Raw genomic sequence first — 44,345 nt, forward strand, 5'->3', positions numbered from 1 at the left:
TCGCGGCGTGGATTGGTCTTTTTTTCGGGCGTGCTTGTCCCGTCGGCCTGTGGGCTGGCCGTTTGTTTGTTATTCTCGTAAGATTTCATGATATTTGCACCCTGTTTACAGATGCGTTTACGTTGTTAAAATGTTTACGTGTTGGCCGCTTGGTATTGGTAGTACCTTGCGGCCTTTTTTGTTTAAAAGTGGTTTAGAGTGCTAAACTGTTAAGCTCTGTTTGCTTTTGGCTTAATGACTGGGCGGTTTTTTCTGCTAAGAAATTAAGTACCGTTGAAACTATCTTTTTATTTTCAAAAGAGAGTTGTATGTCTTTGTTATAACCCATTCCGCTACTGACTATAAGTGTAGCGGTATCGCTGTAATTTGTTTGCAAAGTAGTGAGTTGTTTTTGTCTAATGGATAACGTGTTAATTGTTCCCGTTATCTCGGCGGCTTTGGCTACTACTTTAGCCCTTCTTTCTGATTCAACGGCTAAAAGCAACTCTTTTTGTTCTGCGGTCGGCTCGCCTGCCAATAACAACGCGTCTTCTTTGATTTTATCGGCCTCCTCTAAAGCCATTTTTGCGGCTGCTTCGCGTGCTTCAACTTCCTCCAGTTTCTTTTGTAAATCAGCTTGCAACTTTCGGGCGGCTTCTTTTTGGTCGTAGGCGGCTTTGTTGGCTTCTATGGCCTGTTGTTTGGCGGCCTCGTAGGTCTTTTTTTCGGCTTCTAATTCAGCACGCAAGGCGGCTAAATCAGGGCTTGGGCTGCTTGCGGTGGTGTTGGCCTCTTCTGCGGCGATTCTGTCGGCTTCTGCTTCGGCGGCTTGTAAAAGCTCCTCGCTAAACCCTGCGCCCTGTGTGGCCTCTTCCTGTGCTACGGCTTGCGGCTCTTCCTGTGGTTGTACTTCGCTACCTGTTGAAACGCCAAATTTTGCTTTGGCTTCTTCGCGTAAGGCTGCGATTTCTTCGGGCGTTCTCTTGGGCTTTTCTGCTGTACTATTATTCTTTTTTGCCATGATTGTAAATGCGTTTAAATGGTTAAAAATGCGTGTTAAACAACTGTCCTTCAATCGTTTAACATTATAAAGATAGGCAAAATGTACGAACTATGCAAGTGATTTTCTCATTTTTTTTAAAATAAAATTCTGAAAATCAGCGCATTAAGCGCGAAATAAGCCTTTTTTTTCTCAAAAATCGCGCGTTTCGGCGATGCCGCGCCCTAAGAAGGAATGACAGTTGTCAGGGGCATTTTTTCGCGATATATGACGCTGTGGGTATGCTTGGAACGGTTGGGCGTGCGTGAGTAAATGCGGCCTTCTAATGGGCTGCTATGGGGCTTGTAGCGGCTAAAGCCGTCCCCTATATAGCGTGCTTTAGCACACCGATTCCCCTTCCGTATGCCCCCTATGGTATGGCCATAAAAAAAGACCACGCTTCTTGCGTGGCCTCTTCCTTATCGCTGTGGCATACTAAATGCTGTACATGGTATCTATGAATACGTCATTGTGATTGTTGCCGCTATCCATGCCATACTTGCCATAACATAGCGTGTCGTCTGCATCGGAGAAGTGTGTCGTCTCCTCCTGCTTGGCGTTGATGTCACGCTCTGCATTCTTATTCTTCTCAAAACCATTGCGCCCTTCTCGCACGGCTGCATTCTTTATCGAAATAATTAAATACTTGGCGGTCGTGGCATTGTAGCGGAAACGCGGTAGTCGGCCATTGGTCTCGCTGTGGGCGATGCCCCAAAACAGATACCTCGTATGATGGCTGGCGGCCTTGTTAATGTAGTGCGGATAAACCGTCCAACCACGCTTGCGTAGTACGGCCATAAACTCGTCGGCAAAGCTCACGGTACGAATAGCGTCGAGATAGATGGCCGTGTGGTCATAGTAGAAGTGTACGTCTTTGCATGGCTTGGTGGCATAGTGGTCACAGAACTTAGTGGCCAAGTCCTGTATGCGTTGTGGTGTCTTGACAAACATCGCATGGACGGCGCGGCTCTCCTTGTAGTGTGTCGTCTCATGCTCTTGGCGTACCACCAATGTATTGATGGTTGCGCCCCAATCGCAGGCAATGTCAAAAGGGCGGTTGCCGTCCACATCGCCATATTGTTGCCAATCAAGCGCGGCAATTTTAGAAAAGTCAAAATTCAACTTATCCAAATGCGTGTAGTTGAATGAGTTGTATGTGTGTATGTTGTCGTCAAACAGTGGGTAGAAACAACCTTCTACTTTCTCTGGACGAATGTTTAATACTTCTGCGTTGTAGAGCATGGGGGTAAGTTCTTGTTTTAAATCATTAAACCATTTATCGCCCAAATTATGGCGATTGTGTTCGGAAGAAGCGCGGATATAACAATACTCTTTGGGGTTCTGCTTGGCTAATTCTTCTTTGGCATATATCCACTTGCCTTTGTTTGTCCATGCAATTGTACCCGCAAACATGGTACTGTGATGGTAGCGGCTATCGGCGAAAGGTCGGTCTTTGCCGCCCCGATTGGTGGCTAAGACATCATGAAATAGCTGCTCATAATCCAGTAGCTGCATTTCATCGCCGATAATGGCATCGGTATTCAGACCGCGGCCAGAGCCGACGCGGTCTTGTGAAACGAAGTGAAACCCTGCCCCTGTGTACCATATCATAAAATGTTCGTAATTCAATGGTGGCTCGTAAGGCTCTGACCATTTCCATGAAGCAGGTGGGCGACGGCCAATAAAGTAATGTAGCCCGTGATGGTATCCTAATCGGGCAAGGCCTGAAATCGTAGAAGGCAAGGTTCGCGTGAGAATTTGCTGATACGTTTCCCCTACAATCACCATGGCCGAACGTGGCATCGCGTGCGTTAATTCCTTCATACGCCACGCTAAAATAGTGGATTTGCCCAACCCGCGACCTGCTTCTAAATAGACGTTAGGCTGCTGGGCATAGATAACAGCCAATTGAGGCAGGTTAAACTCTAAAATGCCGTCATTTTCCTTACTCATTTTTCACCTCCTCGTGCGAAATGTCCAATGTAACGGCATTGGGTGGTTTGACTTCTGAAAAATTAATCGCACCCCCTTGCATGAGTTTTTGTAAAAACTCATTGGCCGAGGGAGGTAGATTAATTTGGTAGCTATGCTGCACTAACTTCTCAAAGTCAGGCATATCCACGACTTCTTTGTTCAGCCCCGTGATAACGTAGAAGTTACGCAACGCTGCATTAAAGCCCTTGAGGTCTTTGGCTTCATGCGCCATGCGCAAGGCATCTAAAGACCATTCGATGGCCACACGCCTGTAATACTCCTTGTCATTGCGCGAAATGCTGGCAAAAACACGTTTGGTTTCGCTAATGGAGCGATAGGCGGTCGCCTGCGAAATCTCGAATTTCTTCTGAATGATTTTAACGATTTGGCTTTCGCGAATCATGGCACGAATTTGATTGTCAATAAAATCATATCGTATCAATAGCTCTTTGCGTTTTTCCGACAAATCGGTGTTATCCGTTCCCCGAAGAAAGGCAATAATGGCATCGACATCTTCGATTTTTTCGACTTTCTTGGCTACGTGGGCGGGTAGTTTTTGACCAAACTCTTCCATTTTATATATCCTCCATTTTGCGGTCTAAAATCAATTTCAATGCGGCGGTGAGCGCGGGAGATGAGCCATTTTCGGCCAAATCAAGCGTTGTTTTACGCAATTTGGCTTCGGACAATAGTCGGCCACGTTGTATGGCCAACCGCACCAAAGACTCGTCTTGCTCCATTTCCTGCTGGAGCGATTCGAGTCCAATGCCGACTAAGATGGCCAATTGCTTGAGAGAAAAATGCAGCATGGCAAATTCCTCCAGTTCTTTGAGCTGTTCTTCGTTTAGGTTTAGTGTATTCATTTATTAATCTCGTTATCAATCACATTTTTGTAAAAATCCGCCACCGCAGGGAGAGTGAAAATAGTCCCTGCCTCCAAACGCGGATTGTTGGTGAAGTTGGCAGAACTGACAACTGTCACCTGCCAATGGTCATTTTGTACGACCAGTATTTTTGCGTGGCAATGCGTGAGCTTGACACGCGAAACAATGCACTGAGCAAACTGCAAGGCTTCTGGCTTGCGTTTCTCGGTGCGATAATCAAAGACGCAATTAAACTCGGTAATTTGCCCCTCCTCGATGAGCTTGTGTATCATGCGCAAAGGCTCTTCCGTAATGGCCCATGTGGTGAGCGATACGCTTGCAGGTCCTGTGAACTGCAAGAGGTAGCGCAGCAGTTCATGACTGCTCCATTTTCCGTGGGTAGCAAAAGGAATTACTTCATTTTGCGCCAGTTGCCCGATTACTTGTTTGAGGTGTTGTAATGATGTGCCGAACTGGACAGTAGTCGTGGGCTTGGAGAGGTGAATCGCTTTGGCCACACTGCTACTGCTGCCCAGCTCCTCGATAGAGGAGCGTTGTAACGCTTGGCTGTTGAACAGTGATTTCATTTCTCCAGTATGTGTGTGATAAGTTCTTTTCGTTCTATCATGGCCGCCAAATTGTCTGCCGAACGTCTCCCTGCTTTGGCATGGGAGATGTTGGCAATGAGATTTTTGCGCATTTTCTCTAAAACGGCACGGTCAAGGCTCTCCAAGACCTTCCCCTCATCGGGCATGGGGTCGGGTAGTTTGCCATGCTGTTTGTAATAACTCAGTTGGTCAATGATTTCATTGATTTCTTTGTCAAGCGATAAGATGCGCAAGGCCATTGTGCCGCGCTCATCGTCGCGCTGACAACTGTCAAGTTTGGAATGCAGAAAGGCCATTTCTGCATACAAACTGCGCCATTTCTTTTCTAATGCGGCGATTTCTTCGGGGGCGTTTTCTATCCGCTCCACGCTGCGAATTTCGCGGCGTGGAATGGCGGTGGCCGCTTCTGCCAATGGTTGGAATGCTTCTACAATGCGCTCCAGCTCGGCACGCAATTTTTGCGCGTTATACGTGTTTTTGCCTTTGGCAAACATACGTTTTAACGTCGCATTTTGGCCGTACAGCTCGTAGAGGTGTAGGCCTACGCCATAATCCATTCCACTGGATAACCATTGTTTAATATCGTCCATGCAAGCAAAAATAGGCTTGTATGGATACGCACAAAGGACAAAATAATAGGGGCTGATGCCCCTGTTATGAGTTGTCCCAAGCGGCTAAAAGCCAAACGATTTCACCCGTATCGGGCATGGCATAGGTTTTGAATTTTCTGTCCACCAGTGCGCGGTTGATGCTGTCTTCAGGAATACAATAGCCATAATGCGCGACAATAATGTCGCGGATTTGTGCGGTTGTTTTAAACATTTCAGCGTTTTTTACGCTCTCGGCAGGCTCATACATTCGTGCGAAAGCATCGAATATGTGGCCAAAATCTTGTGCTGGCGTTTGCTCCATGACTTTATTGTGCTTGGGTGCATTCGCCAAAACAAATGAACACCATCATTTAGGGGCATAATGCCCCCGCACCCAAGCAAGTCTTAAGTCAAGCTGGGGGATGGTGTTTTAAAAATGTTTTGGCACAACAAACATAAAAAAAGCCTTCGCAAATGCAAAGGCTTTTTTCCAAATAACAAAAATATATGAGTAATTAATCTGTGACTACAATCGTCATTTCAAAAGTAGAAGATTCTACCACCGTGCCAGTGGCCGTGCCGTCGGCAGTGATTTGTCCTACCAAGGTAAAGCCGTAAATACCTGCAACGGTTGGTGTGCCTTCCACGACAATCTTACCATTTACCACACTGGCCGTCATTCCTGTTGGCAAGTCGCCAGCCGTAACTACCACTTTATGCAACGTTCGTCCGTCTTCAAAGACAAAGAAATTAGCATCAGCCGTATTGACTGGAATCGCATAGGTTTGATTACCGTACTCTACATATTCGGTGCTACCACCTGTAAAGTCAAGTCTGATTTTGAGCGGTGTTTTGAAGGCGATTAGTCCCGAATAAATTTTGGCAATGCGCCCAGCCGAATCAAAGGAGATTTTGGCGTGTTTCAAGTCCTTAACCTCGCCCCCTGTGGTAACTTCCCCTGTCTTGAGAGAGGCGGGCAAACCTTCGCTGCCAACGATACGCCACTCTGTTTTATCGCGCTCGCGAATAGCCAAGACCGTGCGGGTATTCTTGAAAAATTCAATGAAACCAAGCAGATACGCTTCGTTGCCAGGGTGAACAAATTCCAAATCATTTTCGGCACTGCGGCCATCGCGCTCACCAGCAAGTGTACTCTTGAGAATACCTTTGTTCGCGGTCGTTTCGATGATACACCAATATTTTCCTTCGTACAACTCAAAATTGCCAAAGTATTTCACCAGTTCCTCGAAGTTCGCGGCGGTGTCTATGCCCTTGGTGGTGGGCCACGTCTTAATCCATGAGTAAGGGATATAGGCTATATCGACCTGAATCCCTGCATCGTTGTTTGCGCCATCTCTGACGCGGAGATTTTGAATATTCATCAACATGGCTTATTCTTCTCCTTCCTGTACTGCTACCAGTACGCTTGAACCCATTTCTAACAGTGCCGCCACGACATCGGGGCGATTGAGTAGCTCTTCAGCAGAAATCACGCCAAAGGGTGGTACGTTGAATTTCGGTGCGGCCACACGATAACTTTTGTCTTTGTGCGTAACAACGAACTTGCCGAATTTACGGGCGGCCACCAAGCTGGCTTGTTGGGCGACATCTAATCGGGCGGTAATGTCGGCAATCACCAAATCTGATTCCTCTTGCTGGGCTAAGAGCTGTTTGTCTTTGTCCTCAAGGGCGGCTTGTTGGGTTGCAATTTCTTTGTCTTTGGCAGCAAGCATTTCAATGAGCTGCGCTTTTGTCAAATCTTCTAAGGCCATTTTATTAAAATAGAATTGGTTGAGAATCAATAAGAAATATCCTTGTGTAGGCAAGTAAGATTAGGCTTGTTCGTTTGCCCAAACCAACCCTTCTGTAATGCCAAAGCCAACACCACGTTTAAAATCAACCATGACTTCAAGCTCTCGGCGATTGGATTGGACGATGATGTTTTCTTCCTCGTTTACACCGTCCTCCAACATGAGCAAGTTTGTTTTTTGCGTGATAATGATGCGATTAGAACCGTTCATGTACATAGGTGAAACCATCGTACAATTGGTGAAATCCAGTGTTGAATTAGCGGCTGCGGTCAAGTCGTTTTGAAAATCAGCACCACGTTTGGCACGGAAATAATTACGGCGATGCGTCGGCGAAATCAACATGACTAATTCGCCATCGCGAAACTCACTATTTACCGAATCGAAGACCGATTCGACTTTAGACACGATGTTTGCAGCGGAAATTGTTCCTGTTGCGGTTGGCACTATTTTCCCTGCGGTAATAGCGTCGGCGGTTACTTTCAAAATACCATCAAAGGAAGTCATTGCCCCGCCTGCAACACCAGGAGTCGGCGCAACATAAGAGCCGTTCACGGTACACTTATTGATGTCTCGTTTGAGGCGTTCAGTAATTTTGTCGTAGATGTACTCGACAAAAGGATATGCTTCAGGTGATGAATTGTTTGTTTTCAGGTGGCCAATCCAAGTGGCCTCAAGGTCTTTGGGATTAAAGGTATAATCCACTTTTACGGGGCGATTTTTGATGATTTCGGGCTTGAAATTGACGCTTCCCTTCGGTGTCCAACCTTTTTGGTAAGGCTGCATCATCTCGGCGATTTCAATTTCCGTCATCACGTATTCGTCCTGAATGCCTGAGACAACAGTAAAATACTTACGCGCATCTTCTTGCGAGTAGAGCTTACTCATAATTTCAGCTTTTTTCTGGCGATAATACGCGCCCAAAGCCGCATTGAGTGCAGTTAAGTTTAATGACATGGGTTGTATAGAGTGGTTTTAAAAATGGATAAGTAATTGCAAAACAGCATTTTATTTTTTGCCAAGTGCTTTTTTGGCACGTTGGTTAAAATCAAATGAGCTGGCCTTAGTAAAATACTTACGCGCATCTTCTTGCGTGTAGAGCTTACTCGTAATGTCAGCTTTTTTCTGGCGATAATAGGCCCCCAAAGCCTCACTGAGTGTAGTTAAGTTTAATGACATAGGTATAGAGTGGCTTTAAAATGGATAAGTAATTACCAAACAGCATTTTAGCTTTTACCAAGTGCTTTGTTGGCGCGTTGGTTAAAATCAAATGAGCTGGCGTTATAAGCTGTTTGTTGCGGGTCTGCACCGTCTGTTTCTGTCTTCTTGCCTTGAATGGACGTGTGATTGTCCCCCGCACTTTGGTTGTCGGCCTTGAGCTTGGTAACCTCTTGCTCAAGGGCTGTAATTTTATCGGCGGAAGCGGAAGCATTAGCAGTCGCCGCATCGAGTTTGGTTTGCAAGTCTGCTACCTTGTCGGCGTTGGCTTGCGCTGCCTCAGCAGCTTCTCTGCTCAATAGCGTTACACCTGTTATTTTTGCTTCGGCCAAATCTGCATTGGCTTTGGCAATCATCTCTTGTGTGATTTGCGTTTCTGGCTTGGTGGAAAGAGCCAATACGTTTGGGAATTTGTTAAGGAAATTCATAAGAAAAAAAGAGTGTTATTTATGAATGAATACGGTGATGTAGCTTATTAACAGCCTCTTGCATGGAGCATATTCCATCGAGTAGGCCAATGTTTACGGCCTCTTGCGCCATGTACATGGCCCCATTAACGGGGGCTTCTGTTTTCAAATCAATGGCCAGATTGGGGCGGTTGGTTATGACGGCATTGCGGAAAACTTCGTTAATGGGGTCAAGCATATTCTTGCGAATCGGTCCATAATTCCCTGCTTTGGCCTCTATCACATCTTTGTTTTTTTCCGCGCTGGCCGTGGCTGTTACATAGTGTTCTTTCACGCCCATTTTTTCAAGCATACTGCTCATGTCATTGACTGCGATGGCTGTGCCAATACTTCCAACCATGGAGCTTTCCGAGTAAGCGTATATTTCATCACAGGCGGAAAGCAACCAATAACCTGCACTGGCGGCCAAGTCTTCTACCATGCCAAGGGTGGGTTTGCCATAGTCTTGGGAAATAGATTTGATAGCATTGGCAAATACTTCTGTGCCTGCTACGCTGCCTCCTCCCGTGTCAAATACAAACATAACAGCGGCAATATTGGGGTGTGCGGCTGCGGCAAGTGATTGGCTCATAAGTTCTTTAGTGCCTGCACTAAAACAGCTTGATTCCTTCATCAAAGGGCCTCGCACCTCCACCACTGCGATAGATTGGGCGGGAGCTTGCTCCAACGTATAGCCACTAAATCCTGTGGAGGGGTCGCCATTGATGGCATAAGTTGCCAATGTGGGAGTTTCCATGTTGCCCGCCATTGCCTGCGCCTGTGGGTCAAATAGCATTTTCATTGCTAAAGGCAATAAAGTAGCGGCTATGTTATCTTCCATTAAAAAATTACTGGAGAGGGCGCGAATAGCGGCAATGGCTTGGGCATTCATGGGAGAGTGGTTATTAGGTTAGGTTAATGTGCAGCGCAAACCTGCCTGAATTATTATCCTCAAAAAAGGACAAAACAAAAGCCTATTCAGGGGCTGAATAGGCTTTGAAATGAAAAGGCGGGCGCATCTCGTGTATTGCCATTACTGGCCTACACTACTCAGCTATTGCCATTATTGGCCCTACTGTCTCGCGCCTTGCCATGTCTTTAAAGTAGCTGAATCACAGGGATATAATTGTCTGTCATTTCTCCTGCTGCCAATACTTTATCCGTCAGACCACCAATGGCCTGTATTCTGTTGTATCCGATTTTTACTACTCTGCTGAATGCTCCGTAATATTTTTTGCCATCGACTGTAATTTGAATCGCGAAGGCAAAATATTGATTCTTGCGAATGTCTCTGCCCGATGAGTTTTTTACACCTTTGGGAATGAGCCTGTAATGTCCTTCATTGACTGACATGGTTCTAAACCATTGTTCGCGTTCAATTGGCACGGCCAACAGGCTGTTTTCTGCGGGCAAAGCAAACTCGGTAGCGCGGCCTATATTGGCCGAATCGTTGTGTTTGGGGTGCGTCCAACGCGCTGATATTTTGAATTTTACGGATAAATCTGACCCATTTCTTTTCTTGCTTTTTTGTCTGGGCTTGCCTCGTAAAATGTGTACAACAGGCTGGTATTCAAGGAACTTTTGATTAAACGCTGACCAACGCAAAAACACGTTGTTGTTGTCGCACAAGAGGGTGAGCTGTGGAATGCTAATCTCTGTGCTATTGACATTGGCGGCCACAAAATCCTTGAGCTGGGCAAGCGTTACTTTATAGGTTGGCTCGTTGCCCGATTCGTCGGATAGAGGTAACAAATCCGTGCCTTTGAGTTCGCGTGTCAGGGCGGGTAATTGATGTATTTTGCTGCCTTCGCTCATAGAAGTATTGGGTCTAAGTTGTTTTGAAATACTTGGCCGCCATCGTTTAGGAGTAAGTATTGTGGGGGCGCATAGAAGAAAGCAGGGTTTGCGCTTTGGTTTCGATAGCTAAAACTACGCCCAACCAAGCCCGTTACTTTTTCTTTTACGGCCAAATCTGCTTTGGAAAGCAAGAGCGGATTATCCATCGCCCCAATTATTTTACGCTGCCCGTGAGCGTTGGTAATAATGCCAATGCAAGGCACGGCGGCATATTGCCAAAGCCAATCAACTACTTCTGGGCGGTCTTTGGGTACAAAAAACGAAAGGTCTTTTTTCCAAAAATGGCCGTGTTTTGAATCATTGAATGTTTCGGTATATCCTGCCGATTCGCTCGAAAAATGAATCTCTCTAAATTGAGAGGCCTGTGAAATAGTGATAGAGGATTGAACCGTCCCATTGACGGCGGGAGCAATGAACAGCACTTCGCGATAATCAATAAGCATGAGCTTAATGATACTTCCGAAATTGTCTCCCTGAAAATCCGCAATACCTTTTTCCATGCAACGAAGGTACTCAGACCGCTGTACGTGGTAAAGGACAAAACGCGGGACAAATGAACTACTGGCGGAAAATAGATTTATAAAATCGGCTCAATGGCTTCTTTAAAACGTCTGTCATAGCGATAATAATATTTCTTGAGCGTGTCAAAGGGTACATCTTCTTCGGTGAATCCGTACAAATCCATGAAGGCAATGATTCTGTCTTTAATGGTTTCCCCTGAAGCTCTACCATTGACAAAAGCGCAAAGGGCTGCATACATCATTCGCTTGAGTTCATTGCCCACGAATTTTTCGTGTTTGGGTTTCATAAAAAAACGATGGTATTTGACCAAGTTCGCCGACAACGCAAAAACTACATACGCTTGGGCTTCGCATCGCTTTTTTTGCGTTTGAATGTTGGCATAAGATTGTAGCGAGCTGTACACCATTTTATGAAAGCCCACTGATTGAGAAAGCGCAATCGGTTGGGGGTGGGTGGCGGCAAAATACTTGGCCACCGCAGCGTTTACAGGGACGCGATAAGTATATTGGGACATAGGTTGTAGATTTGTTATCCGAAAGATAAAAGACGTGGGGGACAAAACGCAGGACAAATGAACTGCTGGCGGAAATTATACCGCAACAAAATCAAGTACGGCTTGCGGAATAGTGATTGTTTCTACGACAAGATGATTTGCACTGGTGGCTTGTGCATTGAGCTGTGCGTGTAATTGGAGTAGATAAGGGTAATTGACGGCGTACTCTTTGGACTTGATTAACAATAGCTTCTTGAGCGAATCTTGTATCGTATTGCGTTGCTGGTAATAGGTCAAGCATTGCTGCGGGGCGCAACTTTTATAGACAAACAACAGGCTGTATCCTTCGGATTTCAAATGCTTGATAGCCTGCTCGTAGAGTTTGCCAATGCCTAATGTTTCGTAAACAACAAAGGGCATTGTCTGGAGTTTTTCAAAGAAAACATTTTTGGCGTTTTCGTTCAATTGAAAGGGGTTGAGTTGTTGATTTTTTTGAAACGCCTCCAGTTTAATTTCGTCCAAGCACAGGTATTGATAGTGGGCAAATGCTTGGTGTTGTAGTAAGTGTTGGCACAGGGTACTTTTGCCACTGGCGATATTGCCATACACAATGATACAGGCTTTTTGCATAAAAAAGAACGGGGTTAGGTTGGAATGCGTTAGCTGCCTGAAGGGGCGCAGCCGCCTCCTCAAGAGGCCGAAGCGTAAGCGTAGCCGTAAGGGAGCGGCCACCCTTTTTCGGGTGGCAACGCCCAAAGATTTTTTTATTGAATTATACAGGAAATGCCCGCACATCGCACGGGCTTTTGGGGGTTTAATTATGTGTTTTGGAGGCTATCCTTTATACCAGATACATACGTCCATCCAAGTATTATAACCTTATCAGGAGTGGTGATTTTTATGTCAGTTAATGTGCGGCAGGCAGCAGGAATTAACTCAATAGAAACATCTTCAAAAAACCTACCATAAAAAAAATGACAGTATTGAATTAATTTTTCATCGGTAATTGTTCCGTGAACGGAAGGGATAACAAATGCTGTACGGTTATCAGCATAAGATACCACAATGAAATCTTTTTTAACAATTAAATTTTCCATATTTTTTCGGGGGAAATGCCCGCACAGATGCACGGGCTTTGAGGTTTAATTATAAATATATTCTCCTGAAATACCATTAGCGCAATACCCACAAACACAGTTGTACAATTTTTCTTTTCCCCTCATAATTGTAGCGGGGGAATGTTCAAATACTCTACTGCAATTATCGCAATTAAACTCGCCATAATCTGCGCAAAATCTCGCCTGCATAAACCATAGAACTACCCTTATTTTTGATTCAAAATCACGTTGCCTTTTGGCTTTTTGAAGTGTTTTTGTTTCAGCAACCCAAATTGCACTTTGTTTTTCAAAATCAGTGCGTTGTCCGAATTTTTCGGAGTGAATAGAGGAATGTTTCCTTATTCGCAAATACAACAACCTTTGACATTTTGCATACTCATTAGCTCTTAATTCTGCGTATTTTTCAAAGTATTCAAACTTTCTTGCACGCCGTGCCTTTCCTGCGTAAAAATCATACATCTTGTTTGCTTTATCATAAGCATTAGATATATTATCATAAGTTGGAAGTATCATAAAATCAGAAATTTAAAGGTGAAACAGGTGTGATTTTTACAGCAATTGAATCGCATAAATACAATGGGCATTGCGACGATAAGAACGTATATGTTCGTACTTCTTTCAAATGATTATAAAAAGAAGAAATGTCCATTTTTTTGAGTGGCTTACAGCGTTTATGCCTTGTGTTTGCAGCCTGAATTTTGTCGTTTATGTACTCAAAAAACCGTTCAATATCATGCACAATATCTCCATCTAATGCTCGTAGAAAATCCGCAAATTCCTCCTCTAATTTGTTCTTTGATGCAAGACGACTATACTTAATTAAATACATCTTTTCGGGGTATATTGAAGACGGTGCGGGCTTTTCTCGGCGCAAAGTCAGTTTATCGCCTTCGGTTACGAACAAATCCGATGCGGCCAACGACTTGGCAAAATTGGTCAGGAGCTTGTGTAAAACGGCTTTTGTTTTTAGCTCCTTGCAATGCTGCATCAAATCGGTAGTAAGTACATGATAGTTGATAAACACGTGGCCATCAACGTATTTTTCAAGCAGGATTTGGCGCAACAAATCGCTGGTTACTTCCTTGCCTTCGTATGAATTGGCTTGTTTTTGCTGCAACTGCTGTTCCAACTCCTCAATCTTTCCCAGTGCGATTTGATACTCAAGCTGTGTAGGTCGCTGCTTGAGTTCGGCTATCTCTTCTTCCAACGCGCTCGGCTCTGGCTCTGCCTGCGGCGTGGGTGTGGCCGACTTCTTATGCAGACCACCCAACCCGAAACCTGCTTCGCGGACTGGCTGCGGAGTTTCAACCTTTTGCATCGGTACGTCGATGTAAAGCGTTGCTTGTTGTGGTACTTCTTCGGCGGTTACGTCCTCCACCAAAGAACATTGCTTTGGTGGTTTTCGTTTGTCCGCAATTGCGGACACCGATTTGGCTGTAACCTTTCGGCCTGTTACTTGAGCGGTGTCGGTGGCCTCTTGCCAAACCTCTGACCGATGCGCAGAACTGATGTTTGACAACTGCCTGTATTGAGCTTCATTTTGCGGTAAATCAGTAACGCCTGATTCGATGAGCTGCTCACGAACCTCTACGGCTGCGATGTACTGATAAGCCGTGCTGCGGCCAATGCCATGTTTTTCGGAGATGTATTCCTCAAAAGTGTTGTAGCCTTCTCGATACAGGCGTTTTTCCTGAATCTCTAATAGAGCTGCGCCAACTTCCAAAAAAGCCTGTTTGTTTTTCTCTATAACAGCCTCTAAGTCAAGAAGTCTGTTAGATTCTTGGGTTGATAATACGTTAGGCGTTGTCATAAGCAAGCGTGTCGAAGTTTATCACTTTGGTAGGGTTGGAGAGCTTCCAGTCTGCGTATTGCTCTTTGATAGAGGCTATCAGCAAGGCCAAAAATTCAATCTCGGCATTGGCTTGCTCTTGTGCTTGGACGTCTAAGTGAATCGTATTGACCCAATCAACTAATTCTTTTTCCCTCTGATTATTAAGCATTTTGATGAATGCCATCAAACTCTCATAGCCAAAACGTATAGTTCTTGTATCGTACAAAAAGAATAGCTTATTGTAGTTCGCATTCCAGAATCTGTACACCGTCCAGAAATTGGCATCGTATTCCTTTTTGGAGTTGTCTGTATAAGGGTTAATAAACAGGTTGTACAGAAATTCCCTGATGTATTTGGCCTCGCCCGAATTGAACTTAATCGGAATGGCGGGCATTTTGCGTGCTATTTCTACCATTGCGTTTCCTCCATTTCTTTGCGGCGCATTTCTTCGTATCGCAACTGGCCTAATTGTTCTTGATATTTTTCGTAGGTAAGTACGCCATCAGGTAGCTTGCTCATTCCTTTGAATAGCATTAACTCAAGTTTCATGTTTTCGCCCGATATGCTACCTTTCTTAGTGGTATTCAGTATTTTATTTGCACAGATAGAGGCGCGAAATACACGGTCTTTGTTTTTTTGCAAATGCTTTATAATCATTTCAAAGCCTTTGTACATCTCGAATTTAGTTACATCAAAAGCCAAAGACCTTTCAAATGAAGTATCAAAGGAATACATGGTATCAATGTGTTGATAACCAGTATTTTTATTATTGTATGGTCGGTATATTGTTACTACGAATAATGATTCGGTAGCCGACGGTTGTTCTAATTTTTGTGCCATAAATTTTTTGTTGAAATGTTTTGAAAATCAACCGAGACACGCTACATTTGTGATGTAGTTACACGGTCTTACGGTTTGACCCCCTACAGCGAAGTGAAAGATTTGAAGCTCATAGCCCCAAGCTATGGGCATTTTTCGTTTACAGGCCGCCCAGCCGCGCCGCGCCCCCCTGTGAAATTTTAAAATTGCCCCAATCTTTCAATTTGCCGAAAAAAACCGATTTTAAAATTTGGCTTTTAGTATTGTTGTTTTGTGCACAAGCCGAACTTATCCACAAATCCACGTCATTATAACAATATGTTTTAGAATTAAAACATATTTTGAATCTTAAAATTGTGGCGATTTTTTCGCCAAGTTCCTTTTGTAAAATATTGAAAATCAACATTTTGTAAAATAGTGTTCTAAGCGAATTTTCGGGGTTTTGAGGGCTGTCTGGAGCTACTTGCGGAGCTTGTGGACATTCGTTGTTGATAACTGGAGCAGGGCTTGAATTGCCACCAGAAGGAGTGTTATTGGGTGTACTGGCTGCGAACTCTTCAACGGCCTCCGTTACCTCTAAAAGCTCCTGAAAGGCATTCAGGTTAATGTTCCAAAGCGTATTGAAGTGCTGAAACTTCTTTCCAAATTGGGGCTTGTCTGGGTCAGGGGTTGGGTTTTCGGCAATGCTGATAAAACCAAGTTCAATCATGCGTCTGCGATAGGCTTGCGCGGCGTGTCGTTTGCTGCGTGCGAACTTGGCCAAGAGCGCAGAAGATAACTCTATCGGGTCTCCATAGGCCACTTTCCCTGCATTAACCAACTGAAAATAAGTTTTGATAACGGCTTTAATGGTGTGATGGAAATTAAGCCTAATTTTCTGTTTGAGTTCCTTACAACGCTGGTTAAACAGGTCGATGGATTCAAAAACATTGCGGTACGCTGTTTTAATTTGGTCAGGCGAAATGACGTACTTGGGTTGTGGAATGGTGGGGGTTTGCTTTAAACTACTCATATTATAACAAATAATAATTTATAACATTCAATAAATATTTAGAAAACGGGGCAACAGATTACCCCGTCATCGGGAGGGCGAAGGCTATTATCCTACCTTCATATTTCTAAGGTCGGCCAATGCTTCTTTGGCCTGCCGCATAATCGCGGCTAAGGAATTTTGTTTTTCCTTGTATGCCATCAACTCATCTAATTGAGCCTGAAATGGTCTCAACTCTTCGCGGAACTTGGCGCACAAGCTATCGTTATAGCTGTGCTTTTTAATCATCTCTTGCAAAAACGCGACTTTCTCGCGCAGATACAGTTCGTCGTTGCTCATCATATGCACCAGATGTTTTGCACAAAGTGAACGGGTCGCCCTGTGCGGCCGAAATGCTTTTTTACTTCTTCTTTTGTTGCCTTGTCCATATTTTTGGAACACACAAAAAGTTGATTATATTTGTGTCGCATTATCATAAAACATTAAAGTTTTTTAGCCCTGCACACGCTCCAACGTTGCAGGGCTTTTTTTGTGAATAATTAAACCATTGGCCGCTGAAAATCAGCATAAAGAACTTTTTACGATTTGGCCAAAATCGCGGTGGCAAAACACGGCGCAAACCTGCCCCGTGCTTTTAAACAACTAACGGTAAACCATTTAAACATCATTCTACCTACTCTCAAAGAACTGATTGCCACACGTTTGCGGCCTTGTAAATCGTGGTAGCAGTACCACCACAATTTGATTAGCGAATAAACATTTAACTTAAATCAATTCTTCAGCGCGGAAACAGCAGATTACAGTAAGTTGTGTTACGCTGAATTGCAACCGTAGCAGGAATCGAACCTGCATCTTACATTGCTGTACGCTCTAAGCCATACTTTTTAAGCTATACGGTTTCCGTTGGTGGCACTACCGACCACCGTCTTCGGGTAATGGTAAAGAAAGTGCGGACTTTTACCGCTTGGTGCAGGCATACTTTTGAACGTTAGCGTCTTAGACCTCTCTGTTGGGTATGTTGTTCCTGCCATGCAGTTCCGTTCAAAACATTAATTGTCCCTCATGGGCTTTCTTTGTTGCATGGGCGGGACTCGAACCCGCGACCTTTGGGTTATGAGCCCAACGAGCTGCCAACTGCTCTACCACGCTTGAATTATTTTTTTATATTCTCGTACAGGTGAATATTATCTTCTATATAGTTTGCTTCAACAACAACAAACTCCGACCTGCCATTTAGTTTTTGGCGAAATGACGCAGATGTAACATATCCAAACTCTTTATTAAACGCTTTTATAAATAACTCTTTGCCTTTAGGCGAAAGCGTTTGATACTTCGATTTTATATCTGTTAAAGTTAATGGCATAACACACTTTTTGTTTAATGTAAAACACTCAGAATAAATGTATTTTTTCGATTTGGCACTGTATTTGTTACTAAATAACTTATATTTGCGTAACGGTTACGTGTTTGTATCGTTTTCGTTTACAAAGATTACAGTATTACTTATAAAAAACAAGTTTTTACATTAAACTTTTTACATAAATTATGGGAAAAGCTAATATTTCACATAGAATCAGTGAGTTAAGGGCAAAAAAGAGGGCAAAACAAAAAGATGTTGCCGCTTATTTAGGTGTCTCTACCTCCGCAATATCAGAATATGAATCTGGTCGTGCAAACCCTACACTGGAAAAACTTATCCTGTTAAGCCAATATTTTGGTGTAAGTCTTGATTATTTGCAGGGAGACAATCAAGAAATCACAGAGATTACAGAAGTTACAGAAAAAATATATGAATCTCCCAAAAATCAATTATTGGAGGAGTTGAGGGCTATAAATGAAAAGCTAACCGAGCAGGCTCAGATATTCATGCAGGAAATAACCTTCTTACGTAAAGCATTAGAAGCAAAAGACCATCAAATTGAGTCTAAGGACAAGCAGATAGAGCAGCTCATGGGAAAGTATTCGGTAAGTAAAGTGCCTCATGGTTTGCAATTTATTTTGGTGAGAAATAACTCATAAAAAAATTTGCTTGCTATCTTTACTTGCTAAGTATTAGCTATACGCAATACAGAGGCTTGAATATCAACCAATTGCAAATAATATTTGTTTGTGGCCTGAAAACAAAGACATTGTTTTTCGGTAAGGACAATTTTGTTTGCCTCTTAACAAAGATAAAAATGTATTACAATTCAATCATCGAAACGATTGGCAATACGCCATTAGTCAAACTCAACAAAGTAACAGACGGCATTAAAGGCACGGTGCTTGCCAAAGTAGAATATTTCAACCCTGGTAACTCGGTAAAAGACCGTATGGCCATCAAAATGATTGAAGATGCCGAAAAAGCAGGCATTCTCAGCAAAGGTGGTACGATTATCGAAGGTACTTCGGGCAATACGGGCATGGGCTTGGCCTTAGCGGCAACTGCCAAAGGCTACAAATGTATTTTCACGATGGCCGACAAGCAGTCCAAAGAGAAAATGGACATTTTGCGTGCCGTAGGTGCTGAAGTTGTGGTTTGCCCAACCAACGTTACCCCCGACGACCCTCGCTCTTACTATTCGGTAGCGCGCAAACTCAACGCCGAAATCCCTAATTCTTTTTACCCCAACCAATACGATAATCTTTCGAACACGGCGGCGCATTACGAAACCACTGGCCCAGAAATTTGGGAACAAACCGAAGGTAAAATCACGCATTACGCTTGCGGCGTGGGTACGGGTGGCACCATGTGCGGAACAGCCAAATTTTTGAAAGAACAAAACCCGAACGTCAAAACCGTAGGCATTGACACTTACGGTTCGGTGTTTAAGAAATATAAAGAAACTGGCGTTTTTGACGAAAACGAAATTTATCCGTATCTGACTGAAGGCATTGGCGAAGACATTTTGCCTAAAAACGTGGACTTTAGTTTGATAGATGAGTTCGTAAAAGTAACAGACAAGGATGCAGCTCTGATGGCGCGTCGTTTGTCGAAAGAAGAAGGCTTGTTTGTGGGTTGGTCGTGTGGTTCTGCCGTGCATGGCGCGTTGGAGTATGCTCGCAAAAACCTCAAAGAAGGCGATGTGATGGTTATTATTCTTCCAGACCACGGCACACGCTATTTGGGCAAAATCTACAATGATTCTTGGATGAAAGACCACGGCTTTGTGGAAACACGCCAATACGCAACGGCTCGCGACATCGTGGCGGCGCGTAACGGTTCGGCTAGCTTGGTAACAGTGGACAAAAATGCAACGGTTGCTTCTGTGATTCAGAAACTTACGCAAGAAGGCATTTCGCAAATCCCTGTAACCGATGGCGAAAATTTCGTGGGTAGCCTTTCGGACAGCAAAGTATTGAGCCGCCTAATCGAAAACCCAAGTCTTAAAACCAGTTCTGTAAGCGAGCTAATGGACAAACCCTTTACGTTCGTGGGCTTGGATAACACCATCGACGTGTTGTCGTCGTTGATTACGCGCGAAAACCCTGCCCTATTGGTGCGCGACGAAAACAACCAAGTGCAAATCATTACGCAAGCCGACTTGTTGGCGACCATTGCCAAATAATTTGTAGTAAAATCTGATAAACCAAAAGCGCAAGGCCTCCATCACGGAAGCCTTGCGCTTTTTATGTTGGCCAAAATACCTTATCCGCTATACTTTTGTTAATGTAAAACCGCACAACTTAGATTTTTTCGTGTAATACTTTATCTTAAATTCTGAAAATCTCATTTAAATATCAAGACTTTTGATTTACCTTGCAGCCGTCGTATGATTTTTGGTTGTGCGATGTTATGTATTGATTTTCAATAGATTAAAACAGATTTAAACCATGGTAGCACGCCCTTTCAACTTGCTTGGCTGGATAGAAGACAACAGACATTTGTTGCGCCCACCCGTTGGCAATCAGGTAATGTATAAAGCCAACGAAGATTTTATCGTGATGGTGGTCGGTGGCCCCAACTCGCGCCGCGACTATCACTACAACGAAGGCGAAGAGATTTTTTATCAGATAGAAGGCGACATCGAACTGAAAATTATAGAAGATGGCCGCCCCGTGAGTATTCCTATCCGTCAGGGCGAAATTTTCTTGTTGCCGCCACGCGTGCCGCATTCGCCGCGCCGTCCTGCCAATACGGTTGGGCTTGTGATTGAGCGTTATCGTGCTGAAAAAGAGCAAGATGGCTTTTTGTGGTATTGCGAAAATTGCGGCGAAAAACTCTACGAAGAATACGCACACGTTTCGGACATCGTTGCGCAACTGCCGCCGATTATGAATCGCTTTTTTGAAAATACGGAACATTGCACGTGCAAAAAATGCGGTACGGTAATGCAACGCCCCAGCTAACCGACTTTTTCACAAAGTAATAACACAGGTTTTCCCGATTGGAGTGTCGTGCCTATCACGTAGGCCGCGCCGCCGTCGGTAAGACCTGTTTTTTTTCGGATTTGCGCCACGCTGTCAGGAAAATTCCGAATGCTTACGTTAGCTTTCAAGTTCGGAATGGCCGCTTTGATGGATTTTTTATCGTAAGGCAAAAGCCCGTTGCACCGAAAAATACGCCCCGCAAAATCGGCTACAAGCGAATCAGACGTATATAAGTGGCTGTCTGGGTGGAGTTTATGTAAGCCAAAATGCGCAGCCACCCACCGAAACGCACCCGCTTTGAGTAGTCCTGCGTGCGGCTCATAGAGGTAGGCCAAAGGCTGTGGCGCAAACGTGCATTGCGTTTGGGCTTCTTGCGTCCAAGTAAAAGTTTGTGCGGTGTTTTGGCCATTGCTACGCAAATGAACTGCCGTAATGGGAGGCGCGGCATTAGGCGTATTTTCTTGATTATCAATCAAAAATAAAAGTTCTTTACATTCATTATCCACCGTAACAATATGTACGGCCTGCACGGGAGGCAGTTGCGCTAAGGCTTCTTTCAGGTCGAGCATGGGCGAGAGTTTGAGCAACCAACGCCGCGTTTTTTGCGCCAAAAGCGGCAACAAATCGGCTACGTTGGGTTGGCAATCGGCCAGCCTGAATACTTTTTGTTGGTGGTCGTTACGGCGTGCGGGGTCTAAATAAATCAGGTCGGCGCAGCCTTCGTATTTTTCCAGAAAATCCAAAGAATCCGTACAAACACATTCGATATGCGTCGCGCCCAACTGCCTGAAATTGTGCGCCGTAATGGCCGAAAGTTGCGGTTGTTGCTCTAAGTGTATGGCTTTTTGGAAAGATTGTGCCAAATAAAAACAATCTACACCCATTCCGCCCGTCAGGTCGAGTAGCGTCGCGCCTTGCGACAAACTGGCCTTGTATTGTGCGGCAGCCTGCGAAGAACATTGCTCCATCGAAAGAGACGACGCATAAATAATTTGTGGTGTGGCTGCCCATTGCGGCAATTTGTAGGCGGCTTTTTGGCGTGCGGCTACCTGTACGGCAATGTCGGCCATCGCTGTACCTTGCGGGGCTTTGCTTTTGAGCATTAGCGCGGCAGCAGACAGCGTTTTGTTTTTTTCGATAAAAAATTCAATATCAGGATTTAATAGATTTTGCCAATCTTGTAACATAGTTATTGCGTGTTAGGAGTATGCAGATGTCACGCCTACGGCGTTTTTTTTGCTGCAATTATTTCTACTACAAAGATGCTAAGCCTAAAGGCTTTGTAACCGCAATTTTATAGCAGAACTATTTTAAAATTTGCTCAGCGAATCCGTGTTTTAGATTCTATGAATTATTTCTTCAATTGATTGTATATTTATATTTTATACTTTATAAAATGATGTTTTTAAAACCCGTCAGGGTTGAAATATTGGTAGTGTAGTGAGGGTTTTGGCGTATATCAAAACGCCGTAGGCGTGGCATCTCTACTGCAATTTTGCCATAAAAATAAGCCACCGCAAAGGTAATGTTTTTGGCTAACTCCCAAATTGCGCAAGATTCGGGTTGTGCGGCTGCCACAATTTTGCATTTTTGCCAAAAATAAATCCATGAATACGCCACAAGACTTTCAATATGAGCGCATTGCGCAGGCCATCGAATTTATCCGAACACATTTCAAGCAGCAGCCCGATTTGGAACAAATCGCCGAGCATGTGCATTTGAGTCCGCATCATTTCCAACGGCTTTTTGTGGAATGGGCAGGCGTGAGTCCCAAGAAATTTTTGCAATACATTAGCCTCGATTATGCCAAGAAAATGATTGGTAATAAAGAACTTACACTTTTTGAGGTAGCGCACGAAACGGGACTTTCGGGTACGGGACGGCTACACGATTTGTTTGTGAACATAGAGGCCATGACCCCGCAAGAGTATCGACAGGGCGGACAACATTTGTCTATTTCGTACAGCTTCGGCCAAACGCTTTTTGGGGCGGCGTTGGTGGCTTCTACGCCCAAAGGCATTTGTTATTTGGCCTTTGCCGACGATGAGGCGCAGGCCTTCGCCGATTTGCAAACCATGTTCCCGCAAGCAGCCTTTAAGCAACAAACTGAACCGTTGCACGCGCAGGCATTGGCGGCATTCGGGACAAAAGACACTGCACTTTCAGCCATCAAATTACACCTAAAAGGCACTGATTTTCAGTTGAAAGTATGGCAAGCTTTGTTGCAAATTCCTGAAGGAAAATTATCCACGTATCAGCGCATTGCCGAACAAATTGGACAAAGTACGGCTTCCCGTGCCGTCGGGACAGCCATCGGCAGCAACGCAGTAGCTTACCTGATTCCGTGCCATCGGGTGATACAAAGTAGCGGTGGCATGAGCGGCTATCGGTGGGGTGTTACGCGCAAAACTGGTCTGATTGGCTGGGAAGCGGCACGAATAATCTAACATATTTATAGCGTTCTCTTTCTAAATTAAATTATTAGCCTTAAATTTGGGTAGTTGAATTTTTTTTGAAAATTATTTACTTATTTAAAGTATTTAATAAGGTAATCAAACACTACTTTTGGGGTTATGAAAAAGATTTACAGATACGCCGTTGTTTTAATGTTAGGAATGCTCGCACGAAAAGCGCAAGCGCAAGTAGGTATCGGAACTACTACACCCAATAATCATGCTGCTTTAGAATTAGTTGCTACGGACAAAGGTTTTTTGGTGCCGCGCCTCTCGCAGGTAGAGCGCAATGTCATGAGCTTGGGGCTTGCTGATCAAGGCATGATGATTTATAATACCAGTTTTATGAGGTTTGAATATTGGAACGGGGGTGCATGGACTGCGGTGGGCGTTCCTGCTGACAATTTGGGCAACCATATTGCGGGACAAAATATTCAGCTTGGGCCGCATTATTTGTCTAATAATGGCATGAGCGAAGGTTTGCAAATTGGTACGGGTGGCGAGGCTACTATTTCTACAAGTTCTTTGCCGTTAGGTAACACATTGCTTACGCTTGCCAATTATGTGTCTGGCGTCTATATGAGAATGACGCCCAATACCCTTTCTTCCTTGGGTTCTGTATTGAATTTTGATACAGAATCAGACCAGCCTATTTATTTCAAAACAGGCGGCACAACGGACATGACTTTAGAGGCTAATGGCAATTTGGGGATTGGCACAGCGGTACCTGCATACAAATTGGACGTAAACGGTGATATTAATATCGCTTCTACTTCCAAACTGCGTGTAGGCGGCGTGGCAGGAACTACTGGGCAAGTATTGGGAATCAATGCGTCGGGTAATATGGAATGGGCAACGCCAAGCGGTGGAGCAGACAATTTGGGTAACCACACGGCTACACAAGATTTGAACTTGAATGGCTATAAAATCTCTTCTCCTGGTAATATTATTTTTAACATAGGAGGTACAGATTTATTTCAAATAAACGCTTCTACTTTCGCGATTGCTTCTATGGCGGGGCAGTTTAGAGGAATTGCAGGTACTGTTTCTACGCCAGGTTTTGCCTTTAATTTTAACCCTAATACGGGTTTGTTTAATCCGTCGGCTGGTCAAATGGCTGTAACGCTAAATGGCGCAGAATCCACCAGATTTACAGGAACGGGTGTAGGTATCGGCACAAGTAACCCAACCCAAAAACTACAAGTAGTCGGCAATGTTTTGTTGGCCAATGAAGGGACGGCTTCCGAACTGCGTTTTGCAGAGCCATCGGCGGCAGGCAATAATTACACGGCATTTAAAGCGAGAGTCCAATCCGCTGATATTACTTATTGGCTTCCTAACGTCGCGCCAACGGCTGGCCAAGTGCTTTCCAGCGATGCGTCGGGCAATATGAGTTGGGTAACGGCTGGCGGTAGCGGCAACGTGTCGGTAGCCAGTGGTTCTACTAATTATATCCCCAAATGGACATCTGCCAATACATTGTCTAATAATTCTAATATTTACGATAATGGTACTAATGTCGGTGTGGGTACTATTACGCCAACGAGCAAACTACACGTGTATGGGGATATGAGCATTACCAATGCCGATAATTTTTATTTTACCAAAAATACATCTATTGGTGATGGCTTTTTCACGATGATGTATAATACGGACGTGATGGGAAGTGGTGCGCCAACCCAGACGTTACAGTTTTCTCCTCGTAACAATAACAATACAGGAACGGCGCAAACCGTAGAATATGTAATGGGCAAATACGCCAGTTCATTTGGAGGGTATCATGCTTTTGTTACGCGAGATGCTTCTAACGCCATGGCCGAAAGAGTAAGAATAGATTCAGATGGCAGTGTAGGGATTGGTACAACCGCACCAAATGCAACATTAGATGTAAATGGAGATGCGATTATTGCTGGGGATTTGGACATGGATTATAATTACATTGTTAATGTTGCAGACCCTGTTGACCCTGCCGACGCTGCCAACAAATCCTATGTAGATAGTTATGTAGATAGTTATGTAGATGATAATACGATTGTAAATCAATCGGGTATTAATCAGTCTGCCGATTTTAGAATTAGTGGCGATGCGGGTATCGGAACTTCATTGTCTATCGGAAAAGGTGCTGCGGCACTGGCAAGCAATCCGCATCGATTAGAAATTTGGGATAATAGTGCAGGTCTAGGTGCGGGTTATGCAACCTTACACGTATATGCGCGTACCAATGATAAAGGTGCCGCTATAATGGGGGTAGCCGACCAAACAGGCACTGATGATTTAAGTTCTGGCCACTGGGCTACGGGTGCTTTGGGTGCTTATGAAAATAATGGATTGAATGCTGGTGCTGCCTCAGATATTGGTGTGTATGGTTGGGCTGGTGATTGGGGTAATACTTGGGGCGGTTTGTTTGCCTTTGGGGGAACAGACCTTACAGATGCTACTTCTTTTGTGGGATTAGCTGGTAGCAACGGCGTAGCTGCTACTTTCGTGGGTGGCAAGGTTGGCATTGGTACCAAAGGCCCTAATTCCTTGTTTTCTGTCGGAACTATTGGTAATGGTTTTCAGGTGAATAATACGGGTAACATTGTGTCTTTGAATGGCGTAAGTACCAGTTTCCCCTCAGCTAATGCGGCGGGTGTACTCACCAACGATGGTACAGGCGCATTAACTTGGGCAACGCCAGCAGCTGTTACAGCCTCTAATGGCCTAACGGCAACAGGAACAAATATCCAATGGGGCGGTACATTAAGCAGCACCGTAACCATTGAGCAGGCTTCCAAATCTATTTTCTTTAATAACGGACATATTGCCATGGGCGGAACGGGATTGGTCAATCCAATGGCTGCCGACCGCGCCCTGACAGTAAGTGCCGCAACGGCATGGACTGATACTAAGAATGTGGCCTTAGATTTGGTTGGTAATGCGAATACTTATAGCACGAATACGGGTGCTATTAATTTTGTTGGATTAGCTGCGGGAACAGGTACCCCTTATCGCCGCGCCATGATTTCTACGTTATCTGGCTCTACCCAAACAGGAAATGGCCAATTGGCTTTTTATACTTACAACGGCTCTCTTAATGAAGTAATGCGCCTGACAGAAGGTCGTCGTATAGGCATCGGAACGGCAGCACCTAAAGTGCGTTTGGAAGTGTTAGATGATGGCATTAAAGTGGTGAATGATACGCTTACTAAGATTAGCCAATTGAGTACTTCTACTTCGGCATCTGCTAACAAAGTGGCTTTACACGTAGTTTCCAGTGGTAGTTGGCTTGGAAATAATACAGGATTAGTTGTTAATGTGGGTGGTACTGCTATCAATAACTACGCGGCTTTATTCAACGGCGGTAATGTAGGGATTGGGACAAATGCTCCTGCCAAGCCTTTGGTCATTGAGCGACAAGGGGATTATTCTGAAATTGATGTGCATACATTTGGTGGTACAGCCTCCTCGGATATGTATTCGGCCTTAGTGTTGGGTCGCGGACGTGGTACGCAGACTACTCCAACTGCTTCGCAGGCTGGGGACGTATTGGGTGCATTGGTTTTCAGAGGTCATGGAGGTTCGGTGTGGCAAACAGGGGCATCACAAATTCATGCAGAAGCCACACAAAATTTTTCGGCTACCACGGCAGGATCCAGACTCATGTTTTCGACTGTGCCTAATGGCGGTGCTGTGGCTTCGGTGCGTATGGCCATCGACCAGAACGGCAATGTAGGTGTCGGAACAATTGTGCCAACTTCTTCGCTGACTGTAAATGGTTCTGTGGCATTACCTATCAAAACGCCTCCAAATGGTGCTTATACTTTTGCTGATACAGATTTTACAGTAATTAGAGCAACAGGTACTACGGGGGCATTTACTTTGCCTGCTGCCAGTACTTGTTCTGGGCGAATATATACGGTTGTAAATCAATTGGCATCAGCTATTAGTATTTCTTCTTATACATCAATTAATGGAGGAGGAACTACCATAGTAGCTGCGGCTAGCTCTGTCATACTACAAAGTAATGGTACTATCTGGCTTCAAATTAAGTAATAATCTGATTTTTAGATATAGAAAAAAAAACGCTTTGTCCTTCGTTGGGCAAGGTGTTTTTTTATGGTTTTTAAAATAAAATACGAAATTGTACTTTTCTTGTTTTTATGGTATTTATGCAAACGAATTAAATTTTGACTATTTTAATAATTGTGTTACTTTCGTCGAAAAACGAAATCTTTCTAATCCATGATAACACCAGAGAATACCCCTTACAAACCCCAACACCACATACGTTTGGTTACGGCGGCTTCCTTATTTGATGGCCACGATGCTGCCATTAATATCATGCGCCGCATTATGCAAAGTACTGGTGCTGAGGTGATTCACTTAGGGCACAACCGTTCCGTAAACGAAATCGTAAACTGTGCCATTCAAGAAGACGTGCAAGGAATTGCGATTACTTCGTATCAGGGCGGCCACGTCGAATACTTCAAATACATGTACGATTTGCTCAACGAAAGAGGTTGCGGACATATAAAAATATTTGGCGGCGGCGGCGGAACGATCCTGCCTTCAGAAATCGAAGAATTGCACGCATACGGGATTACGCGCATTTATAGCCCCGACGATGGCCGCTCTATGGGCTTGCAAGGAATGATAAATAACGTACTTCAAAACTGCGATTTTGAAACCTACAATCCCGCGAAAGACCAAAAATATTTACCCGAAATGATTGCTTCTTTACAACAAAAAGAAGCCAAAAATATAGGCCGTCTTATTTCGATAGCCGAAAATTTCCCCCAAGATGCCCAATACCTCGAAACGCTCATTAAGCCACAGTTGGAAAACAACAAAGTGCCTGTGTTGGGGATTACGGGTACGGGTGGCGCGGGTAAGTCCTCGCTCGTAGATGAGTTGGTGCGCCGCTACCTCATTGATTTTCCAGATAAAACCATTGCCATTATTTCCGTGGACCCGTCCAAACGCAAAACGGGTGGCGCATTGCTCGGCGACCGTATTCGCATGAACAGCATCAACAATCCGCGTGTTTATATGCGTTCGTTGGCTACTCGCCAGTCCAATTTGGCTTTGAGCAAATACGTGCAAGAATCTATTGACATTTGCAAGGCCGCTGCTTTTGATTTGGTGATTGTCGAAACCTCAGGCATTGGCCAATCTGACACGGAAATTATCGAACATTCAAACGCTTCGTTGTACGTGATGACTTCCGAATATGGAGCTGCCACGCAACTCGAAAAAATTGATATGCTCGATTTTGCGGACATTATCGCCATCAATAAATTTGATAAACGTGGTTCGCTTGATGCCCTTCGCGACGTGCGCAAGCAATACAAACGCAACCACAATCTTTGGGATTTGACCGACGAGCAACTCCCGATTTATGGTACTATCGCCAGCCAGTTCAACGATGCAGGTACAAACGTATTGTATCGCCGCCTCATGGACAAAATCACTGAAAAAACGGGTATTGTTTTCCGTTCTACTTTCGAGCTGACGCAAGCCGTACAAGCCCAGAAATTTGTGATTCCGCCCGACCGCGTGCGCTATTTGGCCGAAATCGCCGAGTACAACCAAATGTACAAGGATTATGTAAACGAACAGTCGGCCATTGCCAGCCGTTTGTATCAGCTTAACGGGACGCTCGAACACCTCAACGCCGAAATCGAGCGCAACAAAGACAACAAAGAAATGGTACAGCATTACCAAACTTTAGTAGCTGATTTACAAAAGGTTTACGACCGCACCAACAACGAGTTGGCGGGTGAATGCCGCATGGTAATTCAGAACTGGAAATATTTGGTAAGCAAATACAAAGCTGATAAATACGTGTATCAGGTGCGCGACAAATCCTTTGAGCAAGACCTTTACACGACCTCGCTTTCGCACACACGTATCCCGAAAGTTTCTTTACCAAAATACAACGATTGGGGCGATATTTTGCGTTGGAGATTTACCGAAAACGTCCCAGGCAAATTCCCGTATGCGGCGGGTGTGTTCCCGCTCAAACGCGAAGGCGAAGACCCAGCGCGTATGTTTGCGGGCGAAGGCGGCCCCGAACGTACCAACAAGCGTTTCCATTATGTGTCGCAAGGAATGCCAGCCAAACGCCTCTCTACGGCTTTCGACTCGGTAACACTCTACGGCGAAGACCCTGACCACCGCCCCGACATTTACGGCAAAATCGGTAATTCGGGCGTGAGTATTGCCAACCTCGACGATGCCAAAAAACTATATTCGGGCTTTAATCTTTCCGACCCAAGCACTTCGGTTTCGATGACCATCAACGGCCCTGCACCGATTTTGCTATCGTTTTTTATGAACGCCGCCATTGACCAACAATGCGAAATTTATATCAAAAAGAACGGTTTGGAGAAGGAAGTAAACGCCAAAATTGAGGCGATTTATAAGGCAAAAGGTTTGCCGCGCCCTGTTTACAATGGCACTTTGCCCGAAACCAACGACGGTTTGGGTTTAATGCTGTTGGGTGTAACGGGAGATGAGGTATTGCCAGCCGACGTGTACGCGCAAATCAAAGCAAAAACGCTTTCGGTGGTGCGCGGTACGGTACAAGCCGACATCCTGAAAGAAGACCAAGCGCAAAACACGTGTATTTTTAGCACCGAATTTGCCTTGCGCATGATGGGCGATATTCAGCAATATTTTATTGATAAAAATATCCGCAATTTCTATTCGGTGTCTATTTCGGGTTACCACATTGCCGAAGCAGGTGCAAATCCTATTTCACAATTGGCCTTTACGTTGGCCAACGGCTTTACGTTTGTGGAATATTATTTGTCGCGCGGCATGAATATCGACGATTTTGCGCCGAACTTCTCGTTTTTCTTCTCCAACGGCACTGACCCCGAATATTCGGTTATTGGTCGTGTGGCGCGTCGTATTTGGGCGAAGGCCATCAAACACAAATACAAAGGCAACGACCGTTCCCAAAAACTCAAATATCATATCCAGACTTCAGGCCGCAGTTTGCACGCCCAAGAAATCGCCTTCAACGACATTCGCACTACGCTACAAGCCTTGTATGCGATTTATGACAACTGTAACTCACTGCATACCAACGCTTACGACGAGGCCATCACGACCCCGACCGAAGAAAGCGTGCGCCGTGCAATGGCTATTCAGTTGATTATTAACAAAGAATTGGGCTTGGCCAAAAACGAAAACCCGATACAAGGCAGCTTCGTGATTGAGGAGCTTACCGACTTGGTGGAAGAGGCTGTTTTGGCTGAATTTAAGGCTATTTCCGAACGTGGCGGCGTGTTGGGTGCGATGGAACGCATGTACCAACGCAGCAAAATTCAAGAAGAAAGTCTTTATTACGAGACGCTCAAACACGATGGCAGCTTGCCGATTATTGGGGTAAATACTTTCCTCGACCCGAACGGCTCGCCGACTATCGTACCGAAAGAAGTAATTCGTTCGACGACCGAAGAGAAAGAATTTGCGATTGCCTCGCGCGATTCGTACCAAAAACGCAATGAAGCCATTAGCGTAGAACGTTTGCGCCATTTGCAAGAAACGGCCATCGAAAACGGCAATATTTTTGAGAGTCTCATTGAGGCGGGCAAAGTGTGTACACTTGGCCAAATCTCGAAAGCCTTGTACGAGGTGGGCGGCCAATATCGTCGTAATATGTAACGGTAACACGTATTGCACGGCAGTGTATATCTTAACCTGTAAGGCTCTTAGAGCCTTACAGGTTTTTTTATTACCTGACCACCGAAAGTTTCTGAACTTTTGGGGCGGGCATGCCGTCGGCGTAGAGTTGGCAACCGTAAAGTCCTTGTGGAAGGCCTGATACATCGACTCTTGTGGCGCGTTCGAGTACGGACAGCCGTTTTTGCAATAGGATTCGGCCAGTTCCGAGTTCGTAGATTTTTAGGTTTGCGTCTTGGCAAGTGCTTGGCAAGCTGTAATCCAGTCGCACGGACTGCGCGGCAGGATTGGGGTAAATGTTGCTAATCGTGGTGCTTTGGCGGTTAGAATTGGGTTTGTTGCCAGTGATGGTACCGTCTGGGTGAAGGATGGCCTGTGTAGAATCTTTGCAGCCCCAGTGGTTAGTAATGACAAGTTTGATGGGCAAGCCGTTGGGGTAGTTGGCGGCAGTAACCTGATAACTGAGCAGCGAATCGGAACCGATGTAAGTGCCACCCGCGTACCAAGCGTAACCGAGCGAGTCGTAATAAGTGATATTTGAAATAGAGGTGCTTTGTAGCAGCAGGGTATCGTTGCCGAAGGCCGCACCGAAACTGGCCTGTGGCGGATTCTGGCAGAAGTTAGTAACAGGATTGCCTACGCCACTAATCTTGGCGATATAGAAATTTTGGCCGTAGCCATTAGGGTATAAGGTGTCTTCTGCTACTATATTTGTATTATCTCCTGCAATATAGACACTTCCTTGCCCATCAAAATAGGCCCCCCCATTCATATTAAAAAAGTTGCCAACAAGACAGGCTGTTTGTTGTGTATTAGGAATGCAAGCTTGTCCTAAAGTTACCGTCCAAGAGGTGTCCCCTGTGGCAATGTCGAGTAAGTGTAAATTGAGTCTTTGTCCTGAAGTAACAATGGCATTTTCTACCAAAACTTTTTGGTTTTGCATTTCGATGGTATGCTTATTGGCTCCAATATTGCCCAATTTCTCCCACAAAAATTCAAAGTTAGGACTAAGGTGCGCCAGATAAGAGCCACCCGTTCCGCTATTGGTATAATAGCTTCCGGAGAGCATAAGACTTCCGTCGGTCATTTGGTTGAGGTAGGCATAATAGAAATTGGCATTGATGGCAGCGAGTGCAGGCGGCAAAAGGTTGCGTGTTTGTATGAGATTGCCCGTGCTTTGGTCGATTTCGAGTCCCATGAGTCCGTGTCCAGATTCGGCACCGGAGCAGAACAAATGTCCGTTGGGGAGTTGTAGTACTTGCGTGATGTAGTTTGTAGCTCCGCTTTGTGGGTATTGCTTCGCCCAAAGTTTGAGACCATCAGGGTTCACACAAACGGCAAAAGAAACCTTAGAAGAAGAACAAGTAAAAGCATTTAAAACGGTAAACTGCCCCACCATGATGATATTGCCATTATTAAGGATGATAGCATCATTAATAGAAACATGTCCACAAGTATCTAAGAGGTTATTGCTTTCCCAAATGATTTCGCCCGTATAGTCCACATACCATAAGAAGGGAGTGGCGGAACTATAAGTACTTGCTCCTACAGAATAATTACTCAAAGTAGCTCCTACTAAATATTGTCCAGCAGGAGCAGGAAAAATATTTTTGATGTATCCTTTGGGGTGGAGATTTCGGTAGCTTTTCGTCCAGAGCGTATCGCCAAGGCTATCGACTGCAGCCAAGAAAGTACGATTGTCGTCATGATCACCACCGATCCAAAATCCTTTATTTTGAGTAGGAGCAATACATATTGCTGACTGTAGATATTTCTTTTTGATGGGTTTTACCCATTCGATGTTTTGGGCGGGTAGTAAGTAGCCCAAGAGTAGGAGCAGGGAGGTGAGAAGGCATTTTTGCATGGGGTAGAAAAGGAAAAGCCTTCCTCGCTTGTGGCAAGGAAGGCAAGGCAAGGTAAAATATTATTATTGAATGGCGATTTTGTGTTTGGCCAGCACTTTGCCGTTGTGCTGTAGGCTACCCAAATAAATACCCGAAGGCCAATGAGCAGTGTTAAGTTCCAAGCTGCCATTGCTTTCCGAAAGGCTTTGCTCGTACCAGAGTTTGCCTGTTACGTCGCGTATTTGTAGGCGCACAGGGTTTTGGGCAAGTGCTTCTGGCGTGAGGCTTTCTGATAGCTCATAGCTCATGAGGGTGCTGCTGGTGGCAGGGTTCGGGCTATTTTGCAAAATAGTTTGGCCAGAGCCAGAACCTATTCGTGGTTCACCAGGGCCACCAGGGCCAATAGGTTCCACTGGACAGATAGGATCATTACTAACCGTTAAATTATAACTAATAGTTGCAATACATCCCCTAGCTATTTGTACAGTAACGGTATAAGTTCCTGTTAAATTAGTTGTATAACTAATAGGAACTTCATCTGCAAACATAATTTCAGCCCCATTACGTTTCCAACTAAGCACTTTTTCTATTGAATAACCACTCAAACCACTTACTGTAAGAGTTGCTGTTCCTCCACTACAAAGGGGAGTGGAAGAGAGTTTAATTTGATATTTAACATTAAAGGTGGTAACTATTGTTACTCCCTGTACAATCCACTTACGTATATAAGTGCCAGGTGCTGTAACATTAATGGCCAAAAGATTATTATAACTTGGTTGGCTAGTACCGTTGAATGTCCATGTAACAGAAGGTGATGTTACTTCAAGCGCACTTGCTGAGCATGGTAATTCACTTAATGATATGGAAGTTCCTGGTGTACAGATGTATTTATCGATGGTTTCGGAAGGAAACTTAAGTTGTAGCTTATTGCTTAGCTCGCATACTCTTCTGACTTGATAAGATACATTTTGTACTATATCAGATAAAGATGGCGTTACTGTAAGTGTATTCTGTGTAGCCCCTTGTATTGGGTTTGCACCTTTATACCACTGCCAATTATTATCATTTGGAGCGTCGGAATTGCTTACTGAATATGTAATAGATTGACCAGGGCAAGTATAGGCGTTCCCCCCAGAAGTAGTAACATTGGCCACGATGTTCCAAGTAACTGTTTGTTTGTTTATACTTACATCATCTATAAAAAAATAAGAGTTATTATCACCAGCACCAAACTGTCCTATAACAATTTTAGGGGGATTATTAGCTCCGCCTTCTGTTCCAGTAGCAGTATACAGTCCTTCAACTGTTAGCCATTCTGTAGTAGTAGTCTGTTTAGTAACAGCCAATGACACTATAGGTGTAGTCGTAGGAGCAGGTTCTTGGTTGGTAGGCATGAGTGCTAATCCTATTCTTTGAGCAAAGGTACTACTGCTGTTCACCCATTGAGCTCTTCTTATTCTGAAAGAAACGTGATACTGAACGCCTGCTTCTAAGTTAGAAGATAGATTTTGGGCTGAGTATTCAAGCCAAGTGGTACCAGGAGTGGTAGAGAGGCCAGCGGCAGACGCATTAAAACATGTGCCTATACCTATATATCTTCTATTTCCAGTACTAGTTGTAGGTTTATTTAGAATAGCCCATGGATTGTAAGTATTATCAACATTTCCATTGCCATCACAATCAATAAAATAATCAGGACTAAAATTGTCACTGTACCAGCAGTTACTTAAGTCTATAACAGACTCTGTGCCTAAAATACTGGTACAAATAGTATTAGAGTTGCCAAATACTTCAAATCCTCCGTTACAAACAATGTTGCAAACATCACTTGGCTTCCGTACGAAATGCACATCATCTATAAAAAAATAAGAGTTATTATCACCAGCACCAAACTGTCCTATAACAATTTTAGGGGGATTATTAGCTCCGCCTTCTGTTCCAGTAGCAGTATACAGTCCTTCGACTGTTAGCCATTCTGTACTAGAAGTCTGGTTAGTAACAGCCAATGACACTATAGGTGTAGTCGTAGGAGCAGGTTCTTGGTTGGTAGGCATGAGTGCTAATCCTATTCTTTGAGCAAAGGTACTACTGCTGTTCACCCATTGAGCTCTTCTTATTCTGAAAGAAACGTGATACTGAACACCTGCTTCTAAGTTAGAAGATAGATTTTGGGCTGTATATTCAAGCCAAGTGGTACCAGAGAGGCCAGCGGCAGACGCATTAAAACATGTGCCTATGCCCATGTATCGTCTATTCCCATTACTGGTTGTTGGTTTATTGGGAATAGTCCATGGATTGTAAGTATTATCAACATTTCCATTGCCATCACAATCAATAAAATAATCAGGACTAAAATTGTCACTGTACCAGCAGTTACTTAAGTCTATAACAGACTCTGTGCTTAAAACAGTTGTACAAACAGTATTAGAGTTGCCAAATACTTCAAATCCTCCGTTACAAACAATGTCCGTTTGAGCCTGAGCGGTTGTTGCACTCATTCCGCATACTACAGCAGCAACAGCCGTTAATTTGGTACTAAATCTTTTCAGTGCACGCAAGGTCATGAAAAGTTTTTCGGGTAAAGGCGTACCTTTCCCACTTGACGCAAAGTCAATTTGTTTTTTCATTGGTTTTTTAATTTTTAGTTTAAAATGAAATTGAATATACTATCTAAGTGTGTTAGATGTAAAATTTGGTCAATTCTAATTGGAAAATATTACAAATGCAAAGCCTTTGCAATGTTATTGAATAATATTATGTTTTAATGTTTTATATGAAACAATTTTATGTTTTTTTGTAAATTTTATTTGTTTTTTTGTGTTATTTGCTGTAAAATATATTTAAATGTATAGTATAAAATATGATTATTTTTTGAAATCGTATCTTGTTAATGGCAAGGTAAAACATTATTATTGTTGAATGGCGATTTTGTGTTTGGCCAGCACTTTGCCGTTGTGCTGTAGGCTACCCAAATAAATACCCGAAGGCCAATGAGCAGTGTTAAGTTCCAAGCTGCCATTGCTTTCTGAAAGGCTTTGCTCGTACCAGAGTTTGCCTGTTACGTCGCGTATTTGTAGGCGCACAGGGTTTTGGGCAAGTGCTTCTGGCGTGAGGCTTTCCGATAGCTCATAGCTCATGAGGGTGCTGCTGGTGGCAGGGTTCGGGCTATTTTGCAAAGTAGTTGGGTGCGATGGCGCGGCAAATGCTGTATGGCCAAAGCACATGGCGTCTTCATGGTATAAGACGCTGGTACATAGTATAATATCTGTGTTGATGGACGGGATTTGCTGGGTTCGGAGTGGCTCAATGGCCAATGTATTATAGGTCAGCGGCATGATGTCGTTTAGGTATTTTCGTTGATTATTAATAAAAATAAAGTCGTTAGGAGCATTTCTTTTGTCTAAAGGTAGCTTGGTTTCTCGCACATCCGTCAGTACCAAATTGCCCAGTGGCGAGTCGCCCGAATTGCTAAACCCGAATGAGCAACCGCCCAACTCATTGATAGAACCGTGCATATTGCGTACAATCGGAGAATTGCCTTCCAACAAAGCGGCGGTATAGCGGTAAGGCGTTTCCCAATTTTTGACAAAAGCATTGCAACCAAACCTAAAGATAAGAAAATCTTTTGAGCTTCTTCGCAAATGAATGCCCGTTTTACATTCAATGAACGTATTGGTACTGAGCGTATAACGTTGGCCATCGCCCCATAGCTGCACGGCAGTACTCAAATGCACAAACTGGTTAAGCTCGTCTATATTCACTTGGGGGCAACCTTCCGCATAAACGCCGATGTGCTCCTGCTCATGGCAATCCGCGTTAGGGCTTTGGAAAAGATTATGCCCTGCGCCCGCCCAATCTATTTGGGTGTTGCCTTGGCAATACAGGCCATAGCTTGCGGCAGAGTCAATTTGTCGGTCTTGTTTGGCTTTTTGTATTTGTGTGGAACGCGAGTCGGGTGCATAAAAAAATTGGCATTCGTAGAGTTGGAGCGTGTTGGCGGCAAGGCCGTAGTCGGGATTGGAGCTATAAATTCCTGCCACAAAAATATTTTTGAAAATATTGCCGCCCTTGTTCGGCTCGCCGATGCGCACTTGCCCGTAAGTGTTTTGTAGGTCGAGGCCGTACATTGCCCCATCAAATGTGTTTTGATAAAATCCCACAAAAGGCTGCGTGCTGCGTACAAAACAATGTGCATATTGTGTTTTGGGGCTGTTTTGCGCTATGCGGGGCATCTGGGATGGCCTTGCCACAAAATCCGTGTGCGTAATCAGCGCAGGCGCATTGAGCACTTGCACACTTGTATTGTTATTGGCAAAAACACATTTGGTTATTTGGCTTGCCGTGTCTTTGCCGTAGTTGTTACAAACAATCCCTTCTCGGCTGTCGGCAAACAAACTTTCGTGTATGCGCAATTGCGTTTTTCCTGAAAGAAAAAGCCCGTCCCACGCTTGTCGGCTGGCAGTTGCTCCAAATATAGACTGCTTGATATTCAGGCGTATCGGCTTGCCATTTGTGCCTACACTGATGCGAAAAGGATTGAAATAAAGCTGTTGGCCGATGATGTCAAAACGCGGCTGTATGCTGTCCGTGCTCCGCAATTCGAGATTGCCCGCCACCCAATATTTTTGGTTTTCGTTTTTGGGAAAAGCATTCCAGTAAACCGTATTGGATGTGTCGGGGCTGCCCAACACGAGTGCCTCTTTTACCGCACATTCTCCCAAAACAATGCACTTTCGGGAAATAGTAACGCTTTGTCCTGTGGCTTTTTGGGCAGAAAAAACAATGGAAATAGCGATGTAATTCTTTTCGGAAGCAATATTTGCAAAGGTCAGTAACGTATTGCCGCCAGCGTCTTTGCGCAACTCAAATTGTTGAGCAGTAAGGCCTTTGATTTGCCAATGAGGCGAATAGAATGTTTCGGAGCTAAGGCATTGCAAAGAAAGTGCCTGATTGGGACAAATAACAACTTTTTCGCTTGCCTGATAGCTTTGTTTGGTGTTAAGATTTTGGATGCTAATACTTTGAGATTGTGCAGTTTGCGCCAAAAATAATAGAGAGAAAAGCCCACAAAGTAGTTTATAGTTCATCGGAACGAAAGTAGGTAGAGTAAGGCAAGAATGTTTTTAGATTTAAACAAGACGAATGTCTTTTCAATATTAAGAAATAGCAGCGTCAAATGCAATACGCTGACAAAATTTGCTAAAATATAAACAAACAATGTTATAAAGCATTGTGTTTTTGCTAAATTACAAATTCTTTTCCTTCAGAATGGCACACCACAAATTACACTTACCCGAAAAGATATGCGCTACTTGTGGCCGTCCGTTTGTGTGGCGCAAAAAGTGGGAAAAAAACTGGAACGAAGTAAAATATTGTAGCCAAAGATGCAGACAAAACAAAACACAACCGCTTTAGTTTGGTTCAGAAATAATTTGCGCGTGGCCGACAACAGGCCATTGTGGGAGGCTTGCGCCCGATACAGCCGCGTGATTGGCGTGTATTGCCTCGACCCGCGCCATTTTGCCGCCACGTCTTACGGTTTTCGGAAAACTGAAAAATTCAGGGCTAAATTTCTGCTCGAAACGCTCAGCGAATTGCAACAAAATTTACAAGAAAAAAATATTTCTTTGCTTGTATTGCTGGCCAAACCAGAAGATAAAATCCCGCAATTGATAGCGCAATATGCTGCCGAAGCTATTTATTTTCAAAAAGAATGGACAAGCGAAGAAATTGCCGTTAATAATGCCCTGAAATCGCAATTACCTGACACGATTTTTTGGGATTATTACGACCAATTTTTGTTTGAACCATCACAAATTCCGTATAAAAATTTTTCGCAAATTCCTGAAATATTCACAGAGTTTCGTAAGCAAGTGGAGCGGTTGGCCACCGTGCGCCCTTGCCTGCACATTGAGCCAATGCCCGACACTAATTTGTTGGAATCGGTTGCCGCATTGCCGACTTTGCAGGACTTGGGTTTTGAGGATTTTGACATGCCGCCGCAAACAGCTTTCCCCTTCGTAGGTGGTGAAAATCAGGCTTCAAAGAGACTAAAAAGTTATTTTTGGGAAACAAAAAACCTTTCGCGCTACAAGCAAACCCGCAATGAGTTAGTAGGTGCAGACTATAGTTCTAAGTTCTCGGCGTGGCTGGCCAACGGCTCTATTTCGGCACGGACTATTTACTGGCAAATCCGACAATACGAAAAAGAAATAGCGGCTAACGAAGATACTTATTGGTTGTTTTTTGAGCTAATTTGGCGCGATTATTTCAAATATATTTCCCTCAAACATGGCAATCATATTTTTAAATTATCGGGCATTTTAAATAAAAAATATACGTGGAAAAATAACGCCAGAGCTTTCCAACAGTGGATAAATGGCCACACGCCAGAACCGTTTGTCAATGCCAATATGATTGAGCTAAAAAATACAGGTTTTATGAGCAACAGAGGCCGCCAAAATGTGGCGAGTTTTTGGGCTAAAGAATGGTGTCAGGATTGGCGAATGGGTGCGGCGTATTTTGAGGCGATGCTCATCGACTACGACGTACACAGCAATTACGGCAATTGGCTTTACTGTGCGGGCGTTGGCAACGACCCGCGCGATCGCAAGTTTAACATTGCGCATCAAGCCGCCCAATACGATCCCGACGGACGTTTTCAGCAAATCTGGCTCAAGTTGCCTTAAAGACTGCAAACTTTCCTCTAATCTTGCTATCTTTCGTTTTGCAACTAAACTTTTAAACAAGGATTCATGCCTGAATTTTTACGCGCGTTTTTCTGGAGATTGTATTACAATACGCTGATAATCACACTGATTCGTATTACTTTTTATTATGCAATTCTCGGCAATTTTGATGACTATTTTTCGGCCAAAAGCCTCGAAAGTATGTTGGTGGAAATACTCATGGGCAATTTGTTGTTGGAAGGAAGCCGCTACATTTCGCAGCGCATTGCCTACCGCTTCGACTTGCGCACGCAGACGTGGCAGCGCATCATCGCCGAATTTGGTTGCGTGGGTGTTTATACGTTTATGATGTTGCTCATGACCTCGCTTGTGCCTTGGCTGATTCACAGGCCTTCGCTAGTTTTCCCGACGGTGATTGCCGAGTTATTCAAAATTTCCAGCTATCGCATTATTTTTACGTTTGGCATCATCACGTTTTTGTTTATCCATGCGCTGCGTGTGGGTTCGGACTTGTACGAACGCTGGACAAAAAGTCTGTTGGAAGCCGAAACCCTCAAAAAAGAAAATATGCAGGCGCAATTCGATATGTTGCGCAACCAAATTAACCCACATTTTTTGTTTAATAATCTTAACGCCTTGTCTTCGTTGGTGTACAAAGACCCCGACGCAGCGACGCGTTTTGTGGAGGAATTGTCGGGGGTTTATCGCTATTTGCTTGAAAATAAGGATAAAAACATTGTGCCGCTTCGTTCAGAAATTAACTTTTTGCAAGCCTATATTTTTTTGTTGAAAGTGAGATTTAGAGAAAATGTCCGTTTTACCATAAATATTTCCGACGAATATTTGGGTTTGCAATTGCCGCCCCTGACGCTGCAAATGCTCGTCGAAAATGCCATCAAACACAATATTGTTTCGCGAGATGAGCCGCTTTTTGTCGAAGTTTTTATTGACGAAAACCTGTATTTGGTGGTGCGCAACAATCTCCAACGCCGCGACGACAGCCCCTCTACGGGTACGGGTTTGCAAAATATTATCAATCGTTACCGCTATTTCACCACCAAACAAGTACATATTTTGGATAATAACATTACGTTTACCGCCCGAATGCCTTTGTTAGATTTGTAGGAAAATGGCTTGTAATCAGTGTTTTATGTGAATCGATTGTTTGTTGAAGGAAATAAAAGAACCTTCAGGTTCAGGATATTCAGTTCAAGCAAAAAGCTATTTTTACAAAGCAATGGTTTGGTTGGGGAAAAATCCGTTAGGATTGAAATCTTTGTAGTAAAACGAATCTCTTTGTATTCTAAGGCCGTAGGCCTGGCATCTGTAATTTCCCAAACAAACGCTAAATTTAGGTGTCAATTCAATCTTTGTCCCATGAAAGCCAAGTACATCAACCCTTACACAGATTTTGGATTTAAGAAATTGTTTGGCGAGGAAGCCAGCAAGCCGCTGCTTATTGACTTTCTGAACGCGCTTTTGCCCGAACAAAACCAAATCGTTGAGCTTACTTTCAAGAATGCCGAGCAGCAGGGTATCACAGACCTTGACCGCAAGGCGATTTATGATATTTATTGCGAAAATGACAAAGGCGAAAAATTCATCGTAGAGCTTCAGAAAGCCAAACAAAATTATTTCAAAGACCGCACGGTTTATTACTCCACGTTCCCGATTCAGGAGCAGGCCGAAAAAGGCGACTGGAACTACAAACTAAATGCCGTGTATTGCATTGGTATTCTGGATTTTAAGTTTAATGATTACGCGACAGAAGCCGAGAAAACGGAGGTTTTGCACACCATAAAACTAAAGAATCAGCACGGAAAAGTTTTTTACGACAAGCTCACGTACATTTATCTGGAAATGCCCAATTTCTTGAAAAGCAGAACTTTATTTTAATTTGCAGATATTAAACTATTGAATACCAGTAGTTTAATGTCTGTTTTGTATTTCGTTGCCATATCATTTGCCACACTTAGCATATTGATATAACAAACAACATTAACTGATTACATGTATCATTAGTAAACAATACGAAATGAAATTTGAGAAAATATTCGTTCCATACGATTAACTTATTAAATCTCAAGGCTATTTAATTCTAAATAATCTCTTAGCTTTTGAGGAAGAAAAGATTCTGGGTAATTAGTAAAAGAGCGCACTTTATTTAATATCCCCAAACTACTTTTATTGTTAGATGGATAGCCTAACACATTTTCTAATTTCGGTATATTAAAATGAATATTGGATAACTCTGCACTGTTAAGTAGTTTCCAGTTTGTTGTTATCTGACCCTTTTCAGCAGAACTCCTATCTATTCCATTCTTTTTAAGATATAAATTAGATGATTTTAACTGCGTTTCATCCTTAATATTGGCTAACTCTTGAATAAAATCCTCGTCAAAATCCCAATCGTTAATAACAAAATATTCTAACTTAAAATGCTTACATAAGTCAATTAGTAAATATGCTGTTCCTTTCCCATGATGAACAATAAAAGCCATATTTAAAAAGTTAAGGTATGTTTGGGCATAGTTCTTATTGCCTTTTAATCTCTCAACCTCCTTTTCAATGGCGGTTTTATAAGCTAGAATATCATTAGCACCTTCAACTAAAATAACTTTTCTACTAAATAAAATTTTGTTAAGGTTTGGCTCCACAAACTTAATGTAATTATTAAATTCATCATAAGATATTATATTTTCTTCATTCTCATTTTGAGGCATTGTAAGTGTAAAAGTATCAGTTTCATTATATTTTATGAGCGTTTGCTTACTCTTCTCATCAAATTCTATACGGATAATTCCTTGAGTGTCAAAGATGTCAACCATTTTATCTGAATGAGTAGTATAAATTACCTGATGCCCATTGTCTGATAGATTACATAAAACTGTTTTATAAAAATACTCTTGATGGTTTTCGTGTAAAAAACTTTCTGGCTCTTCAAAAAGAAATAGGCATTTATCTTCTGTATTGCTTTCTGCAATCGCTTTAATAACGGCCATAATAAACATTGAGATATACCCATCGCCAAAATGGTCAATTGGAATAAGATGCTCTTTACTGCCATTTAGCCCAATCTTAAAAATCATTTGCAAGAAAATATCCTGATAATCAGGCAACCCAAATGTTACTTCACAATTATTATCCCTTAAATTCGTAGAATAGTTTTCCTTTATTGCACCAATAAATTGATGGAGCATAGAATCCTTTAAAACTTCATCTGTTGCGTTTTTGACTTCTTGCTCATAAATACTCTTTTTTTTATTCATTTCAGTATCTATAGCAACTAACTTACTTATATGTTTCGCTAAAAATGAGGTTAAGCCTCCCCATGTAGATTTTCTTGTGATTATTTCCTGCTTAATGTTATGAAAGTTAATATAGAAAATATTATAATGCTTATTTAACCCAAACATTGAAGGCTTCATTTCTGACTTTAGTTCATTATCATCCAATATAGATGTAATTTTATATGTATTGGTAATGCTTTTCTCTGTTTTATGTGTGTTCGTAATCTTATCCCAATATTTTTCACAAGAAAACTCAGAGCCTGCTATATCGGTGCTTATTTCTATATTATTCTCATAGTCTAAATTATGTAAATCATTTGCTTCAAAGGTATTTGATTGTATAAATTTATTACCAATACCATATAATATGCAATTCATAAGATTGGTCTTTCCTGAGTTATTATAACCTACAATGGCTGTAGGTTTTTTATACGTCTCATTGGGAAAGAAAAAAGTTTGTTGCTCCCCAAAAGAACGATAGTTTTTTATTGATATTGAGTTTATTCTAATTTTTGACATGGCGATACCTTACAAGTAATTATAGTTTAAATATAGATAAAATGGTGTAATTTCAAGTCTTTTTAGATAAGTGAATTTATACTGAAAATAGTCTTGCAATTGCTCGAAAAATCCGTATAGAGGTAAACGAACAAACCGTTCAACTTCCAATGTATCCGCGCGGAAGTTTTCAGTGTGGTGCTGACATTATTTGTCAGTACCATTTTTTTGTGTAAAAAAGAAACCACATTTTCCGTAATTAACCTTTACCCAGAAAAAAGAGAAGCGATGACTACACCCACCTTGTTTATTTTCTAAACAAGTAAAAAATGCTACAATGGTTGAAAAGGAAAACCCCGATTAGTTACTACGGCGGCAAACAACAAATGGCCTCCAAAATCGCCAAAGCCATTCCCGCCCACCAACTCTATTGCGAACCCTTTTTCGGAGGCGGTGCCGTGTATTTTGCCAAAGAACCCTCTGAAATAGAGGTTATTGGGGATAAAAACGAAGTGGTGGCCAACTTCTATCAAGTTGCCCAAGACGAGGACTTGTTTCCACTTTTGCAAAAACTGGTGGTGGCCACCCCCTACGCCCGCCGCGAATGGGCAGAAGCCCGCAACGTCTGGCGCAATGCTGATTGCTTTTCTGACCTGAAAAAGGCGTGGGCGTTTCGGGTATTAAGTGCCATGTGTTTTAGTTCCAGTATCGGGAGCGGCTTTGCTTTCGACAGGAATAGTAATACCGTCGCCAAACGCTTTCTCAACAAAAAGAAAAACTTTGGGGAACGAATCAGAGAACGTCTTTCGCAAACCTGTATCGAAAACATTTGCGCACTGGATTTGATAGCCGCCCGCGACACCGAAAACGCCTTTTTCTACATCGACCCGCCGTATATTTCCGAGCGCATGGGTAGCAAAACTGGCAAAAACAAAGTAGATCAAGGCCATTATTCGGGTTATACCGTCCAAGATTATGACAATTTGCTCACACTGCTCTGAACCCTCAAAGGCAAGTTTATCCTCTCCAATTACCCCTCCGATTTGTTGGACAAACACGTGCAAGCCAATGGCCGAAAAACTCGAAGTGAAACCAAGGCTTTGCAGGCGGGTTCTAAGGTAAATGGCAAAGTTTCCAATACCAAAACAGAAGTATTGGTCGCCAATTTTGATTTAGTAATTGATGTATAAGTCCATGAGCAATAATATTTTACCAGAAACACAAACCCAAGAACCGCAGCAGTTATTGGCTGGACGAATCCAACTTTGTCTGGAAATTGTCGGCGGTAAGCTACTGTCATAAAGAAATGATTTTGCTCTTGCTACTGCCTTGCAATTGCGTATAATCAGGCGGTGAAAGCCGCCTTTTTCTTTAGCCCTTTTTCTCTACAT

At 43.4% G+C, this 44,345-nt stretch carries 44 protein-coding genes and 1 tRNA gene; 12 read left to right on the forward strand and 33 right to left on the reverse strand.

All coding sequences use genetic code 11. The features are described from left to right. Positions 1–193: 193 nt before the first annotated feature. The 27 genes from BM090_RS16860 to BM090_RS16980 form a co-directional block, all read right to left on the reverse strand. On the reverse strand, positions 194–1,000 hold the full coding sequence (locus BM090_RS16860) for a hypothetical protein (protein ID WP_091516389.1): 807 nt from the start codon (positions 998–1,000) through the stop codon (positions 194–196). Between the two features lie 453 nt (positions 1,001–1,453). Continuing rightward, positions 1,454–2,971 (reverse strand): hypothetical protein, encoded by a 1,518-nt coding sequence (locus BM090_RS16865; protein ID WP_091516392.1) that lies wholly within the window; start codon positions 2,969–2,971, stop codon positions 1,454–1,456. Further along, entirely contained in the window at positions 2,964–3,566 is a 603-nt protein-coding gene (locus BM090_RS16870) for a hypothetical protein (RefSeq protein ID WP_091516394.1), read from the reverse strand. Before BM090_RS16870 ends, BM090_RS16865 begins: the two co-directional genes overlap by 8 nt. A 1-nt stretch (position 3,567) precedes the next feature. Next, the gene (locus BM090_RS16875; RefSeq protein ID WP_091516397.1) at positions 3,568–3,855 is read right to left on the reverse strand and encodes a hypothetical protein; all 288 of its coding nucleotides are present in this window, start codon (positions 3,853–3,855) and stop codon (positions 3,568–3,570) included. After that, entirely contained in the window at positions 3,852–4,442 is a 591-nt protein-coding gene (locus tag BM090_RS16880) for a hypothetical protein (RefSeq protein ID WP_091516400.1), read from the reverse strand. The genes BM090_RS16875 and BM090_RS16880 overlap by 4 nt, the downstream gene beginning before the upstream one ends. Continuing rightward, positions 4,439–5,053, reverse strand: coding sequence for a hypothetical protein (locus BM090_RS16885; RefSeq protein ID WP_091516403.1), 615 nt, complete (start codon positions 5,051–5,053; stop codon positions 4,439–4,441). Before BM090_RS16885 ends, BM090_RS16880 begins: the two co-directional genes overlap by 4 nt. Before the next feature lie 64 nt (positions 5,054–5,117). Further along, on the reverse strand, positions 5,118–5,375 hold the full coding sequence (locus BM090_RS16890) for a hypothetical protein (protein ID WP_091516406.1): 258 nt from the start codon (positions 5,373–5,375) through the stop codon (positions 5,118–5,120). A 193-nt stretch (positions 5,376–5,568) separates the two neighbouring features. Then, a complete protein-coding gene (locus BM090_RS16895; protein WP_143084021.1) occupies positions 5,569–6,435 on the reverse strand; it encodes a hypothetical protein in 867 nt (288 codons plus the stop codon). A gap of 9 nt (positions 6,436–6,444) precedes the next feature. Next, entirely contained in the window at positions 6,445–6,825 is a 381-nt protein-coding gene (locus BM090_RS16900; protein ID WP_091516414.1) for a hypothetical protein, read from the reverse strand. Between the two features lie 60 nt (positions 6,826–6,885). Next, positions 6,886–7,818 carry a hypothetical protein gene (locus tag BM090_RS16905; RefSeq protein WP_091516417.1) on the reverse strand — a complete coding sequence of 311 codons (933 nt, stop codon included), beginning with the start codon at positions 7,816–7,818 and terminating at the stop codon, positions 6,886–6,888. A gap of 51 nt (positions 7,819–7,869) precedes the next feature. Next, positions 7,870–8,040: a hypothetical protein gene (locus tag BM090_RS18525; protein WP_177199995.1), complete on the reverse strand. Its 171-nt coding sequence runs from the start codon at positions 8,038–8,040 to the stop codon at positions 7,870–7,872. 47 nt (positions 8,041–8,087) lie between these two features. Beyond that, positions 8,088–8,507 (reverse strand): hypothetical protein, encoded by a 420-nt coding sequence (locus BM090_RS16910; RefSeq protein ID WP_091516419.1) that lies wholly within the window; start codon positions 8,505–8,507, stop codon positions 8,088–8,090. Between the two features lie 19 nt (positions 8,508–8,526). Further along, positions 8,527–9,417: a S49 family peptidase gene (locus tag BM090_RS16915; protein WP_091516421.1), complete on the reverse strand. Its 891-nt coding sequence runs from the start codon at positions 9,415–9,417 to the stop codon at positions 8,527–8,529. Between the two features lie 206 nt (positions 9,418–9,623). After that, entirely contained in the window at positions 9,624–10,340 is a 717-nt protein-coding gene (locus tag BM090_RS16920) for a hypothetical protein (RefSeq protein WP_091516424.1), read from the reverse strand. Continuing rightward, entirely contained in the window at positions 10,337–10,882 is a 546-nt protein-coding gene (locus BM090_RS16925; protein ID WP_091516426.1) for a hypothetical protein, read from the reverse strand. Before BM090_RS16925 ends, BM090_RS16920 begins: the two co-directional genes overlap by 4 nt. Positions 10,883–10,959: 77 nt before the next feature. Then, a complete protein-coding gene (locus BM090_RS16930) occupies positions 10,960–11,418 on the reverse strand; it encodes a hypothetical protein (protein ID WP_091516429.1) in 459 nt (152 codons plus the stop codon). Between the two features lie 75 nt (positions 11,419–11,493). Further along, a complete protein-coding gene (locus BM090_RS16935) occupies positions 11,494–12,027 on the reverse strand; it encodes a nucleoside/nucleotide kinase family protein (RefSeq protein ID WP_091516432.1) in 534 nt (177 codons plus the stop codon). A gap of 188 nt (positions 12,028–12,215) precedes the next feature. Next, complete coding sequence (locus BM090_RS16940; protein WP_091516436.1) at positions 12,216–12,494, reverse strand: hypothetical protein; 279 nt, start codon at positions 12,492–12,494, stop codon at positions 12,216–12,218. A 45-nt stretch (positions 12,495–12,539) separates the two neighbouring features. Further along, on the reverse strand, positions 12,540–13,028 hold the full coding sequence (locus tag BM090_RS16945; protein ID WP_091516439.1) for a hypothetical protein: 489 nt from the start codon (positions 13,026–13,028) through the stop codon (positions 12,540–12,542). A 4-nt stretch (positions 13,029–13,032) separates the two neighbouring features. Further along, positions 13,033–14,325: a hypothetical protein gene (locus BM090_RS16950; RefSeq protein WP_091516443.1), complete on the reverse strand. Its 1,293-nt coding sequence runs from the start codon at positions 14,323–14,325 to the stop codon at positions 13,033–13,035. Further along, positions 14,312–14,761: a hypothetical protein gene (locus tag BM090_RS16955; RefSeq protein ID WP_091516447.1), complete on the reverse strand. Its 450-nt coding sequence runs from the start codon at positions 14,759–14,761 to the stop codon at positions 14,312–14,314. The genes BM090_RS16950 and BM090_RS16955 overlap by 14 nt, the downstream gene beginning before the upstream one ends. Beyond that, on the reverse strand, positions 14,755–15,186 hold the full coding sequence (locus BM090_RS16960) for a hypothetical protein (protein ID WP_091516451.1): 432 nt from the start codon (positions 15,184–15,186) through the stop codon (positions 14,755–14,757). Before BM090_RS16960 ends, BM090_RS16955 begins: the two co-directional genes overlap by 7 nt. Positions 15,187–15,325: 139 nt before the next feature. After that, positions 15,326–16,177: a hypothetical protein gene (locus tag BM090_RS16965; RefSeq protein WP_091516454.1), complete on the reverse strand. Its 852-nt coding sequence runs from the start codon at positions 16,175–16,177 to the stop codon at positions 15,326–15,328. A gap of 87 nt (positions 16,178–16,264) precedes the next feature. Then, positions 16,265–16,498, reverse strand: a complete 234-nt coding sequence (locus BM090_RS16970) for a hypothetical protein (protein WP_143084022.1) — start codon at positions 16,496–16,498, stop codon at positions 16,265–16,267. 542 nt (positions 16,499–17,040) lie between these two features. Next, complete coding sequence (locus BM090_RS18530) at positions 17,041–17,187, reverse strand: hypothetical protein (protein ID WP_177199996.1); 147 nt, start codon at positions 17,185–17,187, stop codon at positions 17,041–17,043. Positions 17,188–17,232: 45 nt separating this feature from the next. Beyond that, positions 17,233–17,305: transfer RNA gene (locus tag BM090_RS16975), tRNA-Met, on the reverse strand. Between the two features lie 4 nt (positions 17,306–17,309). Beyond that, a complete protein-coding gene (locus BM090_RS16980) occupies positions 17,310–17,519 on the reverse strand; it encodes a hypothetical protein (protein ID WP_091516461.1) in 210 nt (69 codons plus the stop codon). 182 nt (positions 17,520–17,701) lie between these two features. Here BM090_RS16980 and BM090_RS16985 point away from each other — a divergent pair, with 182 nt between their 5' ends. From BM090_RS16985 to BM090_RS16995, 3 genes are all read left to right on the forward strand, one after another. Further along, on the forward strand, positions 17,702–18,175 hold the full coding sequence (locus tag BM090_RS16985; RefSeq protein ID WP_091516464.1) for a helix-turn-helix domain-containing protein: 474 nt from the start codon (positions 17,702–17,704) through the stop codon (positions 18,173–18,175). Positions 18,176–18,333: 158 nt separating this feature from the next. Next, a complete protein-coding gene (locus BM090_RS16990; RefSeq protein ID WP_091516467.1) occupies positions 18,334–19,704 on the forward strand; it encodes a cystathionine beta-synthase in 1,371 nt (456 codons plus the stop codon). Between the two features lie 265 nt (positions 19,705–19,969). After that, on the forward strand, positions 19,970–20,485 hold the full coding sequence (locus BM090_RS16995; RefSeq protein ID WP_091516470.1) for a 3-hydroxyanthranilate 3,4-dioxygenase: 516 nt from the start codon (positions 19,970–19,972) through the stop codon (positions 20,483–20,485). On the opposite strand, the gene BM090_RS17000 is transcribed toward BM090_RS16995, so the two are convergent. After that, positions 20,482–21,693 carry a THUMP-like domain-containing protein gene (locus tag BM090_RS17000; RefSeq protein WP_091516472.1) on the reverse strand — a complete coding sequence of 404 codons (1,212 nt, stop codon included), beginning with the start codon at positions 21,691–21,693 and terminating at the stop codon, positions 20,482–20,484. The two genes, BM090_RS16995 and BM090_RS17000, sit on opposite strands and share 4 nt — an antisense overlap. A 202-nt stretch (positions 21,694–21,895) precedes the next feature. Further along, positions 21,896–22,084: a hypothetical protein gene (locus tag BM090_RS17005; protein ID WP_143084023.1), complete on the reverse strand. Its 189-nt coding sequence runs from the start codon at positions 22,082–22,084 to the stop codon at positions 21,896–21,898. Positions 22,085–22,113: 29 nt separating this feature from the next. On the opposite strand from BM090_RS17005, the gene BM090_RS17010 reads away from it, so the two are divergent. The 3 genes from BM090_RS17010 (at position 22,114) to BM090_RS17020 (ending at position 30,615) form a co-directional block, all read left to right on the forward strand. Further along, positions 22,114–22,953, forward strand: a complete 840-nt coding sequence (locus tag BM090_RS17010) for a bifunctional transcriptional activator/DNA repair enzyme AdaA (RefSeq protein ID WP_091516477.1) — start codon at positions 22,114–22,116, stop codon at positions 22,951–22,953. A 126-nt stretch (positions 22,954–23,079) separates the two neighbouring features. Further along, complete coding sequence (locus BM090_RS17015) at positions 23,080–26,994, forward strand: beta strand repeat-containing protein (protein ID WP_143084024.1); 3,915 nt, start codon at positions 23,080–23,082, stop codon at positions 26,992–26,994. A 189-nt stretch (positions 26,995–27,183) separates the two neighbouring features. After that, positions 27,184–30,615: a methylmalonyl-CoA mutase family protein gene (locus tag BM090_RS17020; protein WP_091516484.1), complete on the forward strand. Its 3,432-nt coding sequence runs from the start codon at positions 27,184–27,186 to the stop codon at positions 30,613–30,615. A 70-nt stretch (positions 30,616–30,685) separates the two neighbouring features. On the opposite strand, the gene BM090_RS17025 is transcribed toward BM090_RS17020, so the two are convergent. From BM090_RS17025 to BM090_RS17035, 3 genes are all read right to left on the reverse strand, one after another. Continuing rightward, on the reverse strand, positions 30,686–32,497 hold the full coding sequence (locus tag BM090_RS17025; protein WP_091516488.1) for a T9SS type A sorting domain-containing protein: 1,812 nt from the start codon (positions 32,495–32,497) through the stop codon (positions 30,686–30,688). Between the two features lie 63 nt (positions 32,498–32,560). Beyond that, complete coding sequence (locus tag BM090_RS17030; RefSeq protein WP_091516492.1) at positions 32,561–35,104, reverse strand: T9SS type A sorting domain-containing protein; 2,544 nt, start codon at positions 35,102–35,104, stop codon at positions 32,561–32,563. Between the two features lie 282 nt (positions 35,105–35,386). Next, positions 35,387–37,564, reverse strand: coding sequence for a T9SS type A sorting domain-containing protein (locus tag BM090_RS17035; RefSeq protein ID WP_143084025.1), 2,178 nt, complete (start codon positions 37,562–37,564; stop codon positions 35,387–35,389). Between the two features lie 181 nt (positions 37,565–37,745). On the opposite strand from BM090_RS17035, the gene BM090_RS17040 reads away from it, so the two are divergent. From BM090_RS17040 to BM090_RS17055, 4 genes are all read left to right on the forward strand, one after another. Continuing rightward, positions 37,746–37,892 (forward strand): DUF2256 domain-containing protein, encoded by a 147-nt coding sequence (locus BM090_RS17040; protein WP_091516499.1) that lies wholly within the window; start codon positions 37,746–37,748, stop codon positions 37,890–37,892. Further along, a complete protein-coding gene (locus tag BM090_RS17045; RefSeq protein ID WP_091516503.1) occupies positions 37,862–39,166 on the forward strand; it encodes a DASH family cryptochrome in 1,305 nt (434 codons plus the stop codon). Before BM090_RS17040 ends, BM090_RS17045 begins: the two co-directional genes overlap by 31 nt. A gap of 66 nt (positions 39,167–39,232) precedes the next feature. Continuing rightward, positions 39,233–40,291, forward strand: a complete 1,059-nt coding sequence (locus tag BM090_RS17050; protein WP_091516507.1) for a sensor histidine kinase — start codon at positions 39,233–39,235, stop codon at positions 40,289–40,291. A gap of 252 nt (positions 40,292–40,543) precedes the next feature. Next, positions 40,544–41,062: an Rpn family recombination-promoting nuclease/putative transposase gene (locus tag BM090_RS17055; RefSeq protein WP_221405421.1), complete on the forward strand. Its 519-nt coding sequence runs from the start codon at positions 40,544–40,546 to the stop codon at positions 41,060–41,062. A 179-nt stretch (positions 41,063–41,241) separates the two neighbouring features. On the opposite strand, the gene BM090_RS17060 is transcribed toward BM090_RS17055, so the two are convergent. Next, a complete protein-coding gene (locus tag BM090_RS17060; protein WP_091516510.1) occupies positions 41,242–42,975 on the reverse strand; it encodes an ATP-dependent nuclease in 1,734 nt (577 codons plus the stop codon). A gap of 320 nt (positions 42,976–43,295) precedes the next feature. Here BM090_RS17060 and BM090_RS17065 point away from each other — a divergent pair, with 320 nt between their 5' ends. Together BM090_RS17065 and BM090_RS18535 are read left to right on the forward strand one after the other, a co-directional pair. After that, positions 43,296–43,955 carry a DNA adenine methylase gene (locus BM090_RS17065; RefSeq protein WP_221405422.1) on the forward strand — a complete coding sequence of 220 codons (660 nt, stop codon included), beginning with the start codon at positions 43,296–43,298 and terminating at the stop codon, positions 43,953–43,955. A 42-nt stretch (positions 43,956–43,997) separates the two neighbouring features. Then, the gene (locus BM090_RS18535; protein WP_177199997.1) at positions 43,998–44,144 is read left to right on the forward strand and encodes a hypothetical protein; all 147 of its coding nucleotides are present in this window, start codon (positions 43,998–44,000) and stop codon (positions 44,142–44,144) included. Positions 44,145–44,345: the final 201 nt, after the last annotated feature.

The sequence above is a fragment of the Flexibacter flexilis DSM 6793 genome, assembly GCF_900112255.1.
Classification (GTDB): domain Bacteria; phylum Bacteroidota; class Bacteroidia; order Cytophagales; family Flexibacteraceae; genus Flexibacter; species Flexibacter flexilis.

Coding starts and splice junctions, on each gene's coding strand:
- BM090_RS16860 (WP_091516389.1), bottom strand. CDS start 1,000: ATGGCAAAAAAGAATAATAGTACAGCAGAAAAGCCCAAGAGAACGCCC.
- BM090_RS16865 (WP_091516392.1), bottom strand. CDS start 2,971: ATGAGTAAGGAAAATGACGGCATTTTAGAGTTTAACCTGCCTCAATTG.
- BM090_RS16870 (WP_091516394.1), bottom strand. CDS start 3,566: ATGGAAGAGTTTGGTCAAAAACTACCCGCCCACGTAGCCAAGAAAGTC.
- BM090_RS16875 (WP_091516397.1), bottom strand. CDS start 3,855: ATGAATACACTAAACCTAAACGAAGAACAGCTCAAAGAACTGGAGGAA.
- BM090_RS16880 (WP_091516400.1), bottom strand. CDS start 4,442: ATGAAATCACTGTTCAACAGCCAAGCGTTACAACGCTCCTCTATCGAG.
- BM090_RS16885 (WP_091516403.1), bottom strand. CDS start 5,053: ATGGACGATATTAAACAATGGTTATCCAGTGGAATGGATTATGGCGTA.
- BM090_RS16890 (WP_091516406.1), bottom strand. CDS start 5,375: ATGGAGCAAACGCCAGCACAAGATTTTGGCCACATATTCGATGCTTTC.
- BM090_RS16895 (WP_143084021.1), bottom strand. CDS start 6,435: ATGAATATTCAAAATCTCCGCGTCAGAGATGGCGCAAACAACGATGCA.
- BM090_RS16900 (WP_091516414.1), bottom strand. CDS start 6,825: ATGGCCTTAGAAGATTTGACAAAAGCGCAGCTCATTGAAATGCTTGCT.
- BM090_RS16905 (WP_091516417.1), bottom strand. CDS start 7,818: ATGTCATTAAACTTAACTGCACTCAATGCGGCTTTGGGCGCGTATTAT.
- BM090_RS18525 (WP_177199995.1), bottom strand. CDS start 8,040: ATGTCATTAAACTTAACTACACTCAGTGAGGCTTTGGGGGCCTATTAT.
- BM090_RS16910 (WP_091516419.1), bottom strand. CDS start 8,507: ATGAATTTCCTTAACAAATTCCCAAACGTATTGGCTCTTTCCACCAAG.
- BM090_RS16915 (WP_091516421.1), bottom strand. CDS start 9,417: ATGAATGCCCAAGCCATTGCCGCTATTCGCGCCCTCTCCAGTAATTTT.
- BM090_RS16920 (WP_091516424.1), bottom strand. CDS start 10,340: ATGAGCGAAGGCAGCAAAATACATCAATTACCCGCCCTGACACGCGAA.
- BM090_RS16925 (WP_091516426.1), bottom strand. CDS start 10,882: ATGGAAAAAGGTATTGCGGATTTTCAGGGAGACAATTTCGGAAGTATC.
- BM090_RS16930 (WP_091516429.1), bottom strand. CDS start 11,418: ATGTCCCAATATACTTATCGCGTCCCTGTAAACGCTGCGGTGGCCAAG.
- BM090_RS16935 (WP_091516432.1), bottom strand. CDS start 12,027: ATGCAAAAAGCCTGTATCATTGTGTATGGCAATATCGCCAGTGGCAAA.
- BM090_RS16940 (WP_091516436.1), bottom strand. CDS start 12,494: ATGGAAAATTTAATTGTTAAAAAAGATTTCATTGTGGTATCTTATGCT.
- BM090_RS16945 (WP_091516439.1), bottom strand. CDS start 13,028: ATGATACTTCCAACTTATGATAATATATCTAATGCTTATGATAAAGCA.
- BM090_RS16950 (WP_091516443.1), bottom strand. CDS start 14,325: ATGACAACGCCTAACGTATTATCAACCCAAGAATCTAACAGACTTCTT.
- BM090_RS16955 (WP_091516447.1), bottom strand. CDS start 14,761: ATGGTAGAAATAGCACGCAAAATGCCCGCCATTCCGATTAAGTTCAAT.
- BM090_RS16960 (WP_091516451.1), bottom strand. CDS start 15,186: ATGGCACAAAAATTAGAACAACCGTCGGCTACCGAATCATTATTCGTA.
- BM090_RS16965 (WP_091516454.1), bottom strand. CDS start 16,177: ATGAGTAGTTTAAAGCAAACCCCCACCATTCCACAACCCAAGTACGTC.
- BM090_RS16970 (WP_143084022.1), bottom strand. CDS start 16,498: ATGATGAGCAACGACGAACTGTATCTGCGCGAGAAAGTCGCGTTTTTG.
- BM090_RS18530 (WP_177199996.1), bottom strand. CDS start 17,187: ATGGCAGGAACAACATACCCAACAGAGAGGTCTAAGACGCTAACGTTC.
- BM090_RS16980 (WP_091516461.1), bottom strand. CDS start 17,519: ATGCCATTAACTTTAACAGATATAAAATCGAAGTATCAAACGCTTTCG.
- BM090_RS16985 (WP_091516464.1), top strand. CDS start 17,702: ATGGGAAAAGCTAATATTTCACATAGAATCAGTGAGTTAAGGGCAAAA.
- BM090_RS16990 (WP_091516467.1), top strand. CDS start 18,334: ATGTATTACAATTCAATCATCGAAACGATTGGCAATACGCCATTAGTC.
- BM090_RS16995 (WP_091516470.1), top strand. CDS start 19,970: ATGGTAGCACGCCCTTTCAACTTGCTTGGCTGGATAGAAGACAACAGA.
- BM090_RS17000 (WP_091516472.1), bottom strand. CDS start 21,693: ATGTTACAAGATTGGCAAAATCTATTAAATCCTGATATTGAATTTTTT.
- BM090_RS17010 (WP_091516477.1), top strand. CDS start 22,114: ATGAATACGCCACAAGACTTTCAATATGAGCGCATTGCGCAGGCCATC.
- BM090_RS17015 (WP_143084024.1), top strand. CDS start 23,080: ATGAAAAAGATTTACAGATACGCCGTTGTTTTAATGTTAGGAATGCTC.
- BM090_RS17020 (WP_091516484.1), top strand. CDS start 27,184: ATGATAACACCAGAGAATACCCCTTACAAACCCCAACACCACATACGT.
- BM090_RS17025 (WP_091516488.1), bottom strand. CDS start 32,497: ATGCAAAAATGCCTTCTCACCTCCCTGCTCCTACTCTTGGGCTACTTA.
- BM090_RS17030 (WP_091516492.1), bottom strand. CDS start 35,104: ATGAAAAAACAAATTGACTTTGCGTCAAGTGGGAAAGGTACGCCTTTA.
- BM090_RS17035 (WP_143084025.1), bottom strand. CDS start 37,564: ATGAACTATAAACTACTTTGTGGGCTTTTCTCTCTATTATTTTTGGCG.
- BM090_RS17040 (WP_091516499.1), top strand. CDS start 37,746: ATGGCACACCACAAATTACACTTACCCGAAAAGATATGCGCTACTTGT.
- BM090_RS17045 (WP_091516503.1), top strand. CDS start 37,862: ATGCAGACAAAACAAAACACAACCGCTTTAGTTTGGTTCAGAAATAAT.
- BM090_RS17050 (WP_091516507.1), top strand. CDS start 39,233: ATGCCTGAATTTTTACGCGCGTTTTTCTGGAGATTGTATTACAATACG.
- BM090_RS17055 (WP_221405421.1), top strand. CDS start 40,544: ATGAAAGCCAAGTACATCAACCCTTACACAGATTTTGGATTTAAGAAA.
- BM090_RS17060 (WP_091516510.1), bottom strand. CDS start 42,975: ATGTCAAAAATTAGAATAAACTCAATATCAATAAAAAACTATCGTTCT.